This window comes from Martinezella tropici (assembly GCF_003287875.1).
In the GTDB taxonomy this organism is placed as follows: Bacteria; Pseudomonadota; Alphaproteobacteria; order Rhizobiales; family Rhizobiaceae; genus Rhizobium; species Rhizobium tropici_C.
Map to the genome: position 1 here is coordinate 7,501 of NZ_QMKK01000025.1, position 56,533 is coordinate 64,033.

A 56,533-nucleotide genomic window follows, 5' to 3' on the forward strand; every position below is an offset into this window, starting at 1 on the left:
CGTGGAATCCGAGGTCAGCCTGAAGACGGTGCCCTTTCCCGCCAAGGATATCCCCTTCCAGCTCGCCGGCTCCATGTCGCTTGAAGAGGTCGAGGAGAATGTCCGCTCCAACGGCTCGGTTCTGGCCGATGGCAATACCCAGCTTTCAGCGCTCTATTATGTCGACCCGCGCCGTTTCGCCAATGACGATTCCGATGTCGACCTGACGGCGGGCCTTGCCGCGCGCATCGTCGAAGAGAACATGTCCGTCTCGGCGCCGGAAGCCGTGACCGCGCAGACGGAAGAATTTGCCGACGATATCATACCGGTTCGCGAAAATATGCCAATCGCCACGGCGCTGACCAATGCCGGCTACCTCAAGGCCGACGCGGACAATATCACGGCAAAGATCCAGCCGCTCTTCGGCTCAGCCAATGTTTCGGCCGGCGACGTATTGCGCATCGGCATCCTTCAGAAGGGCGAGCAGGCCAAGATCATCCGCGCCAGCCTCTATCGCGGCACGAAGCATCTTCTCACCATCGCGCAGAACGACCACGGCGATTTCGTCGCCGGCAGCGCGCCACCGATGCTGGATGCGATCATCACCGCCTTCGACAATGACGCGCCCACCCTCACGGCCGGACGCGATCTGCCGAGCGTCTATGACGGCATCTATCGCGCGGCGCTTTCCTACGGCATGACCAAGGAGATGGTCGCGCAGGTCGTCAAGCTGCTCGCCAGCAATGTCGATTTCCAGGCGCAGCTGAAGCCGACGGATTCCCTGGAAGCCTTCTTCTCGGTCGCCGACGACAAGGGGCAGGCGACGGCCGATTCCGAGCTGCTCTATGTCAATGCCAAGTTCGGCGATACGGTCACGCGCTTCTATCGCTTCGAGGATCCGACCGATCATTCGATCGACTATTTCGACGAAAGCGGCAAGAGCATCCGGCAATTCCTGCTGCGCAATCCAGTTCCCACCGGCGTCTTCAAATCCGGCTTCGGCATGCGCCGCCATCCGATCCTCGGCTTCGCGCGCATGCATACCGGCGTGGATTGGGCCGCGCCCCGCGGCACACCGATCATCGCGGCCGGCAATGGCGTCGTCGAAAAGGCGAGCTGGGATTCCAGCGGCTTCGGCAACCAGACCCTCATTCGCCATGCCAATGGCTATGTCTCCTCCTACAATCACCAGAGCGCCATCGCCAAAGGGATCGTGCCCGGCGCGAAAGTGGTGCAGGGCCAAGTGATCGGCTTTATCGGCTCGACCGGTCTCGCGACCGGCCCCCACCTGCACTACGAGCTGATCGTCAACGGCACGAAGGTCGATCCGCTGCGCATCCGCCTTCCCGGCGGCAAATCGCTGCAAGGCGATGCGCTCGCCAAATTCCAGGAAGAGCGCAAGCGCATCGATACTTTGCTGACAGACGACAAGTCGAAACAGATCGCCAGCAAATAGCCTCAGCCGCGCAGCCAATTTCATACCGATCCGTTGCCGCCATAGCCAACAGCAAAATGGCGGCCCGAAGACCGCCATTCCTATTCGTTCACCAGTTGTCGCTTAAGCCGCCTCGTGCACGGCTTGGCGCGGACGGAACAACAGCCGGTCCGAACCGCTGGTGACCTTGACGAGCGAACCATCCGGGATTTGACCCGAAAGGATCTGTTCGGCCAGCGGATCCTGGACATATTTCTGGATCACCCGCTTCAGCGGCCGCGCGCCGTAGACCGGATCGTAGCCCTTGTTGGCCAGCCAATGCCGAGCGTCGTCGTCGAGTTCGAGCGTGATCTTGCGTTCCGACAGCAGCTTCAGCAGACGTTCGAGCTGAATGTCGACGATCGCGCCCATCTCATCGCGCTTCAGGCGATGGAACAGGATGATCTCGTCGACGCGGTTCAGGAATTCGGGCCGGAAATGCGACCGGACCACATCCATGACCTGTTCACGCACCAGATCGCTGTCATCGCCCTCTTTCAGCTGGGTCAGATATTCGGCACCCAGGTTGGAGGTCATGATGATCATCGTGTTGCGGAAGTCGACCGTGCGGCCCTGCCCGTCCGTCAAACGTCCGTCATCCAGAACCTGGAGCAGAATGTTGAAGACATCGGGATGTGCCTTCTCGATCTCGTCGAACAGTACGACCTGGTATGGCCTACGGCGGACGGCTTCGGTCAGCGCGCCGCCTTCCTCATAGCCGACATAGCCGGGAGGAGCGCCGATCAGCCGCGCCACGGAGTGCTTCTCCATGTACTCCGACATGTCGATACGCACCATCGCCGTCTCGTCGTCGAAGAGGAAGCGGGCAAGCGCCTTCGTCAATTCCGTCTTGCCGACGCCGGTCGGGCCGAGGAAGATGAACGAGCCGATCGGCCGGTTCGGATCCTGCAGGCCGGCACGCGAGCGGCGAACGGCGCGAGAGACAGCCTGAACGGCATCGCCCTGGCCGACGACCCACTTTGCCAGCTCGTCTTCCATCCGCAGCAGCTTGTCGCGCTCGCCTTCCAGCATCTTGTCCACCGGGATCCCGGTCCAGCGGGAAACGACCTGGGCGATGTTGTCGGCGGTGACGACCTCCTGCACCATGGAATCACGGGCACTATCCTGCTCTTCTGCGGCGTGGAGTTCCTTTTCCAGATTGGGGATCACGCCATAAGCGAGCTCGCCTGCACGCTGGAACTCACCCTTGCGCTGGGCGATCGCCAGTTCGTTGCGGGCATCATCGAGCTGCTTCTTCAGGTCGGCGGCAAGACCCAGCTTCTGCTTTTCGGCCTGCCAGCGCGCGGTCAGCGCATCGGCTTCCTCCTCCAGCGAAGCAAGATCGCCCTCCAGCCTCTTCAGCCGGTCGGCCGAGGCCTGGTCGGTTTCCTTCTTCAGCGCCTCGCGCTCGATCTTGAGCTGGATGATGCGGCGATCGAGTTCGTCGAGCTCTTCCGGCTTGGAATCCACCTGCATGCGCAGACGCGCCGCAGCCTCGTCCATCAGGTCGATTGCCTTATCAGGCAGGAAGCGGTCGGTGATGTAGCGGTTCGACAAGGTCGCAGCGGCCACCAGCGCGGCATCGGCGATGCGCACCTTATGATGCTGCTCATACTTTTCCTTCAAGCCGCGCAGGATCGAGATCGTGTCTTCGACCGTCGGCTCCTCGACCATGACGGGCTGGAAGCGGCGGGCAAGGGCCGGATCCTTCTCGACATGCTTGCGGTATTCATCGAGCGTGGTCGCACCGACGCAATGCAGCTCGCCGCGCGCAAGCGCGGGCTTCAATAGGTTGGATGCATCCATCGCGCCGTCGGCCTTGCCGGCACCGACCAGCGTGTGCATCTCGTCGATGAACAGGATGATCTCGCCGTTCTCCGACTGCACCTCGTTAAGCACGGCCTTCAGCCGCTCTTCGAACTCGCCGCGGAACTTCGCACCGGCAATCAGCGCGCCCATATCGAGCGCCATCAGCTTCTTGTCCTTCAGCGATTCCGGCACGTCGCCATTGACGATACGCAGCGCCAGGCCTTCGACGATCGCCGTCTTGCCAACGCCGGGCTCGCCGATCAGCACGGGATTGTTCTTCGTGCGGCGAGACAGAACCTGAATCGTGCGACGAATTTCGTCGTCACGGCCGATCACGGGGTCGAGCTTGCCCTCGCGCGCTTCAGCGGTGAGATCGCGGGCATATTTCTTCAGGGAATCGAAGCCCTGCTCCGCATTGGCGGAGTCCGCCGTGCGGCCCTTGCGGATATCATTGATGACCTGATTAAGCGCAACGGGCGTAACGCCCGCATTTTTCAGCGTCATCGAGGTCGAAGCCGTAGGCTCGATCGCCAGCGCCTGCAAAAGACGCTCGACGGTGACGAAACTATCGCCGGCCTTCTTAGCGGCATCTTCAGCAGTAGCGAAAACCTTGGCGAGCGGCTGTGAGAGATAGACCTGGCCGTCGCCGCCGGAAACCTTCGGCAGCTTGGCAAGGACGGCATCATTGGCAATGCGGGCAGCCTTGGCGTCGCCGCCGGCACGCTCGATCAACGAGGCGGCCATGCCCTGGTCGTCGTCCAGAAGCACCTTGAAAACGTGCTCGGGGGCGAACTGCTGATTACCCTGCGCCAGCGCATAGGTTTGGGCGGATTGCAGGAAACCACGCACCCGCTCGGAGTATTTTTCAATATTCATATGAGACCTCCATGAATCGCTCTGCCCTGACCGGCGCAGACCGATGATTGAGATTGAGCCCCCTCAAGAGGCAGGCCCCGCCTTTCCGCCATCGAGATTTGCGGCAAGGCAACAGAAAAGAATATGGGAGGATATTTGAAGAGTTTAAAGGGTCGCGGAGTGGAAAAACCGGCCGGAATGGCTTCCCTGCTTCTGCAATTGAAGAAGCGCCGATTGGCCTCGAAAGAGAGCACCTGCCCACACAAAAAGAAATGGCGGCTTTCGCCGCCATTTCCGCATTCTCGTTTAATCAGTGCAGTGCGCTCCAGCGAAGCGACTTATTCCGAGGTCGCATCCGCCATAGCCGGAGCTTCGTTCGACCCGGTTTCACCCTGATCGCCGCCCTCGGCTGCAGCACTGCGGCGCGGCTGGCGGCGCGGACGATTGCCGCCTGCATTGCGACGACGCGGCTGGCGCTCGGTGGCGGCCACTGCCGGAGTTTCTTCCTCGATCGCCACTTCGGCAGGGATGCCTTCGATGACCGGCTGCGGGCCAGTGCCGTTGATGGCTTCCGGCTCATCGGCCGGAGCGGCGGCGGCCGCTGGAGCTGCCTGCTGCGGACGAGCCGGAGGCGGAGCCATCTGCGGCTGATCATCGATCTCGTTTGCATCGATATCGTCGATGTCACGGTCGCCCGTATCGCGATCGTTGTAATTGTGGTGATCGTCTCGCTGATAGCGCTCCTGCATCTGCGCCTGGGCGCTGGCAATGATCCGATTATAGTGTTCGGCATGCTGCAGGTAGTTTTCAGCCATAACGCGGTCGCCGGAGCTCTGGGCATCGCGAGCCAAGGCCGAGTATTTTTCGGCGATATGCTGTGCGGTTCCGCGGATCTTCACATCGGGACCAGAGCTGTCGTAAGTCCTGGTCAGCGGGTTCGAGCCCTTGCGGTTGAAATTGTTGTTGTTATTTCCGCCGCCACCGTTGTTGTTGTTACCACGCCCCCGACCGCGCTTGTTTTGCTGTCCTGGCCTCATAGATCCTTCACCTGAATTCTCTTCGTTGGGATAAAAATCATACACGACACCTGCCGCCGCGGTTCGGACACTGCCAAACCAGGGCCTGCGTGCCGCAAGCAAACTGCGCTTTGGCGCCGGTCTGCCGCTCGACTACGTCAGATTAAACTGATCACGCATTGGGTTATCTTCAACCTTTGACACTCTACCAAAGAGCGGATCCCCGAGGCTGTCCAAGATAAGCGAATCGTCTCGCCTATTCCCAGCCGCCCAACGCGTGAGCGCAACCTATATTGCTTCCTCAGGAAATCCAAGCTTTTTCTTTGCGATAACAACAGGGGTTCCACTAATCTGCTGCAAAACGTCACGTTAATGTTGAAATTCAAACACAAGAACCCGGTCGTTCCGCCCGTAGTCACGAGCCGCTTCGACAAGGGAAAATCCTGCTCCTTCAAAAATCGAAGTCACCGTTTCACGCTGATCGTAACCGATCTCCACCCCAATCATGCCATCCGGGAGCAGAAACCGCGCCGCATCCTTTGCGATAGCCCTGTATGCATCCAGCCCATCAAGGCCCCCGTCAAGGGCCGCGGGAGGATCGAAATCCTTTACTTCTGGAGCGAGAGTGGAAATGACACTGGACGCAATATAGGGCGGATTTGAGACAATCACATGAAAACATTCGTGGATGGCATCAAACCAGCTTCCATGCACGGTCTTGAACCGCGCCGCCAGGCCATTCTGCTCAGCGTTCCCGCGAGCGGTTTCCAGCGCCTCGCCAGAAATATCGGAACCAACACCGGTAGCTTTGGGGCATTCGTGAAGCAGGGCCAGGCAAATGGCTCCCGTTCCCGTTCCGATATCCAGTATATGGACATTGCCGACCTTGGATTCAAGACGCCGCAGGTATGGTAGCATCGTATCGACAAGAATTTCGGTATCGGGCCGCGGTTCGAGCGTCGCCGCCGAGAGCCGCAGGGAGAGGCCATAAAACTCCCGCTCGCCAAGAATCCGATGGACCGGCTCATGATTGAGCCGGCGGGCAATTGCCGCCCGCACCACCGCCACATCCTTCGCAGACACCGGCTCGGAACCTCGCGTCACGAGCGCGGTGGCGGCAAGATGAAGAAGGCCGCCGACAAGAATGCGCGCCTCCGTGGCGGGATCGTCGAGGTCGGCCTCGGCAAAGCGGGCACGCACCTCCTGCAGGAGTCCGGAAACGGTCGACCCCTGCCCGCCGCTCATGCCTGTTCGCCGAGTTGGGCGAGCTGGCTCGCCTGATAGTCCGCCAGCAGAGCATCGACCACCTCGTCGATCTCGCCTTCCATCATCCGGTCGAGCTTGTAGAGCGTCAGGTTGATGCGGTGATCGGTGACGCGCCCCTGCGGGAAATTATAGGTACGGATGCGTTCGGATCGGTCGCCGGAACCGACCTGGCTTTTGCGGTCGGCGGAACGCTCGCTGTCGGCGCGCTGGCGCTCCATGTCGAACAGCCGCGACCGCAGCACCTGCATCGCCTTGGCGCGGTTCTGGTGCTGCGACTTTTCCGAGCTCGTGACAACGATCCCCGAGGGAAGATGAGTGATGCGCACGGCCGAGTCGGTCGTGTTGACGTGCTGGCCGCCGGCACCGGAAGAGCGCATGGTGTCGATGCGGATATCCTCAGGCCGGATTTCGATATCGATTTCCTCGGCTTCCGGCAGTACGGCGACGGTCGCCGCAGACGTATGAATACGCCCGCTCGCCTCGGTTTCCGGCACGCGCTGCACGCGATGGACGCCGGATTCGAACTTCAGCCGGGAGAACACGCCCTTGCCGCTGATCGTCGCGATGATTTCCTTGTAGCCGCCCGCTTCGCCCTCGCTGGCGGAGAGAACCTCCACCTTCCAGCCATTGGCAGCCGCGAAACGTTCATACATGCGGAAGAGATCGCCCGCGAAAAGGGCTGCCTCGGAACCGCCGGTACCGGCGCGGATTTCGAGGATCGCGCTCTTCTCGTCGGCCGCGTCCTTCGGCAGAAGCTCGATCTGGATATCCTTTTCCAGCGTCTCGATGCGCTCCTTGACCTCGGGCAGCTCCATCTCCGCAAGGTCCCGCATATCGCGGTCGACCGATTTGTCGGAGAGCATGGCCTCGAGATCGGCAGCCTCGGCGAGAGCGCGTTCATAGTCACGGATCTTGGCGACGACCGGCTGCAGTTCGGAATATTCGGAAGCAAGCTTCACATAGACATCCGCGGCCGGGCCGGCGGACATGCGCGCCTCGATCTCGCCGAAACGGCGTTCCAATTCGCGCATTTTTTCAACGGGGAGCTTCGCCACCCTCTACTCCAATTCTTCTTATTATGTCTGCTTTGATATGGTGCGCATGACCCTGTCCGGAAACCGCTTCGTGTTTTTCAGGATCGCGCGCTAAAGCGGGATATTGTGGCTCTCGGCAAAGCGCACAAGGATATCCCGCATGGAACTGGTCGGCTGCGTGTCATCGAGCGCGGTCTCCATGACCTCGGACAGCGCCTTGAGGTCGAGCCCGAGCAGCATCGCCTTGACCGGGCCGATCGAGGCAGGCGACATCGAAACCGAGCGCAAGCCGAGGCCGAGCAGGGCCATAGCCGAAATCGTCTTGCCGGCCAGCTCGCCGCACAGTGTCACCGGTGTATTGTTGCGCTCTCCGGCGCGCACGATATCGCGCAGGATGCGCAGGAACGGCCGCTCAAGCGGATCGAAACGGTCCGACACACGGGCATTGCCGCGATCCACCGCCATCGAGAACTGGAACAGGTCGTTGGAGCCGATGGAGACGAAATCGACTTCCGCCATCAGCTCATCCAGCTGCCACAGCAGCGCCGGCACTTCCAGCATGGCGCCGAACTGCAGCTTGCGCGGCAGGCCGTGTCCGAAGCGCGAAAGGTGCTGTACTTCCTTCTGCAGGAGCTCGCGCACCGCCCTGATTTCGGAAACTTCCGTAACCATCGGCACCATCATCTTCAGCTCGCTGTCGGCCGCCGCCTTCAGCATGGCCCTGAGCTGCGTGCGCAGCAGGCCTGGGCGGTCGAGCGAGAGGCGGATGGCGCGCCAGCCGAGCGCCGGGTTTTCTTCCTCATGCGCGCGAAAATAGGGAACAACCTTGTCGCCGCCGATGTCGAGCGTGCGGAAGGTAACAACGTGCCCGCCCGCCTGCTTCATCACATTGCGATAAAAGGCTTCCTGCTCCTCCGCCTTCGGCATGGTCGAGGCGATCATGAATTGCAGCTCGGTGCGGAACAGGCCAATGCCCTCTGCGCCGGATTCGGCAAGCTGCGGCAGATCCACCAGCAGGCCGGCATTCATCAAGAGCGAAATGCGCTGCCCGTCCTTGGTGACCGGCTCGACGGAGCGCAGGGCACGGAACTGCTCCTGCCGGCGGGCACGGAACCGCACCTTCTCTTCATAGGAACGCTGATGATCGGCCATCGGCCGCAGATGGACATGGCCGCCGTCGCCATCGATGATGACCGGGTCGCCGTTTTCGGCCAGCGCGACCACACCTGCGGCCTGTCCGACGACAGGAATGCCCATGGCGCGTGCGACGATGACGACATGGCTCGTCACTGCGCCCTCTTCCAGCACCAGGCCACGAATATTGGCGCGGGGATAATCGAGCAGTTCCGCCGCACCCATGGCGCGCGCGAAGATGATCGCATCGTTCGGGAAGCCCTCGGCGCTGGTGCGGCCCGAATGGCCGATGAGTTGCCGGAGCAACCGGTTCGCCAGATCCTCGAAATCGTGCATGCGCTCGCGAAGATAGGGATCGGTCAGGCGCATCATGCGCGCCTTGGTGTCGCTCTGCACCTTTTCGACGGCAGCCTCAGCGGTCAGCCCGTTGCGGACGGCTTCCTCGAGCTTGCGCACCCAGCCCTGGTCGTGCGCGAACATGCGGTAGGTTTCGAGCACCTCGCGATGCTCACCCTCCATCGAGACGTCGCGCCGCGACAGCATGTCGTCGATCGAGATACGCAGCGAGCCAAGCGCTTCGGCCAAGCGGCCGATTTCCTTGTCGGCATCGTCGTTCAGCAGATTGGTGACGACGATGCGCGGCTCGTGCAGGACGACATAGCCGAGGCCGATGCCTTCATTGTAGCTGTCGCCGTCGATGGTGACCGAGCGGGTAAGATCGAGTTCCAGGCCGGGCTTGGTGATCTTCTTCAGCTCGCCGGTCGCGATCATTTCGGCCAGCACCATGGCCGTCGTTTCGAGCGCCTCCAGCTCTTCCTCGCGATAGGTGCGGCTCGCCTTGTTCTGAACGACGAGAACGCCAAGCGACCGCCCTGTGCGCAGGATCGGCACGCCGAGGAAGGAGTGGTAGATCTCTTCGCCGGTTTCCGGCAGGTAGCGGTAGGCGGGGTGCGATTGCGCGTCCGAAAGGTTCAGCGGCTGGGCGGAGGCGGCGATCGTACCGACAAGACCCTGCCCCATCTTCAGTTGCGAAAGGTGGACCGCCTCTTTATTCAGACCCTCGGTGGCATAAAGCTCGAGGACGCCGTCCGCGCGCAGCACATAGACCGAGCAGACCTCGGCGACCATGTTGCTGGCAATCTGGCGGACGATCCGGTCAAGGCGCTCCTGCGGCTCCAGCGGCTCCGCCATCAGTTCGCGTAGCCGCTTGAGCAGAACGCGTGGACCGCCGGAAAGGTCTCTCATTGCGCCACTAGCTCCTGAATCAAGATGTCATGCCTGTCTTGCCCATGTCAGGGCCGGCCGAAACTCGCCTCCGTCACGGTCCGTTGTCAGCAGTCCTGAATCAACTCTTATCCAGACCGTAGCAGGAATGCAAAGTCCTGACTGCGAGTTCTGCGTAAGGACCGTCAATCAGGATGGAAATCTTGATTTCTGACGTCGTAATGGCCTTGATGTTGATGCCTTTTTCGGCAAGTGCCCTGAAAGCGGTCGCGGCCACGCCGGCATGCGAGCGCATGCCGATGCCGATAACCGATACCTTGACCAGACCTGATTCGCTCTGGACGACATCGTAACCGATCTTTTCCTTGTTTTCGCCAAGAACGCGCAACGCCTTCTCGACATCGCCGGACGGAACCGTGAAGGTCATGTCGGTCTTCGAACCGTCCTCCGAAATGTTCTGGACGATCATGTCGACATTGATGTGGTTTTCGGCCAGCGGCCCGAAGATCGCGGCGGAAACACCCGGCCGGTCGGCAAGACGGCGCAGCGAGATCTGAGCCTCATCCTTGGCATAGGCAATGCCGGTGACTACTTCCTGTTCCACGATTTCTTCCTCGTCACAAATCAGCGTTCCGGGCGGGTTAAGCAGATCGCCCATGCCCGGAGCATCGGGATCCTCGAAAGAAGAGCGCACGAAGGTGCGGACTTTGAACACCATGGCGAGCTCGACCGAGCGCACCTGCAGCACCTTCGCGCCGAGAGAGGCCATTTCGAGCATTTCCTCGAAGGCGATCTTCTTCAGGCGGCGTGCCTTGGGCTCGATGCGCGGATCGGTCGTATAGACCCCATCGACGTCGGTATAGATGTCGCAGCGGTCGGCCTTGACGGCGGCGGCGATCGCAACGGCCGAGGTGTCGGAACCGCCGCGACCGAGCGTCGAGAGGCGATTGTCGGGGCCGAGCCCCTGGAAGCCGGCGATGACGGCGACCTGGCCCTCACCCATGCGGCGGATGATGTCCTCGCCCTCGATCTCGAGAATACGGGCGGCGCCATGGGCGTTGTCGGTGCGGATCGGGATCTGCCAGCCCTGCCAGGAGCGGGCGTTGATGCCCATGGCCTGCAGCGCAATCGCCAGAAGGCCTGATGTGACCTGCTCGCCCGAAGCCACGACGGCATCATATTCGCGCGCATCGTAGATCGAGTGGTTGGCACCGGCGACCTTGGGCATGTTCTGGACCCAGCCGACCAGCTCGTTGGTCTTGCCGGACATGGCGGAAACGACGACGGCCACTTCATGGCCGGCATCGACCTCGCGTTTCACATGGCGTGCGACGTTCTTGATACGGTCCAGATCCGCGACGGAGGTTCCGCCGAATTTCATCACGATGCGTGCCATGTGCCTCTACCAGTACCCTGCGCCGGGCGGCCGAAATGCGGAAAGCCCGACATGCAAAATCGCCCTCCCGGTTCGGTAGCCGGAAAAGCGTGATCTCAATGGGGCCGTCTCTTAGCGAGTTTGTCGGGCGGGTGCAATAGCGGGACGCGCCCGGCGCGACAAAACTATACTTCAATAATCAACTTTTAAAGTCGACCAGAGCTTGTCGAGAATTCCGCCTTCCTTGTCGAGGTTTTCCTTATTGAGGAAGGTGGCGACGAGTATGCCGCCCTCCGGCCGGCCGGTGGCGACGATCTCATATTCCATCACATCGTCATCCGTGATGGTTTCCGCCTTCACGCCCTTCAGCACATTGCCGCTCGGGAGCGTACGCTGCGTGCTCTGCTTGGTTATCTTGGCACCACCATTGAGGCTCTCCTGCACCATCTGCTGCAGCACGACGTCGGTATTGCCAGACGGATCGAGGCCTTTATAGACCTGCACGATGATTCCGGTGCCGATCGGCGTCATCAGCGCATATTGCTGCACGCCATCGCCGAGATCCGTCTTTGCGACGGTCAATTTGCCATCGTGATCGAAGGAGAACTTGCCACCCGTGAACGTCACCGTATCACTGCGCTGCAGCTCCACCGGGACCTTGCGACCGTCCCTCATGGTGACCTCGAACGTGTCACCAGGATTGATGCCCACCACGACACCATCGATCGTCAGGCGAAACCCCTTACTGTCCCCGGCATGTGCGTGGCCGATAGCAAGGCAGCTCATGGCGATAGCCGTCGCAAGACGGAATGGTCTCATGAGAACTCCTGTATACGCCGGTCGATCGAAATCGATCCGGTTCTGAAAGTCCATTTCACAGCCCGGCGATTGATCGGCCATAAGATACCTCCATGTCAACCTCGGGATCGCAATTCGCTGCTGCCGACCGGCACTCCCCACAGGCTATCGATGGCCGCGGCCCTTGACATCGGGCATCGATCGTCCGACTTCACACGGAGAAATATTGTTGCCTGCGTTCGCCCCGACACGGGCACGGCGCAGATCACGGAGTGAACCATGAGCGAAACGGCAAAGAGCACAATCGACCAGAGCGAAGTTGACCGTTTTTCCGCCATGGCGGCCGAGTGGTGGAGCCCGACCGGCAAGTTCAAGCCGCTGCACAAGTTCAATCCGGTGCGTCTCGCCTATATCCGCGACCACGCCTGCGAGAATTTCGGCCGCGACCCGAAGGGCAGCCGGCCGCTGGAAGGCCTGCGCGTGCTCGACATCGGCTGCGGCGGCGGTCTCTTGTCGGAGCCGGTGGCGCGTATGGGTGCCACCGTCATCGGCGCCGACCCCTCGGAAAAGAACATCGGCATTGCCTCGACTCATGCGAAGGCCTCGGGCGTTCCCGTCGACTACCGCGCCGTTACCGCCGAACAGCTGGCCGAAGCCGGCGAGACCTTCGATATCGTGCTGAACATGGAAGTGGTCGAGCATGTCGCCGACGTCGACTTCTTCCTGTCGACTTGCGCAAAAATGGTGCGTCCCGGCGGCCTGATGTTCGTTGCGACCATCAACCGCACCATGAAGGCGGCGGCCCTTGCCATCTTCGCGGCGGAGAACGTGCTGCGCTGGCTGCCGCGCGGCACCCATCAATATGAAAAGCTCGTGCGTCCGGAAGAAATCGAAAAGCCGCTTGCGGCAGACGGCCTCGAGATCATCGCCCGCACCGGCGTTTTCTATTCACCGCTGCAGGACCGCTGGAATCTCTCGAAGGATATGGACGTCAACTACATGCTGCTGGCGAAGCGGGCCGCGTGAAATCGTCACGCCAGCAACACCGCGACTGCTGAAACTCTGATACCCCCCTCTGTCACTTCGTGACATCTCCCCCACAAGGGGGGAGATCGGTGACTCGGAGCGCCCTCTTCACTACAAACGAACATCGAGCCTTCTGAAATCACGGCCTATTGCTTTTGATAGACGCGCGGCAAACTCCCAACAATCTCCCCCCTCGTGGGGGAGATGTCCCGATAGGGACAGAGGGGGTGCAGGCTCTCCACCCCCGGCATCAGTTGACGTCGTCGGGCAATATGGGGATGGCGGCGATCTCGATGCCCTCCTCGACGAGTGCCTGTGCCTCGTCCGGCGTCGCCTTGCCGATGATCCCGCGCGCATCCGCTTCGCCATAATGAATCTTGCGGGCTTCCTCCGGAAATTTCGTACCGACGTCTTCGGCATTGGCCTTGATGGTGTCTATCGCTTCCTTGAGCTTTGCCATCGCCTGCTTGCGGGCAGTATCCATGGCAAGCGTCTGCATCTCATCCTTCTTGCGCGCCGTCGAAACCGAAGGCGCCATCAGGAGTTTGGAGATCGCGCCGGAATTGCAGACCGGACAGGTGAGAAAGCCGCTTGCAACCTGGCGGTCGAAATCGGCGCTTTCGGAAAACCAGCCCTCGAACTCATGGGCATTGTCACAGCTAAGCGAATAACGGATCAAGCAGCGACGCCTCCAGACGCCGGCGTCGCGATCTTCTCCAGCGAGAACTCACGCGCATTCTTCAGGTTCGGTATCTTGTCATGGGCTGATTTGACGGCAGCGATGTCGATCTCGGCGATGATGACGGCCTCGCCGGTACCGCCGGCCGACGCCAGTACGTTGCCCCAGGGATCGATGATCATCGAATGGCCGAAGGTCTCGCGGCCGTCCTCGTGCTTGCCGGCCTGAGCGGCGGCGATGACGAACATGCCGTTTTCGATGGCGCGGGCGCGCAGCAGAATTTCCCAGTGCGCCTCGCCGGTCTGCTTGGTGAAGGCGGCAGGCACCGTCATCACCTCGGCGCCGGCAACGGCCTGGGCGCGGAAAAGCTGCGGAAAGCGCACGTCGTAGCAGATGGAAAAGCCGAGTTCGGCAAAGGGCAGCGATGCGATGCGGGCTTCCGAGCCCGGCCGATAGACGGCGCTTTCGCGCCAGCTCTCGCCATTATCGAGGTCCACGTCGAACATATGGATCTTGTCGTAGCGATTGATGAGCCTGCCGTCAGGACCGAAGAGGAAGCCGCGATTGGCGATCTTGCCGTCATCGAGCGCAATGGCGGTCGAACCGATATGCAGGTATATGCCGAGCTCTTTTGCCAGCTCAGACGCCGTCTTGACGATGATATCGTTCGGCTCGTCACGCAGCACGGCGCGCAGGCCGGGCCGATCCTTCTGCACGGCACCGGTCATCTCCGGCGTCTGCACATAGATGGCGCCCTGCGAGGCGGCGTCACGCACCAGGCGCGCCATGTCGGCTGCGTTCTTCACCGGATCGACACCGGAACACATCTGGATGGCGGCAGCCTTGAAGCTCATCGGTTTCTCCCTCGTCAATATGGATCAGGCAGCCAGCATCGGATCGAGCTTGCCGGCCCGGTCGAGCGCATGGATATCGTCGCAACCGCCGACATGCTGGCCATTGATGAAGATCTGCGGGAACGTCGCGCGGCCGTTCGCCTTGGCAATCATTTCCTGCCGCAGCTCTGGCGAATAGGTGGCATTGTGCTCGACATAGTCGACGCCTTTGGATTCGAGCAGGGATTTCGCACGGGCGCAATAGCCGCAGAATTCACGCGTATAGATAACGACGGATGCCATGATCCACTCCGGAAAAGCCTAAATCAGAGCATGATGCCGAAAAGTGTCAGCGGTTTTCGGATGACATCATGCTCTACTTATTTGATTCTAGAGCGGATGATTTTAGGTCGTTTCGACCTAAAATCATCCGCCTCTAGTGTCATATAAGATGGCCGACGACCCTTGCAAAGGTCAAAACACTGACATCGGCCGCACCCGCTTTCTTCAGCGCGCGCGTGGCCGCGGCAACCGTGGCGCCGGTGGTATAGACATCGTCGACGAGAACGATGCGACGCCCGAATATCTCGGCAGCCCGATGCTCGGAGACGGCGAAGGCGCCGCGCACATTATCCTGTCGCGCCTTGGCCCCGAGACCGACCTGCTGGCTCGTGCGTTTGACGCGCATGAGCGTTGCTGCGAGCAGCGGCTTGCCCGAAAGGCGTGCGATATGCCGGGCAAGTTCGGCGGCCTGATTATACTTGCGCGCAAACAGCCGCGCCCGGTGCAGCGGCACAGGAATGATCGCATCGCAGGCGGCGACCGATCCGTCGCTGGCACGCAGCATCCAGCCGGCCATCATCGGCGCGAGATCGGTACGATCACGATATTTCAGGCTGAGAACGAGATCGCGCACGATACCGTCGTGAACGGCAGCGGAACGCAGACGGTCGAAGACAGGCGGATCGGCAATCGCCTCGGCACTCAGAATGCCGGCACCAAGATCATGGGAAAACGGACTGCCGAGGACTTCGCAATAAGGCCGCTCGATGAAGCGAATACCGGACCAGCATGCCGGACAAAGACCGCGATGCGCCCCGACCGAGACTCCGCAACCCGGACAGGCGGGCGGATAGACGAGATCGGCGAGCGCCACAAAGGGCGTTTTCAGCCCGGCACCCAGCATCGAAAAGGTGATTTCGCGTCCCATCATCCCCATATGATTGAGAGTAGCAATTCCAGGAAAAGTGTATAGCCGTTTTCCGTCTGGGATTGCGCAAGAATAAAGGCTGGAGAGGAATTCAGCGATTCCACGAAGCGCTTAACTCCGCTCTAGCTTTTTCCCGCAGGCTTTGCGAAGGAAAACGCGCGTGCCCGGCACGCCCCGCCGAATTGATGATATCGCAGGAAACCGCCATGGAAATCGTGTTCGACCAATCACTGCTTTCGGCCCGCAAGCGCCGGGCACTGAGACAGGGGGACGAGAAGGCAGCCTTCCTGCTTGATATCGCCGCCGGCGAATTGGCTGAGCGACTTGCCGTGACCGAACGCCACTTCGACGAGGCAATCGAATTGCACGGCGCGACCGGCATTGCCGCGCGCCTGGCTCTGGCGACCGGCAAGATTGGTCATCTGAAAAGGATCGAAAACGAGCCTGGGTTTGCCGCCCCCGGCGAGACACTGATCGAGGCCCCGCTGGAAGAACTGCCGTCGGAGGCTGAGTCTGTAAACCTCGTGCTTTCGCCGCTCAGCCTGCATGTCACCAACGACACGCCCGGCGTCTTCATCCAGATCCGCCGCGCGCTGAAGGCCGACGGCCTCTTCCTGGCGGCGATCCCCGGTTCCGGCACCCTGCAGGAGCTGCGCGAGGTCTTGCTTGCGACCGAGATCGAGCTGACGGGCGGCGCAAGCCCGCGCGTCATCCCCTTTGCCGACGTCCGCGATGTCGGCGGCTTGTTGCAGCGTGCCGGCTTCAGCCTGCCCGTCATCGACGCCGAAAACTACACAGTGCGCTACGATAATCTCTTTGCCCTGATGCGCGACTTGCGCGCCATGGGCATGACCAATCCGCTGGTCGACCGCAGCCGCAAACCGCTGACGCGCGCCTTCTTCCTGCGTGCGGCCGAGCTCTATGCCGAACGCTATTCCGATCCGGACGGCCGGATCAGGGCAACATTCTCCATCATCTACGTCTCAGGCTGGACGCCGCACGAAAGCCAGCAGAAGCCACTGCGGCCGGGTTCCGCCAAGGCGCGCCTGGCGGATGCGCTCAAGGTGGAAGAGCACAAGTTGAAGCAATAGCCGGCAATACTGGCCGGCCCCGTCGATGGCTAACTCAGTTTCCCGATGCGGCCGAGTTCTGCATCGTATTGGAGAGCGTGTTGAACACGCTCGAGAGGCTGCCGCCGAAAGCGCCGACGCCACTGATGATCGCCGCCGACATCAGTGCGGCAATCAAACCATATTCGATGACCGTCGCACCGGTCTTGTCATTGAAAATACGCCATACGGAACGCATAAGCTCAGGGCTCCCAGCATTGGACAACAGATGAATCCGATGCTCGTCATGGCATCCGGCAGGCTATGCTCATGCATGAGAGCATTTCCGCTTGTCTTCGAATCGCGAAAACGCCCTATCCTTTTCCCTCACGCATTCCGGACGGAAAAGCGCTGCGCGCATTTCCTGGAGATGCTCTACTGACAGCCGCTGTCGGCGCCATAACCCTGGACGATGCAGACCGAGCCCGGTTCCTGCTGCAATACGCTGCGGCGGATCGTATAACGCTTGCCGTTTTCCGTCTGCGGGATCGATCCAGTGGTAACATTGTCGATATCAGGCGCGCTTGCAAGCACGCGTGACTTCGATTTGTCGGAGAGCATCGGCGTGAGGATGAGCGAAAGCGCAACCGCCGCTGTCCCGAACAGCAGAGCGATATTCAACGCGCCCGTCTTGCGCGACGCGGAATAGGACTGCTCTTTTTCCTGAACAGCTTTCCAGAAATCGTCGTCCATTATGTCAAGCCTTCTTTAACGCACCCAACAATCGCTTGATTGAGAGAATTCAATGCCAGAAGGTCATAAACGATCCCTTAATATCCACATGCAAACTAAAGAGACGTAAAATTCTGAAACACTGCCTGATTCGGCCTAGAAGGCTGATATTACATGGCTAATTTTCGTTAACCATGTTTGCGATGTATCGTCTCCCAACGCAGCAAATGTGCACTGCAAAAATTCCAGAAGGATGGATTCTGCGGCGCCGTGATTTTTACTTTTGGGTTGATGCTCGAGCATCTGGAGGCGATCCGCCGGAACTCAACCGAACAGTCGGAAATGCTGACGGAGCTGCTACGAAGAACACCGCAAACGGATTCGTCCCGTCGTGAGTCCATGGCGCAAAGCCTCGATCAACTCACGAAATCGAACTTCCGCTTCAAGGACATCTGACCCGATAGCAATTCCAGCCAGCCAAGTACCGAACCTGGGCCTGGGTCCTCTTAAAGCAGATCCTGCAGGAAAGGGATCAGCGGTTCGTCGGCGGGAGGCATCGGGTAATCGCGCAGGGCCTGCGGCCGCACCCATTTGATCGCCTGTCCTTCCCGGCCATGCGGGATTCCCTCGTAGCGCCGGCAGATATAAAGCGGCATCAGCAGATGGAAGGTTTCGTAGGTATGGCTGGCGAAGGTCAGCGGCGCGAGGCAGGCGATCTTCGTCTGGATACCGAGCTCTTCCTGAAGCTCCCGCACCAGCGTCTCCTCCGGCGTCTCGCCGGCTTCGACCTTGCCGCCGGGAAACTCCCAGAGACCGGCGAGCGACTTGCCTTCGGGGCGCTGCGCCAGAAGAATCCGACCATCAGCATCGATCAGCGCGCAGGCGGCAACGAGAACGATCTTGCGGCCTGCCTCGCTCATGCGTCCCCCGGCGGTTGCCAATAGCAATAACGATAGGCCTCGCGGAAGCCGAAGCGGACATAGAGCGCCAGGGCCGGCGCGTTGTCGGCACCGACCTGAAGCCAGGCGGTCTTGGCACTGCGCATGCGCGCCCAGCGCAACGCCGATGTCAGGATCTCGACGCCCAGGCCCTTGCGCCGATGCTGCGGCGACACCGCAACCGACATGACGCCGGCAAGATCATTGTCCTGCACGCAAAGCGTCGTTGCCAATGGCCCGACCTCGGCATCCTCGATGACGAAGAGACCCGAGGGCGGCTTGATGTTGCTTACTACCTCGGCCAACGCCGGCTTCAAAGCCGGATCGGCTTCATCGACAACGAGGCTTGCATCGACAAAACGGCCGACATCGTGGCTGGGAAGATGATCCAGCATATCCGGCAGCTCGAGATCGACCAGATCGGCGGTCATGACGATGGTCTCGTCGAAGCGCGTCCAGCCACGCTCCCGCAGAAGGTCTATAAGCTTCGGCGAGGCGAGCGGCGTCTCGCGCACGACCATCGGCCGGCCATAGGCCTCGAACTTGCGCTGCGCCTTCGCCAGACGGATTTCGAGATCGCGATGATCCGAAGGATCGAGCGGCACGACCGAATTCAGCCGCTTCGACGGGTGGCCGGCCGTCAAGCGCACCTGCCAGCTGCCGTCATACTGCACCGACGATGCCGGCCAGGCCCGGAAGCCGACGGCTTCGAGCCTGCGCACCAAAGGCAGCTTGTTTATCGTGGACTGCGCATGCATCGGCTAAATATCAGCTCCGGTAGTCGCCATTGATGGCAACATATTCCTTCGTCAGGTCGCAGGTCCAGACCGTTGCGCGACCATTGCCGAGGCCGAGATCGACCTTCACGGGAATATCCTGCTGCTTCATGACATTCGAGGCGGCGTCCTCGGAATAGGAGGGATCACGCTCACCATTGACGGCGACGCGGACATCGCCGAACCAGATGGCAAGCTTGTCGCGATCCGCCATTTCGCCCGCCTTGCCGACAGCCATGACGACACGGCCCCAATTAGCATCCTCGCCGGCGGCCGCGGTCTTGACCAGCGGCGAATTGGCGATCGAAAGCGCAATACGCTTGGCAGCGGCGTCATTTTCGGCGCCAGTCACCGTAATTTCGAGCATCTTGGTCGCGCCTTCGCCGTCGCGAACGACCTGGATAGCAAGATCCTTGAGCAGCTCGTTAAGGGCTGCGCGGAAGGCTGCAAGCTTCGGATCGTCGGCACGATCGATATGCGCCTGCCCGTCAGCCGCGGCAGCGCCAGTGGCAAACAGCATCAGCGTGTCCGAGGTCGAGGTATCGCTATCGACGGTCATGGAGTTGAAACTCGGGCCGACGCCGTCGGACAGCAGCGTCTGCAGCGCGGCAGAGGAAATATCGGCATCGGTGACGACGAAGGAGAGCATCGTTGCCATGTCGGGCGCGATCATACCCGCACCCTTGGCGATGCCGTTGATCGTGACCTTGACCCCGCCGATCTCGGCGGTGCGGGTCGCGACCTTCGGATAGGTATCCGTGGTCATGATTGCCTTGGCGGCCTCGAACCAGAAATCGCTTGTCGCATCCTTCGCCATCGTGTCGAGCACGCCGGCGAACTTGCTGGCGTCGAGAGGCTCGCCGATAACGCCAGTCGAGGCGAGATAGACTTCGTTTTCACCGCAGCCGACGGCCGCCGCCGCGGACTTGGCGGTCAGTTCCGTCGCCTGGCGGCCCTTGAGGCCGGTGAAGGCATTGGCATTGCCGGAATTGACGACGACGGCACGCGCGCTGCCATGCGCGAGGTTCTGGCGGCAGAAATCGACCGGAGCCGAAGGGCACTTCGAACGGGTGAAGACACCGGCGACGGCGGCCGGCTTGTCGAAAACCATCAGCAGGACGTCGGTCCGGTTCTTGTACTTGATGCCGGCGGACGCCGTGGTCATGCGCACGCCGCGAAGCGCGGGCATGGACGTAAAGGATTTGGGAGCGAGCGGAGAGACGGAACCGGACATGAGACCCACCTGAAAGAGCATGATGCCGAAAAGTGTAGGCGGTTTTCGGACGACATCATGCTCTATTTTTTGATTCTGGAGCGGATTCAGATTTTAGGTCGATGCGACCTAAAATCATCCGGCTCCAGTAAAGGGCCCGGAAAAACCGGGCCCTGATGGTTTGACTGCTGTGACTTACTGCTGCGGCTGAGCGTCGGGCGCTGCCGCACCATCTGCAGGAGCGACGGCGTCATCGGCCGGGGCTGCGTCCTGCTGCTTCTGCGCATCGTCATAGGCCTTGCTGAGGGCCGGGTCGTTGATGACGACCTTCGTGTCCGTCTTGGCCTTGTTCAGGAGCTCAAGATACTTGTCGCGCATGACGAGCTGACGAACCTGGTCCTTGACCTGGTCGAACGGCGGCGGCGGAGCATTGCGCTTGTCTTCGACCTTGATGATATGCCAGCCGAAATCGGTCTTGACCGGCGTCTTGGTGTAGGTGCCGACCGGAAGAGCGAAAGCCGCATCCTCGAATTCCTTGACCATACGGCCATGGCCGAAATAGCCGAGATCGCCGCCGTCGGCCTTGTTCGGGTCGGTCGACTTTTCCTTGGCCAGTTCGGCGAAATCCTTGCCGGCGTCGAGTTCCTTGATGATTGCCTTGGCCTCGTCCTCGGTCTTTACGAGGATGTGGCGGGCATGAACTTCTTCCTGCTTCGGCAGGGCTGCGACTTCCTTGTCGTAGCGGGCCTTGACTTCGTCATCCGTGATCTTGTCGGCGACATGCGCCTTGAAGAAGGCATTGTGCAGCTCGCGGTCGCGCAGATAGGCCATGTGGGCCTGGAAGTCCGGCGTCTGGTCGAGCTTTTCGGTGGCGGCCTGCTGCGACAGCAGCTTCACGTCGATCGAAGCCGAAAGCGCTGCCACCTTCTTCTGGTCGTCCGGAAGCTGGCCGAGTTGCGGATCGAGGTTGGCGATCGCCAGGTTGAGTTCGGACTGATGGATTTCGACATCGCCGACCTTGGCGACAACGGGGTCCTTGGCATCGGCTGCGAAGACCGGAGCCTGGAAGGTAACGATTGTTGCGAAAGCAACCGCAGCAAGCTTGTTATACTTCAACATAAAATAACCCTTCGGTGATCTCGACCGGCTCGACAGATGTGATTCCGGCGTGAAAAAGCCTTCAGCAGGAGAATGTGGCCTTTCTGTATCGGCCAAATCCCGTTGACATCAATCGACCCCCCTCTTATCTGTCACGCAACCTCGCGTCCAGAACAGTTTCCGGCCGTTTTGTGCTATACTCCCGTTTTTTTCGGGATCGGATAAAGCAGGAAACGGCCGGATGAAATCTCAGAAAGGACCAGTCACATGGTCAGCCTAGGTGGAATTGCCCGCAAGTTGTTCGGCTCGTCCAACGACCGCAGGGTCAAATCGTTCCAGCCGCAAGTAGCCGCAATCAATGCGCTCGAGCAGGAGATGCGAGCGCTGTCCGATGAAGCTCTGGCCGCAAAGACGGTTGAGTTCCGCCAGCAGCTCGCAGACGGCAAGACGCTCGACGATCTTCTCGTACCCGCCTTCGCCGTTGCCCGCGAAGCGTCGCGCCGTGTTCTTGGCATGCGACCTTTCGACGTGCAGCTTATCGGCGGCATGATCCTTCATTCCAACGCCATCGCCGAAATGAAGACCGGTGAAGGCAAGACCCTCGTCGCGACATTGCCGGTCTATCTGAACGCGCTGGCCGGCAAGGGCGTGCACGTCGTCACGGTCAACGACTACCTGGCACAGCGCGACAGCGGCACCATGGGCCGTCTCTACGGATTCCTCGGCCTGACCACGGGCGTCATCATTCACGGCCTGTCGGACGAAGAGCGCCACGCAGCCTATGCCTGCGACATCACCTACGGCACCAACAACGAGCTCGGCTTCGACTATCTGCGCGACAATATGAAGTATGAACGCGCGCAGATGGTACAGCGCGGCCATAGTTTTGCGATCGTGGACGAAGTGGACTCGATCCTCATCGACGAAGCGCGCACGCCGCTGATCATTTCCGGCCCGCTCGACGACCGTTCCGATCTCTACAACGCGATCGACGCCTTCATTCCGCGCCTGTCGAAGGATGATTACGAGATCGACGAAAAGCAGCGCTCCGCCAACTTCTCCGAAGACGGCACCGAGAAGCTGGAAAACATGCTGCGCGAAGCCGGCCTGTTGAAGGGTGAATCGCTCTACGACATCGAAAACGTCGCGATCGTCCACCACATCAACAACGCGCTCAAGGCGCACAAGCTTTTCCAGCGCGACAAGGACTATATCGTCCGTAACGGCGAAGTCGTCATCATCGACGAATTCACCGGCCGCATGATGCCGGGCCGCCGCTATTCCGACGGCCAGCATCAGGCCCTGGAAGCCAAGGAGCATGTGCAGATCCAGCCGGAAAACCAGACGCTGGCGCAGATCACCTTCCAGAACTATTTCCGCATGTACGACAAGCTTGCCGGCATGACCGGCACGGCATCGACGGAAGCGGAAGAATTCGGCAACATCTACGGCCTCGACGTCATCGAAGTGCCGACCAATCTGCCGATCCAGCGTATCGACGAGGACGACGAGGTCTATCGTACGCATACCGAGAAGTATAACGCCATCATCAACGAGATCCTCGATGCGCATAAGCGCGGCCAGCCGGTCCTGGTCGGCACGACATCGATCGAGAAGTCCGAACTTCTCGCCGATCTCATGCGCAAGCGCGGCTTCTCCAATTTCCAGGTGCTGAACGCTCGCTATCACGAGCAGGAAGCCTATATCGTCGCCCAGGCCGGCGTTCCCGGCACGGTGACGATCGCCACCAACATGGCTGGCCGCGGTACCGACATCCAGCTCGGCGGCAACCTCGAAATGCGTGTCGAACGCGACCTGCACGAGATGGAGCCAGGTCCCGAGCGCGATGCGGCCATTGCCAGGATCGCCGAGGAAATCAAGGAGTTGAAGCAGCAGGCGCTTGCCGCCGGCGGTCTCTACGTCATCGCCAGCGAGCGCCATGAAAGCCGGCGCATCGATAACCAGCTTCGCGGCCGTTCCGGCCGTCAGGGCGACCCGGGCCGCTCGAAGTTCTACCTGTCGCTCCAGGACGATCTGATGCGCATCTTCGGCTCCGACCGTATGGACGGCATGCTGCAGAAGCTGGGCCTCAAGGAAGGCGAAGCCATCGTCCATCCCTGGATCAACAAGGCACTCGAACGCGCCCAGAAGAAGGTTGAAGCCCGCAACTTCGATATCCGCAAGAACGTTCTGAAATACGACGATGTGCTGAACGACCAGCGCAAGGTCATCTTCGAGCAGCGCGTCGAGCTGATGGAAGCCAAGGACCTGTCCGAAACCGTGGGCGACATGCGCCATGAGGTCATCGAGGATCTGGTCTCAAGACATATTCCCGAGCGCGCCTATGCCGAACAGTGGGATGCCGACGGGCTGAAGACGGCGGTCGCCAACTTCTTCGATCTCGACCTGCCCATTCATGACTGGGTCAAGGAAGAGGGCATCGCCGAAGACGATATCCGCGCGCGCCTGACGGAAGCAGCCGACAAGGCGGCGGCCGAAAAGGCCGAGCGCTTCGGGCCTGAGATCATGACCTATGTCGAGCGCTCCATCGTGCTGCAGACGCTGGACAATCTCTGGCGCGAGCATATCGTCAATCTCGACCATCTGCGTTCGGTCATCGGCTTCCGAGGCTACGCCCAGCGCGACCCGCTGCAGGAATACAAGGCCGAAGCTTTCGAGCTGTTCCAGGCACTCTTGAACAATCTGCGCCAGGCCGTGACAGCCCAGCTCTCGCGCGTCGAACTCGTGCAGCAGCCGGCCGAGCCAGAGACGCCGCCGATGCAGGCCCGCCACATCGACGCGACGACGGGCGAGGACGAATTCTCACCCTTCGCTCTCGCAAATGAAAGCGCGGTAGCACCGGAAAACCGTGACCCGCGCAACCCGGCAACCTGGGGCCGCGTCGGCCGCAACGAGGCATGCCCCTGCGGCTCCGGCAAGAAGTATAAGCACTGCCACGGCGCCTTCGAAAGCAGCGAAGTCGTCTGAACCTTATCGGTTGATGGCAATGAACAAGATGCCGCCTTTGGGCGGCATTTTTGTTTGCGGGGCCCTCGGAACAGCGCCAGCTGACAGGTGGAGTCCCTAGATGAAGAGCCAATGCACTCAGATGGCGGAATGGGGATCTTCGCTATAGAGATGGACCGGATAGCCGGGGCCAATGACGTCAAGTACACGATCGAGCCACGCGGTGAACGCGGGATAATCGGCAAGATCGAAGCCGCAATCCGCAGCCCGATGAGCATAGGCATAAGCCGCTATATCCGCGATCGAAAACTCCTCGCCAGCGAGAAAGGGCGTGGTCTTCAGTCCACGCTCGAGCGCCGCAAGCGCACGAAGGCCGCCGGCACGCTTGGCCTCCGCCATGACGGCATTGAGCTCGAGCCGCCCCGTCAAGGTCCAGAAGCGCAGCGTGCCGATGACCGGCTCTACGTGATATTGCTCGAAGAACAGCCACTGCATGACCTTGGCGCGCTGGTAGCGATCTGCCGGAAGAAATCGCGTTCCCTCGGCGACATAGGTCAGGATCGCATTCGATTCGGCGATCGTGCGCCCATTCTCGAGTTCGAGAACGGGAATGCCGCCTGCCGGATTGAGAGCGAGAAAGGCATCCGTGCGCCCCTCGCCTTCGAAGATCGACACCAGGCGGGTTTGGTATGGAATATCAAGCAGCCCGAACAGTACCCTGGCCTTCCAGCCATTCTGCGATGGCAGATAATCGTAGAGCGTGAGCATGAGATCCTCCGTTGGCACGCGATCGATTCTATATTGCGGCTAAGTGCCCGCCACCCGTTTCCTGCGGCGGGAGCGCGGTATCGCAACCCCAAGAAGAGCCGCATCCCAAGGTTGCCTCGAATTCCCTCGGTGAACGATTCTTCGCAGCTTGCGGATGATTTTTGCATGCAGAAAGAACCGATTCTTAACCCTCCTCTGCCAAGACTGCCGCGAGGTTGGGATCATACTTAAAGTATTGCGTATCGATCATGGCGGTCTTTCAAACAGCGGAGAGAATGTTGCCGTCCGCATTGCGGACTGCGCTATCGCCGCATCTGCGCAAACTCGCTGCCCTTTTTGCCGGTCAGGACGAAAAAGCCGTCTCGCAGCGCATGGCGCTGATCGCTTTCACGATCCGCATCGCAGGCGCCGCCCTCGCCTTCCTGTCACAGATCATCCTTGCCCGCCTGATGGGCCGGTTTGAATACGGCGTCTTCGTTTTCGTCTGGGTGTTGATGATCCTGTTCGGCAATCTTGCCTGTATCGGCTTCCCGACCGCCATCATCCGGTTCCTGCCGCAGTATGATGCCAGCGGCAACTACGATGCCATTCGCGGCCTGAACGCCACGGCGCGCCTGTTCGTGGTGGCCATCTCAGGCACGCTGGCCCTGATCGGAGCACTCCTGATCCATGTCTTCCGCGGCATGATCGAAGCCTATTACATCCTGCCGACCTTCCTCGGGCTGATCGCCGTGCCGATGATCGCGCTGGGCGACGTCCTTGATGGGACGGCGCGTGCCAAGCACTGGCCGATCATGGCTCTGAGCCCGACCTTCCTGATCCGCCCGACGCTGATATTGCTCTTCATGGTCGGCGCGGTCCTCGCCGGAGCGCCGCGCGATGCGGTCACGGCCATGACGGCAGCCCTGGCCGGCGCCTTCACCAGCGTCCTGCTGCAATATCTGGTCGTCACCCTCCGTCTGCGCCGCCATTATCCGGGCGGCCCGAAAGCCACGGAATTCAACGCGTGGTTTGCCGTCGCCTTTCCTATCTTTCTTGTCGAAGGCGTGGGCTACCTTCTCACCAATTCCGATGTCGTGGTCGTCGGGATATTCCTCGATCCGGATCAGGTTGCCGTCTATTTTGCCGCCGCCAAGACCATGGCGCTGGTCCACTTCGTCTATTTCGCCGTAAAGGCCGCGATCGGCCCGCGCTTTGCCGCGATCCTGGCGGAAGGTGACCGCAGCAAGCTTGCCGCCTTCGCAGCCGATGCAACGCGTTGGACCTTCTTTCCGGCGCTTGCCGTCGGTCTTGCCGTCCTGGCCGCCGGCCAGTTGCTGCTGTCGCTTTTCGGCGCCTCTTTCACCGATGGTCAGATCGTCATGGCAATACTGCTTGCCGGCATCCTCGCAAGGGCATTGGTCGGCCCTGCCGAAGTGCTCCTGACCATGGCCGACAAGCAGATGCTCTGCGTCTACCTCTATGCAGCGGCACTTGTCGCCAATATCGGCCTGAACGTCATCCTTATCCCGCGTCTCGGCATCGAAGGGGCAGCCATTGCCGGCACCGCCGCCATGGCGATCGAGGCCCTGCTTCTGCACATCGCGGTCCGTCACGCGCTCGGCATCACCCTGTTCGCCCTCATTCGGCGCCCCGCAACCCCACCGGCAACGAGGGCTCCCTGATTATGGCACGCCCTCCCTACACCCAAAGTACCGACAGCCAAGTGAATGCCCTGACGCATACGCTCGCAGCGCTGCACTTCGAAACGCCGAAGGCCGAGGCCCGGGTCGAGATCGGCCGCGTGGGCCGCGAACTCTGCCTCTATCCCGGCAAGCTCGGCTACGAGCTGCAGGACGAACTGGACTTCCTGTCCAACCGCGCCATAGAACCGAACGTCTTCTTCTCCGGCCGTTTCCTGGCGCCCGCCATGCCGCGGCTGGAGGACCGGCAGGTGCGTCTTGCGTTGATGCGCGACAACAGCAGCACGCGTAGCCGCATCCGTCTGCTGATGCCCTTCACTGTCGACAAGCCAGGCTTTGCGATCGGGCCCTCGATCATTCGCGTCTGGTCGAACTCCTTCGGTCCGCTCGGCACGCCGCTCGTCGATGCGGAGGATGCGGGCGAGACGCTCGACAATCTTTTCGAAGCGCTCTCCCGGCCGGAACTGCACCTGCCGACGACGCTCGTGCTGCCGGATGTGCGCCTGAACGGCCGCTTCGTTCAAATGGCGAAAGTCATCGCCATCGGCAGGAACCTGCCGATCGCGGTCGCCAATCCTTTCCAGCGGCCGATGCTTGAGAGCAACGACGACGCGCTCGCCTACCTGAAGCGGACGATTTCCAACGCGCACTTGCGCGAAATGCGCCGGCAATGGCGGCTATTGGAAAATCAGGGCGAAGTCACCTACAGCGTCGCGCGCCAGCCCCGTGACATTCATCTCCGCATGGAAGAATTCCTGGCGCTGGAAGCAAGCGGCTGGAAGGGCAAGAAGCGGTCGGCCCTCGTCACGGATCGCCACCATGCCGCCTTCGCCCGCGAAGCAATCTCCAATCTTGCGGCCATCGACGCGGTGCGCATCCACACCATCGACCTCGACGGCAAGGCGATCGCCTCCATGATCGTGCTGATGATGGGCGGCGAAGCCTATACGTGGAAGACCGCCTATGACGAGGCCTATGCCCGCTTTTCGCCGGGCAAGCTCTTGATGGGCGAACTGACGGAATGGCATCTCGATGACGCCAACGTCGTCCGCTCCGATTCCTGCGCGGTACCGGACCATCCGATCATGAGCCGCTTCTGGCACGAACGCGAGGAGATGGGCACGCTCATTATCGGCCTGACGCCGAACGGCGACCGCGACGTCCGCCAGGTGACCACGCAGCTCCACATGTATCGCAGCACCCGCAACATGGCGAAGCTGCTGCGCGAAAAGATCCTGTCGCTTACGAAACGCTGACCTCGGCCACCGCCCGCTCGCGCAGCAGGCGGCGGATCACCTTGCCCGACGTCGTCAGCGGCAGAGCGTCGACGAATTCGATCTCGCGCGGATATTCATGCATGGAAAGCCGGGTCTTCACCCACTCGCGGATTTCGGCCGCCAGCGCCTCGCTTGGCTCGTGGCCGGGCACGAGAACGACATAGGCCTTGACGATTTCCGTCCTGACCGCATCCGGCTTTCCCACAGCCGCGGCAAGCTGCACGGCCGGATGGCCGCCTAGGCAATCCTCGATCTCGCTCGGACCGATGCGATAGCCCGACGAGGTGATGACATCGTCGTCGCGCCCGACGAAGGAAATATAGCCATTCGCATCCTGCCGGCCGATATCGCCCGTCAGCAGCCAGTCATTGGCAAATTTCGCCTCCGTCGCCGCCTCGTTCTGCCAGTAGCCGAGGAACATCACCGGATCGGGCCGCCTGATCGCGATCTGCCCCGCCTCCCCTACTGCAACCTCGACGCCATCGGCATCGACGATCGCGACACGATGGCCGGGCGCCGGTTTGCCCGTCGCGCCAGCACGGCTGACGCCGAAGGCCTCGCTGGAAGAGAGCACGAAATTGCACTCCGTCTGGCCGAAGAATTCGTTGACGCTGACACCGAGCGCCGAGCGTGCCCACTCGAAGGTTTCGCGGCCGAGCGCCTCGCCGGCCGAACCGATGGTGCGCAGCTTGAGATCGTAATGCGCCCGCGGATTATCGACGGCCTTCAGCAGGCGCAGCGCCGTCGGCGGGATGAAGGCATTGCGCACCTCCATCTCGGCCATGATGCGGAACGCCATGTGCGGATCGAACTTCTGCGCAGGCGAGGAAACGACGGGGACGCCAAGCATCAGGCTCGGCAACAGAGCATTCAGGAGGCCGCCGGCCCAAGCCCAGTCCGACGGCGTCCAAAGGCGGTCGCCGGCCTTGGGAAAGCCCTCATGGGCGAACTGCATGCCCGGGATATGACCCGGCAGCACGCGATGGCCATGCAGCGCCCCCTTAGGTGGTCCGGTCGTGCCCGAGGTGAAGATCATCAATGCCGGATCGTCCGGACCGGTGTCAGTGACCGTAAACAGCGGCGGATGCACCGCGACCAGATCGGCAAAGCCGGCTACACCCTCTTCCGCGCCATCGATGCTGATCACCTGAGCGAGTTCAGGCAGCCGGTCCCGGATCGGACGCAGCCGTTCGAGGCCGAAGCGGTTGGTGACGATGGCCGATGCTCCGGATGCCTTCAGCCGGTATTCCAGCGCCTCGGCACCGAACAGCAAGGCCAGCGGCAGGGCGATCGCCCCCATCTTGTAGATCGCCACATGCGCTACCCCCGTCTCGAAACTCTGCGGCAGCAGCAGCGCCACCCGATCTCCTCGCTGCACGCCATGCACGGCAAGTGCATGGGCGAAAGAGGCGGAGCGATCACGCAACTCACCATAGGTCATGGAAAAGTGATTGCCGTCAGGATTGAAATGCTGGAGGCAGACCCGATCGGGCTCGCGTTCGGCCCAGGCATCGCAAACAGCATGTCCTATGTTGAATTTCGCCGGAATCTCCCAACGAAAGTCGCGATAGAGGGCATCGTAAGTGTCACGCGGAGGCAATCTCATGCGGAATTCCAGAAAATGGTGCGGTGCAGCTAACACCTGTCGCCTCTGGGGTTCAAGGAAACATTTGAAATTACCGTCTTCCCTGCCCGGTCGCCGTCATCTAGTGCACGAAGGACCACCCTTCTTCGGAACGAAATACAAGCCAAAACTTGCCGAAGATATTCGCCTCCGGCACAAAGCCGATGTCAAAGCGGCTATCGTTGGAATTGTCACGATTGTCACCCAGGACGAAATAATAGCCTTCAGGCACTGAATACTCGCCCGTATTGTCCCCCCGCGAGTTTGGCGATTCATCCAAAGTCCGATAGCGAACCCCGTTGTCCAGCACCTCACCGAAAACGGGGAATTCGCCAGGATCCAGACTATAATTCGACACGATGGTCCCCTCGGCATCGCGCGGCACCACCTGTCCATTGATGAAAACAATTCCGCCCTTCATCTGGACGCGGTCACCGGGCAACCCGATGATACGCTTAGCATAGTCCACATTCGGCGTAGCCGGAGGCGCGAGGATGACGACATCCCCTCGCTGTGGCTTAGGTCCGAACAATTTCGGCGGCAGCCAGTCGGTTCTAAACGGGAAGGAGTAGCGACCATAGCCATAATTGAACTTCGTCACGAAAGCATAGCTACCGGGCATAAGCGTCGGCATCATCGAACCGGAGGGGATCGAAAACGGTTGGACAATGAATGCCCGAATGAAGAATGCGACGGCAATGGGCAAAAGCCAGAAAACCAGCACTATATTGTACCAGCGCGCGAACCATCGATGTTGCCAGACAGCGCCCCCTCCCCGAGCCAGCCAATAGCCGTGAACACAACCGATCAAATTGAAAGGAACGGCTACCAAACCAGCAGCCGCAGCCAACGCGAGTTGAGGCATCGCAAGAATAACCAGAAAGCCGACAAGGTTGGTAACCAACAGATAGGCTATCGCCATACGTCCACGGCCAAGATAGGCCGTGACGACAGCAGGCCCCAAAAGCAGGCCGATGACGGCAGCGGCGAGCGGACGGCGGTCTCGGAAGAAGCGGAAAAAACGCATTGAAAGCCTCAAATTGATGAAGCGCCATAGTTACACAACCAATAACTGCATTTGAATTGTCCAGATGTAACAATCCCCAAGCTAGGTCCGCTTCGATCCTCGGCAGCTTTCGAGCAATCTCGAATTATTGGGCTATCGGCAAAGCCTCCTGATAGTCTCCGCATGATACAATATCATTCACCTTCCCAAGCGAGGCGAATGACCTTGCCACCGAGATATCCATAACAGGACGGAGAATAGCGATGGAATACGTAAAGCTTGGCCGCACCGGTCTGGAAGTTTCACGCATCTGCCTGGGCTGCATGACCTATGGCGATCCCAACAAGGGCACGCATGCCTGGTCATTGAAGGAGGAGGACAGCCGGCCGCTGCTGCGCCAGGCGATCGAGGCCGGCATCAACTTCCTCGATACGGCCAACACCTACTCCAACGGCTCGTCGGAAGAGATCGTCGGCCGCGCCATCAAGGATTTCGCCCGCCGCGACGATATCGTGCTCGCCACCAAGGTCTTCAACCGCATGCGTCCCGGCCCGAACGGTGCAGGACTCTCGCGCAAGGCGATCTTCGATGAAATCGACAACAGCCTGCGCCGTCTCGGCACCGACTATGTCGATCTCTATCAAATTCACCGCTGGGACTATACGACACCGATCGAGGAAACGCTGGAAGCGCTTCATGATGTCGTCAAGGCCGGCAAGGCTCGCTATATCGGCGCCTCCTCCATGTATGCCTGGCAGTTCGCCAAGGCGATCTACATCTCCCGCCTCAACGGCTGGACCGAGTTCGTCAGCATGCAGGACCACCTGAACCTGCTCTACCGCGAGGAGGAGCGCGAGATGCTGCCCTTCTGCGAGGACCAAAAGATCGCCGTCATCCCGTGGAGCCCACTTGCTCGCGGTCGCCTCACCCGCGATTGGGATGAAGCGACCGCCCGCACGGAGTCCGACGAATTCGGGAAGACGCTCTATACCCAGGCGCTCGAGGCCGACCGCAAGATCGTCGATGCCGTCGGCACCGTTGCCAAGGCGCGCGGCATCCCGCGCGCGCAGGTCGCAACCGCCTGGATCCTGCAGAAAAGCGCCGTCACCGCCCCGATCATCGGCGCCTCCAAGCCCGGCCACATCACGGACGCCGTCGCCTCGCTGGAGGTCAAATTGACGCCGGAGGAAATCGGCGCGCTGGAAGCGCCCTATGTCCCGCACGGGGTTGCGGGGTTCAAGTGAACGGGGATTTTGGAGCTGGTCAGGCGCGTTCATCGCTGTTGCGATAGATGTGCCTGGCCCCTTACCCAGGGAAGAGGGTTAGGGTGAGAGATAATCCCAAGCTCCGAAGCCGAAGCCATGCAGCCCGCGGCAAATCGCGCAAAAGTGACTTCACGAACAGGTCATAGTTGGGGCTTAACAGGTGGTGGTTCCTTTCCCCCGAGGATGATATCCAATGATCACAGTTCCCTTCGAGGCGCGGCGATTTCAATCGACCGCGGCCTATTATCTGCGCTATCGCATCCCCTATCCGGACAGGCTGATCGAGCGCGTCGCCGAGCGCAGCGGGCTTAAGCCTGGCGACCATGTGCTCGACCTCGGCTGCGGCCCCGGCCAGCTCGGCATCGCCTTCGCGCGGCTGCAGGGTGCCGCCGTCACCGCCATGGATCCGGAACCGGAAATGCTCGCCGAAGCCGCGCTTGGCGCGAAGGCAGCCGGCGTCGATATCAGCATCCGCCAAGGCTCTTCCTACGATCTCGGCCCCGATATCGGCAGGCTGCACCTCTGCGTCATGGGCCGCTCCTTCCACTGGATGGACAGGCCGGCAACGCTTGAGGCCCTCGATAAGCTGATCGAGCCGGGCGGCGCTGTCGTGCTTTTTCACGATAAAGGCATTCTGGCGGAGCCGAACTGGCGCGGCATCCTTGAACCGCTGATGGAAACCTATTCGCCCGAGCGCAGCGCGGAGCGGCAGATGCGCCGGAGCAAGGAATGGGCGCCGCATGAAGCCATGCTGCTCGCCTCCCCCTTCCGCAATCTGGAACGGATCGGCATCGTCTCGGAATACACCAGGGATATCGAAGAGATCGTCGGCCGCATCTTCTCGATGTCGTCGACTTCGCCACAGGCGCTGGGGGACAAGGCAGCCGATTTCGAAGCCGCACTTCGCGCCGAACTGCTCGCAGTCGCACCCGACGGCAAGTTCAGAGAGGTCGTCGAGGCGAACGGGCTGCTCGCCTTCCGCGAATAGAGCAATTCCAGGAAAAGTGCGCAGCGGTTTTCCGTCCGGAATTGCGAGACAACAAAGAGATAGAGCGTCTCAGAGATTCCGTGAAAAGCTGAACCGCTATAGATCAGCTCTTTTCGTCACCCGCCAGCGGCGACAGCTCCCGCCGGGTCGCCGACAGGAATTCCTGCGACAATTCGGGATTGTCCATGGCGCGTGCCAGGATGACCGCGCCGACCATGGCCGAGAGGCTGGCAAAGGCCTTGCGCCGTCGCTCCTCCGGCGTTTGGCCGGGAACGATCTCTTCCAGCACCTCGACCAGCCCCATCAGGCCGCCGGTGAAGGTGGACTGCATCTCGGGGCCGTGGCGGCTGACCTCCTGCGTCAGCGCCGCGAAGACACAGCCTGTCGCGTGCTCGACCACGTTGCGATGCGAGAGATAATGGGCGAGCAGCGCTTCCAGCGGTTGGTCGGGCGAGCTTGACGCCACCTGCTTCCAGCGCTCCAGCGAACGAGCCACAAGCGCCTTGCTCGCCTCGCAGGCAAGCTCGTCCTTCGAATCGAAATGGCCGTAGAAACCACCATGCGTCAGCCCGGCCGCCTTCATGATCTCGGCGACGCCGATGCCGTCAAAACCCTTCTCGCGAAAGAGCTCGCCTGCCACGGCAAGGATCTTCTCGCGATTCTCGGCGAATTTCTCCCGGCTCACTCTCATCAAAAAACTCCATCAGAGCATCAATAAATCTGCATTGACAATTTATATGATGACCATCATCAATACGCAACAAATATGATAGCAATCATGTAAATGCCTTTACACAAACGTTCAAGCCGGGAGAACGGCATGGCGCTAGAAGTGGACACGGTACCCCCGGCCATCCGCGATCGAGCGCTTTCGCAAATCTCCCGATCCTGACGCCAAGACACGCAACCCTATCGGAACGCACCTCATGGTTTCCACTGCCCTTGCTTCGACGCTTGCCCGGCGCAACATCCACTATGGATGGGTCGTCGTCGCCGCCACCTTCCTCACCATGCTGGTCACGGCCGGCGCCATGGGCGCCCCCGGCGTGCTCATAAAGCCGCTGGAGGACGAGTTCGGCTGGAGCACCTCGTCCATTTCCTCGGCACTTGCCGTGCGGCTGCTGCTGTTCGGCCTGATGGGACCCTTCGCCGCCGCCTTCATGAACCATTTCGGCGTGCGCAAGGTCATCGTCTTCGCGCTGGCGACCATCGCCGTCGGCTTCATCGGCTCGCTGTTCATGACGCAAGTCTGGCAGCTGCTGCTATGCTGGGGCATCATCATCGGCTTCGGCACAGGCCTCACCGCCATGGTGCTCGCCGCGACCGTCTCGACGCGCTGGTTCACCAAGCATCGCGGCCTCGTCATCGGCATGCTCTCGGCAAGCTCGGCCACCGGACAGCTCGTCTTCCTGCCGCTGATGGCGGAGCTGACGACGCGCTACGGCTGGCGCACCACGGTGCTCTTCGTCTGCGGCATGATCGTGGTCGCTGCATTCGTCGTGCTGCTGCTGATGCGCGATCGCCCTTCTGACATGAACCTGCCGCTGGTCGGCGAGATCCACATCACGCCTCCGCCCCCGGCGACCAAAAACCTGAAGGCCGCGCTCGCCTCGCCCCTGTCGATCCTGCGGGAGGCCTCCACGACCTCGACCTTCTGGATCCTCTTTGCCACCTTCTTCATTTGCGGCCTGTCGACAAACGGCCTGATCCAGACGCATTTCGTCACGCTCTGCGGCGATTTCGGCATCTTGCCTGTCGCCGCCGCCAGCGTGCTTGCCGTCATGGGCATCTTCGATTTCTTCGGCACGATCGGCTCCGGCTGGCTCTCCGACCGCTTCGACAATCGCTGGCTGCTTTTCTGGTATTACGGCCTGCGCGGCCTGTCGCTGGTCTACCTGCCCTTCAGCAACTTCACCTTCTACGGCCTGTCGATCTTCGCCGTCTTCTACGGCCTCGACTGGATCGCCACCGTGCCGCCGACCGTCAAGATCGCCGCCGACCGCTTCGGCCGCGAAAAGGCCGGCCTCATCTTCGGCTGGGTCTTCGCCGGCCATCAGCTGGGTGCCGCCACCGCCGCCTATGGCGCCGGCCTCACCCGCACGGAGCTCAACACCTACCTGCCCGCCTTCTTCGTCGCCGGCGCCTTCTGCCTGCTCGCCGCGATCCTGGCGATCACGCTGCAAAAGTCCGGCTCCACCAGCAAAGGCCCGGCCATGGCTCACTGAGCCTCAACGGCAAAAAGCCCATGGCGTCCACCCACGCCATGGGCCAAACCGCAACCCTGCGGAAACACTCGCAATATCTGCCATCCCCGGCTTGCGCGCCCCGCCGCTCACATGCTAGACAGCCGCCTCGTCAGTACCCCGTTGCCCCATTGGCGGAATTGGTAGACGCGCTCGACTCAAAATCGAGTTTCGAAAGAAGTGCTGGTTCGACTCCGGCATGGGGCACCATCAAACCCGATCATTTAATCCCAATCGGCTCTGTAAATTTCGATATCCACCGTAATCACGGGGCCTAGCAAATTCGAGCTACGATTTGCAAAATACAACCGGGCCGATAACTTCACGCAACAAAACTTCAGCGACTCGACTTTAGCGCGATTGACGGCAATAGTGCGCCTCAAAGCGGGGAGCGCCATGAATATAACTCACACAATCTGCATTGCAGCGATCGCGTGCCTGATGTTTGACGAAGCTATTTCGGCGCCTGAACATCAAGTTTCGGCTGCACGAACATGCTTCGTAAAAATCGGCGATACTCCAAAACGACCATGCGGATGGACCTACTTCATACGGGAACCGAACAATCGTGAGATGATTGTAGGCGCAAAAACTGCCGACGGCGATTTTAGCTTCTCAGGTCTGATGATTAACCAGGGCACTTTCAAAGTCGCGGAGATTTATGCCGGAAGTCCTTTGAAGGCATCCGGCCTCTGCAAGCTGACCAAAACCGCAAAGGGCCGCGTCTCGACGATAGACTGCAAGGCCAAAAGCAAATTGGGGATGGCAAGCATGAAATCGACGGCAGATCGTCCGGATGATTGGGATCTGATCATTCGCAGAATTGTGCCCGGAAATTCGTCGGTTAAAAAGCAATAATATTGCCACTACTTACTTAACTATTTGAAGGGCCTTACATTGTCTGAAGTTGCAACCTCACCCACCCGCATCGGTCGCCTCAAATGCTCGTTCAGCGTAGCTGAATCGATTGGCAGCGTGATTCTCTGGATCATATTGACGATCGTCACGCTCGGCCTCGCATTGATCGTCTTTCCCTATTACCTCAACCGTGCCGTGTTGAACAAAACCGAGCTGCTGGATGGCTCAGGCCGCCCCGTCGGCCGCCTCAATTGCACCTTCAATATCGGTCACTCGATAGGACATGTGGTTCTCTGGGTCCTTCTGATTATCGTGACACTTGGCCTTGCCAGCTTCCTCTATGCTTATCGTGTGATCCGCGTCGTCCTAAACGAAACGCGAGTTGAATATTACTGAGAAGGTCTGGTGACGGCTTCGACGTCGCCGCCTTAGCCCCCACCCCCATCACGAAAAATTTTGCCTTTCCGCCACTTCCGTCAGTCCTCGACCATTTACAGCCATAATCCTGCCCCCTAAAGGTTTGCAACGCAGCAAAAAGGGGGCCTTATGCTTCGTAGACTGTACGACTGGACCATGTCGCTCGCCGGCCGCAAATCGGCGGAAATCTGGTTGGCCGTGATTGCCTTCGTCGAGAGCTCCGTCTTTCTCGTTCCGGCGGACGTACTGTTCTTGCCGATGTCGCTGGCGAAGCCCGAGCGTGCCTGGCGTTATGCGCTGACGGCGACGGTTGCCTCCGTGCTTGGCGGCATTGCCGGCTGGGCGCTCGGCTATTACGCCTTCGAGACCATCGCAAAGCCGATCCTCGAATTCTATGGCAAGCTCGATGCCTTCAACCAGATGAGCGCCGGCATCACCTATGAATGGGTACTCCTGCTGCTGGTCACATCGGGGCTGGCGCATCTGCCGCCGATCAAGGTGGTGACGATCCTCTCCGGCGTCGCCCATATCGATCTCGGCCTGTTCATCATCTCCGCCATCGTCGCGCGCGGCGGGCGCTTCTTTCTCCTGGCCTTCCTGCTTCGCCGCTATGGCGAATCCATCCGCCATTTCATCGAGAAGCGCCTGGGCCAGATCACCATGGCAGCCGCCGCCGTTCTCATCGCCCTCTACGGCATCTTCCATTTTGCCCTGGCGAGCTGATCCAAGGAGCCCCAACGCATGTCCATGACTTCGCCTTCCTCCCGCGCCGGCCTCGGCTATGGCGTCCTACTGACGATCGGCATGATCGTCGTCATCGGCTCGGCGCTCGGCTTCCAGTATATCGGCGGCTATATCCCTTGCGCGCTCTGCCTGGAGCAGCGCCAGCCCTATTATTACGGCATTCCCGTCGCCATCATCGCCGTGCTGACGGCAGTCGCCGGCCTGCCCTCCTGGATCACCCGCGGGCTGCTCATCATCGCTGGCCTGATGATGGTTGTCGGCGGCGGCATCGGCGTCTATCACGCCGGCGTCGAATGGCACTTCTGGGAAGGCCCGACCACCTGCTCGACAACGGCCAGCAGCGTCTCGCAGAATGCCGGCGACCTGCTCGGCCAGCTGAACGCCATCAAAGGCCCGTCCTGCACGGAAGCAGCGCTGCGCATCCTCGGCCTGTCCATGGCCGGTTGGAACGTGATCGCCAGCGTCATCCTGGCTGCTATTGCTTTTGTGGGTGCGAAGAAGGCGGGTTGACCCCTTCTCTTCCGCGGAGAGAAGGTGGGCGCGAGCAGGTGAGCAAAGCGAAACTGCAAGCGGCCGGATGAGGGGGACGAGAAGCGAAGCGACGAGGGCCTTGAGCGGCAAGCGAAAGGCAAATTTGCGTGCCGCCGCTCCCCCTCATCCGACCCTTCGGGCCACCTTCTCCCCAAGGGGAGAAGGAAATCCTACGGCTGCAGTTCCGAATCCCAGTAGAGATAGTCGAGCCAGCTGTCGTGCAGATAGTTCGGCGGAAAGAGGCGGCCGTTGTTGTGCAGATCCTGCACGGTCGGCTGGTATGGCTTCTGCGCCGGGAACATGCCGGCCTGCTTCGGCAGCTTGCTGCCCTTGCGCAGGTTGCACGGCGAGCAGGCGGCCACGACGTTCTCCCAGGTGGTCTCGCCGCCATGGGCGCGCGGGATGACGTGGTCGAAGGTCAGGTCGTCATGGGAGCCGCAATACTGGCATTCGAACTTGTCGCGCAGGAAGACGTTGAAACGGGTGAAGGCGGGATTGCGGGACGGCTGCACATATGTCTTCAGGCATACGACGCTCGGCAGCCGCATCGAGAAGCTCGGTGAGGACACGCACTGATCGTATTCCGCGATGATGTTCACACGGTCAAGAAAAACCGCCTTGATCGCGTCCTGCCAGGACCAGAGCGACAAGGGATAGTAACTCAGCGGTCTGTAGTCGGCGTTCAGCACGAGCGCCGGCAAGGACTGCGGGGAGACTGCAATCGTCAAGGAACCCTCCTGATCGATTCGGCATCTACATCTTGTATATTAGGCCGGTTGTTACAGGATTGTGAAGTCCAATAAATTCAGTGCATAAAGGCAATTTCGGGGAGGCCGCCGATTAAACTATAGGCAGCGCGTCCCGGCGCGTTTTCACGGCGTAATAGGCCCAGAAAAGCCGGGCCGCGACCGAGCGCCAGGGCGCCCAAGCCGCGGCTTCCCGGGCAACGGCCTTGGCCAAGGGCCTGACTTCATGGCCGAAAGCCATGCCGACGGCCGCCTGCAGCGCGACGTCGCCGGCTGGAAACACATCTGCGTGACCGCCGCAGAACATCAGATAGACTTCGGCCGTCCACGGGCCGATTCCCTTGATCGATGTCAGCTCGGCAAGCGCTTTTTCAGGTGATTCGGCGCTGAGCGCATGGAGATCGAGGCTGCCGCCGGCAACCGCTTCGGCTACGCGGTAAAGCGTCTCGTGCTTGATTCGCGACAGGCCGAAGCTTCGCCATGCCTCCGGCTCCAGCCCGGCATAGCCCTTGGCGGTCACCTGTCCCATGCCGGCGATCATCTTCCCCCAGATCGCATCCGCGCTGGCGCGCGAGACCACCTGCGAAACGATGATATGGGCAAGCCCTTCGAAGCCCGGTTCGCGCAGGCGCAACGGCAAGGTGCCGGCCTCTGCGGCAACGGGCCGCAGGCGCGGGTCGATCTCCAGCAGCGCAGCCAGTCCCTGTTCGATATCGCGCTCGTCGCGAATGATCTGCATGGCGTCTCGTGGTCCCCGGTTCAAATTCGTGGCAGAAGAAAGCATGATCGAGATTCCCCGTCAAAAGCCGAAATTCCGTTTTGCCCCGAGCCCGAACGGCCCGCTGCATCTCGGCCATGCGCTGTCGGCCATTCTCAATCACGACATGGCGGCAAAGGCCGGCGGCGATTTCCTGTTGCGTATCGAAGACATAGATCAGGCGCGCTGCACACCCGATTTCGAAGAGGGCATCTACACCGACCTTTCCTGGCTCGGCCTTCGCTGGCAGCAGCCGGTGCGCCGGCAATCCGAGCATTTTGCGGCCTATCAGACGGCGTTGCAGACACTTATCGAGCACGGTCTCGTCTACCCCGCCTTCCTGACACGCGGCGAGGTCAAATCACGTGTCGCCGATTTCGAAGCCGAGGGCAGTTCCTGGCGGCGCGATCCCGACGGCACGCCACTCTATCCGCCCGATGACCGCGAGCGCGGCGATGCCGAGCGGCAGCGCCTGCTTGCTTCGGGCATGAAACACGCCTGGCGTCTCGACATGGAAAGGGCACTAGCGACAGTGGACGAACCATTGCACTGGCAGGAAAGCGGCGACGGCGAGACGGGCATTATTCCGGCCGATCCCGCCGCCTGGGGCGATGTCGTGCTGTCGCGTTCCGATGCGCCCTCGAGCTACCATCTCTCGGTGGTGATCGACGATGCCGTGCAGGGTATCACCCATGTCGTGCGCGGGCTCGACCTCTTCCACGCCACCTCGATCCATCGCCTGCTGCAGACACTCCTCGGCCTGCCGGAACCGCTCTATCATCACCATCGTCTGGTCCTCGGAGGGGATGGCAAAAAGCTCTCCAAGAGCATGGGCGATACCGGCATTGCCGAATGGCGCCGGCAAGGCCTGTCACCGGCGGAGCTTCGCCGCCGCATCGGCCTCTGATTCGGCCCTCGGTTCGGCCCTTGGTTCCGAGGGTATCTTTTCCGAGGCTACCTCGGCGGCTGCGCGGCTCGCCGCCTTGCCGAACAGAAGCCGCCGCACGCGGAACTTCATCAGCGCCGCGTTGATCTCCGCGCCCATGATGAAAATCACGGCCAACATATAGAGGAAGATCAGCACGATCATCACCGACGCCAGGCCGGCATAGGTGGCGGTATAATTGGCGAAGGTCGAGAGATAATAGGCGAAGAGCACAGCGCCGATCGACCAGAAGATCAAGGTCAGCAGCACGCCGGGAATGACGTCGAAGATCCGCCTGTGGCCGGCCGCCAGCCAGAGATGCAGGATCATGAGGCCCGCCAGCAGCAGAAAGATCGTGCCGTAGATCCGCCAGCTGAAGACGATCTCGAGAATGTCGGCGAGCCGCGGCAGCCACTGCCGGGTGTAATTCAGCGCCAGCGGCACGGCGACGAGCAGGATGCTGAGGATCGCGAAGATCAACACGGCGATCAGCACGTAGCCGAGGCTGGCGAGACGGTTGAAGTACCACGGCCGGGTTTCGAGGACGCGATAGGCGCGGTTCAGCGATATGCGCAGCGCCTCGACGCCATTCGACGCGAAATAGGCGGCCGCAAGCACGGAGACCGTCAAAAGCCCGCCGCGCGGGATCGTCAGCACCTGTACGACCTGATCGGCGAGCGGCTTGGCGATCGCCTCCGGCCAGGTGTCGAAAATCAGGTGTACAGCCGTCGACGAGAACTGGCTGGCGCCGAGAAAACTCGCCAGCGCCGTACCGAAGATCAGGAAAGGGAAAACCGCCAGCAGCGTCGACAGCGCGACGTGGCTTGCCATGGCGAACCCGTCGTCCTCGACGAAATGGAACACTGCGTCGTAGATCACCTTGTAAATCGTGCGCAGGACTGTCGGCATTCCATCTCCGCCTAACGTCGGCATCATCCGGCTGACACCGCCGGTTGTCGATTGTATCGGGTTCCTGAATATGGGAAACGAGTTCCGGTTTGTACAGGAATCATCTCCTCATGACGGAACAACGCATCATCCTGCTGACTGGTTGCTCCTCCGGAATCGGCGCTTACTGCGCCCGGGCACTGAAAGCCGACGGATGGCGCGTTTTCGCGACGGTGCGCAACGAAGCCGATCTCGCCCCGCTTGCATCCGACGGCATCGAAGCACTTCTGCTGGACTACACCCGTCCCGAGACGATTTCAGCTGCGGTTGCAACGGTTAGGGAGCGCACGGGCGACCGCATCGACGCCCTCTTCAACAATGGCGCCTACGGGCAGCCGGGCGCCGTCGAGGATCTGACGACCGATGTGCTGCGCGCGCAGTTCGAGACGAATGTCTTCGGCTGGCATGAGTTGACGCGCCAGGTCCTGCCGCTGATGCGCAAACAGGGCCATGGCCGCATCGTCAATTGCTCGTCCATTCTCGGGCTGGTTCCCTACCGTTTCCGCGGCGCCTACACGGCCTCGAAATTCGCGCTGGAAGGGCTGACAATCACGCTCAGAATGGAGCTGCAGGGTAGCGGCATCCATGTCAGCCTCATCGAGCCCGGCCCGATCGCGACGAAGTTTACCGCCAATGCACTCGCCAAGATCCGCGAGCATATCGACCTTGAGGGCTCCGCCCATGCGGTGGAATACCGCAGGCAACTGAAACGGCTTGATGGATCAGGCCCGATCAACAAGCATAAATTAGGTCCAGAAGCGGTCTATGATGTGCTAAAATTGGCTTTGAATGTGAAGAGCCCACGCCCACACTATCTGGTAACGACGCCCGCCAAGCAGGGCGTCCTCTTGAAAAGGCTATTGCCGGCTAACCTTTTCTATCGTCTGATGCGTCGGCTGGACTAGAGCAATCCCGGAAAAGTGCGCAGCGGTTTTCCGCGAGGAATTGCGAAAAGCAACGAGATAAAGCGGTTCGGATATCCGTGAAAGGCTGAACCGCTTTTAAGGACAAGGATGGAGGAGCCATGTCGACCTTTACCTATATCGCCGCCATCATTGTCATGGGACTTGTCGCGATCGTTCTCGTTCGCGGCCTTTGGAACATGATGAAAGGCGACAATCCGAACCTTTCGAACCGGCTGATGCAATTGCGTGTCCTGCTGCAGGCAGTCGCGGTCATTCTGATCATGCTGACGCTCTGGCTGACGGGCGGCGGCCGCCCGGCCTAGAGCCGGATGATTTTAGGTCTGTTCGACCTAAAATCTGAATCCGCTCTAGAATCAAAGAAGTAGAGCATGATGTCGTCCGAAAACCGCTCACACTTTTCGGCATCATGCTCGAAAGCAATTCCAGGAAAAGTGCGAAGCGGTTTTCCATCCGGAATTGCTTAAAACAAAGGGTTAGGGCATTTCGCGATCCGAAGAAAAGCGAAAGGCTCTACCACAGGAACACGATGGTCAAGCTCAACAAGATCTACACCAAGACCGGCGATGACGGCACCACGGGCCTCGTCGCCGGCCCGAGGCGGCTGAAGCACGACCTGCGCGTCGAAAGCTACGGCACCGTCGACGAAACCAATTCCGCCATTGGCGTCGCAAGGCTGCACACGATTGAGCTGCCCGATCTCGACGCCATGCTGATGCGGATCCAGAATGATCTCTTCGATCTCGGCGCCGATCTTTCCACCCCTGAAACCGACGAGCCGCCGGCCTATGAGCCGCTGCGCATCATCGACCATCAGGTCGAACGCATCGAGCACGACATCGATCTCCTGAATGCCGATCTCGAGCCATTGAGATCCTTCGTTCTGCCGGCCGGCAGCCCGGCCTCTGCCCATCTGCATCTTGCCCGCACCATTGCCCGGCGCGCGGAACGCCTCATGGTGGCGCTGTCGCGTGAGCAAGGCGAACGCGTCAGCCCGCCGGCCCTGAAATATATCAACCGCCTTTCCGATTTTCTCTTCGTCGCCGCGCGGCATGCCAATCATCGCGGCCGCGCCGACGTGCTCTGGGTTCCCGGGAAGAATCGGTAGCGGCACAAATCAGTCATGAGAGGCACCACATATTGACGTTGACGTAAACGTTATTTATGCCTTTCAAGCATTTCGTCTCTCAGGCGGCCTGGAAGCGTTGTAATTGGGGGAAAAACGCGTATCCATGTCGCCATTCGACAAATGGAATGGCGCTAAACAGCGCATGTTCTCGGGCGGTCATGTTGAAGGAAGGATTCCATGAAAATTCTCGTTCCCGTTAAGCGGGTTGTTGACTACAACGTCAAGATTCGCGTGAAGCCGGATGGTTCTGGCGTCGAGCTCTCGAACGTGAAGATGTCGATGAACCCGTTCGACGAGATCTCGGTCGAAGAGGCGCTGCGTCTGAAGGAAGCCGGCAAGGCCGAGGAAGTCGTGGTCGTATCGATCGGCCCGGCCAAGGCCGAGGAAACGCTGCGCACGGCGCTCGCCATGGGTGCGGATCGCGCCATTCTGGTCGAGACCGACGATGCCGTCGAGCCGCTGGCCGTTGCCAAGATCCTGAAAGGCGTTGCCGACGCCGAAAAGCCCGGCCTCATCATCGTCGGCAAGCAGGCGATCGATGACGACTCCAACCAGACCGGCCAGATGCTGGCAGCCCTGCTCGGCACCGCACAGGCGACCTTCGCCTCGAAGATCGAGATCGGCGATGGCAAGGCTCAGGTCACCCGCGAAGTCGATGGCGGCCTGCAGACCATCGAGGTCAAGCTTCCGGCGGTCGTCACATCAGACCTGCGCCTGAACGAGCCGCGCTATGCATCGCTGCCGAACATCATGAAAGCCAAGAAGAAGCCGCTCGACAAGAAGAGCCCGGCTGATTTCGGCGTGTCGACCGAGCCGCGGCTGAAGGTGCTGAAGACCGAGGAACCGTCCGGTCGCAAGGCCGGCGTCAAGGTCGGCTCGGTTGCCGAGCTTGTCGAAAAGCTCAAGACCGAAGCCGGCGTGCTCTGAGGATAGGAAAGGATAAGACCCATGGCCATTCTTCTTCTGGCTGATCACGACAATGCCCACCTCTCCGACCAGACCGCCAAGGCACTGACGGCAGCAACCAAGATCGGCGGCGACATTCATGTGCTGGTCGCCGGCGCGGGCGCCCAGGCTGCGGCCGAGCAGGCGGCAAAGCTTGCCGGCGTCTCCAAGGTGCTGGTTGCCGAGGATGCGAGCCTCGCCAACAATCTCGCCGAACCGCTGGCAGCCCTGATCGTATCGCTGGCCGGTTCCTATGATACCATCATCGGCGCTGCGACCTCGGTCGGCAAGAACGTGCTGCCGCGCGTTGCCGCCCTGCTCGACGTCGCCCAGGTCTCGGAAATCATCGAAGTCGTTTCCGCCGACACCTTCAAGCGGCCGATCTATGCCGGCAACGCCATCCAGACGGTGCAGTCGACCGACGCCAAGAAGGTGATCACAGTGCGCACGGCTTCGTTCGCTTCCGCCTCTGAAGGCGGTTCGGCTGCGATCGAGACGGTGTCGGCCGCTGCCGATCCGGCGCTGTCCACCTTCGTCGGCGACGCGCTGTCTTCCTCGGATCGTCCGGAGCTGACCTCTGCCAAGATCATCATCTCGGGCGGCCGCGCGCTCGGCTCGGCGGAGAAGTTCAGGGAAGTCATTCTTCCTGTCGCCGACAAGCTGGGTGCCGCCGTCGGCGCCTCGCGCGCTGCCGTCGATGCCGGCTATGCGCCGAACGATTGGCAGGTCGGACAGACCGGCAAGGTGGTCGCACCGCAGCTCTATATCGCCTGCGGCATTTCCGGCGCCATCCAGCATCTGGCCGGCATGAAGGATTCGAAGGTCATCGTCGCCATCAACAAGGACGAGGAAGCGCCGATCTTCCAGATCGCCGACTACGGCCTCGTCGCTGACCTCTTCGAAGCGCTGCCGGAATTGCAAAAGGCGCTGTGAGCACGCCGATTGACTTTCTCGCAGTTGCGAGAGACTGGAAAATCGTCTCTTATAGGTCTATCAATCTTTGCCGGGCTAGAAATGGCCCGGCAAATTTGGATTAAGAGCATAGCGCACCGCCAAGAGCGCGCCGCCGGGGAGTTGGCAATGAGTTCGCTGAAGACGATCGGTATTATCGGCGCGGGCCAGATGGGCTGCGGCATCGCCCACGTATCCGCCATGGCCGGCTACAAGGTCCATATCTACGATCTGGCGCAGGATCGCATCGAAAGCGGGCTTGCTACCATCAACGGCAATCTCGCCCGCCAGGTCGCCTCCGGCAAGGCGACCGACGAAGAGCGCAAGGCAGCCCTCTCCCGCATCACTGGCTCCGCCGATCTCAACGATCTTGCCCAGGTCGATCTCGCTATCGAGGCGGCAACCGAAGACGAAAGCGTCAAGCGCAAGATCTATGCGCAGGTGTGTCCGGTGCTGAAGCCGGAGGCGCTGTTGGCCACCAATACCTCGTCGCTATCGATCACCCGCCTTGCTTCCGCCACCGACCGTCCCGAGCGCTTCATGGGCATTCACTTCATGAACCCGGTTCCGGTGATGAAGCTGGTTGAGCTGGTGCGCGGCATCGCCACCGACGAATCGACCTTCTCCACCGCCAAGGATTACGTCACCTCTCTGGAAAAGACGATCACCGTCGCCGAGGACTTTCCCGCCTTCATCGTCAACCGCATCCTGCTGCCGATGATCAACGAGGCGATCTATACGCTCTATGAAGGCGTGGGCACCGTCGATGCCATCGACACCGCCATGCGGCTCGGCGCCAATCACCCGATGGGCCCGCTGCAGCTTGCCGATTTCATTGGCCTCGATACCTGCCTGTCGATCATGCAGGTGCTGCATGACGGGCTCGCCGATTCCAAATATCGCCCCTGTCCGCTGCTGGTGAAATATGTCGAAGCCGGCTGGCTCGGCCGCAAATCCGGCCGCGGTTTCTACGACTATCGCGGTGAAACGCCGGTTCCGACGCGGTAAGATACCCTCGCCCCATCGGGGAGAGGGTCGCGCGACAGCACGGGGTGAGGGGGCGTTACCGGCAAACGGTACTGTTTACCCAGCAACGCGCTTGCTATGACACACTCCCCCTCATCCGCCCTGACGGGCACCTTCTCCCCGAGGGGAGAAGGAGAAAATCAAATACCCGCCGCAGCCTTCACCAGCGCTTTTGCATCCTCGCTGTCCCAGGCCGCCGGCCCGTTCATCGCCGATAGCAGGCAGCCCTTGTCGTCGATGAGCAGCGTCACCGGCAAACCAAAGGCAAGGCCCTGCTTCTTCAATACGTTGAACACACCCATGGTATTGTCGCGATAGTAGCCGAGCTTGTCGATGGCATATTCCGTGCGGAAGGCCTTGGTCTTTTCGTCGTCGCCCGTATCGATATTGACGGCAACCACTTCGAACTTGTCGCTGCCGACGCTCTTTTCGAGCGCGTTCAGTGCCGGCATTTCCTCACGGCACGGCACGCACCATGTCGCCCAGACGTTCAAGAGCACAGTCTTGCCGGTGAAACTGCTGATCGACAGCGGCTGCCCGTCAGCCCCCTTGAATGAAACACCCTGAAGCGAGATCGGCGCCGGCGGCACGCTCATGGCGGCGACCTGGCCCTTGGTGAAGGGCGTCAGGGCAGCGGCACGATCCCTTGCCGATCCGCATTGATCGGCCGAGGCCGTTTCACCAATACCATTGCCATACCCCGCCTCCTTCACGTATACCGCTGCCGCACCGGCAATGACCCCAGCGACGGCGGCGAGCAGAACGAGTTTCATGGACGGCAGACCGAACGGCTTCTTTGCTGTCATTACATTCTCCAGGTGGGCATCTCATGACTGACGGCACGGACACCAAATCCTCCAACCAGATGTGGGGCGGGCGTTTCGCTTCCGGCCCCGCGGCGATCATGGAGGAGATAAATGCCTCGATCGATTTCGACAAGAAGCTGTTTGCCCAGGATATCCGCGGCTCAATCGCGCATGCGAGCATGCTCGCCAATCAAGGCATCATTTCAACCGAGGATAAAGACAAGATCGTTCACGGGTTGAACACGATCCTGTCAGAGATCGAAAGCGGTAATTTCGAGTTCTCCCGCCGCCTCGAAGACATCCACATGAACGTCGAGGCGCGGCTTGCGACCCTGATCGGCCCGGCCGCCGGCCGCCTGCACACCGCCCGCTCGCGCAACGATCAGGTGGCGCTCGATTTCCGTCTGTGGGTGAAGGAAGAGCTGCAGAAGTGCGAGCAGGCGCTGACCGATCTGATCGCCGCCTTCCTCGATCGCGCCGAGGAACATGCCGACAGCGTCATGCCTGGCTTTACCCATCTGCAGACGGCACAGCCCGTCACCTTCGGTCATCACTGCATGGCCTATGTCGAGATGTTCGGCCGCGACCGCTCGCGCGTGCGCCACGCCATCGAGCATATGGACGAATCGCCGATCGGCGCCGCTGCCCTTGCCGGCACGGGATTCCCAATCGACCGCCACATGACGGCCAAGGCGCTCGGCTTCCGCGAGCCGACCCGCAACTCGATCGATACCGTCTCCGACCGCGATTTCGCCCTCGAATTCCTGTCAATCGCCGCCATCGCCGGCATGCACCTGTCGCGGCTTGCCGAAGAGATCGTCATCTGGTCGACGCCGCAATTCGGCTTCGTGCGCCTCTCCGACGCCTTCTCGACCGGCTCCTCCATCATGCCGCAGAAGAAGAACCCGGATGCCGCCGAACTCGTGCGCGCCAAGACCGGCCGCATCAACGGCTCGCTGGTGGCGCTGCTGACGATCATGAAGGGCCTGCCGCTTGCCTATTCCAAGGACATGCAGGAAGACAAGGAACAGGTCTTCGACGCTGCCGAAAGCCTGGAGCTGGCGATTGCCGCCATGACCGGCATGATGCGCGACATGACGATCAACACCGCCCGCATGAAAGCTGCCGCTGGGTCCGGCTATTCCACCGCAACCGATCTCGCCGATTGGCTGGTGCGCGAAGCAGGCCTGCCCTTCCGCGATGCCCACCATGTTACGGGGCGCGCAGTGGCGCTTGCCGAAAGCAAGTCCTGCGAGCTGGCGGAGCTGTCGCTCGAAGAGCTGCAGGCAATCCACCCCGATATCACGGACAAGATTTTCGACGTTCTGACGGTCGAGGCCTCGGTTGCCAGCCGCAAGAGTTTCGGCGGCACGGCACCCTCGGAAGTGCGAAAGCAGATCGCCTTCTGGCGCGCCCGCAACTGAGAAAATCGCCGAAAGTCACAATCAACAATCAGGGTGCACAAGGCTCGGAAACTTCGCTATGAAGGACTGCTTCCGCGTTTGCCGCCCAAGAGGATTTCGATGCAGATCAACATGCCGCACATCATCCGCCTGACCGTGGTGCTTTCGGTCGTCGGCCTTGCCGTCGTCGGATGTGGCCGCAAAGGCCCTCTTGATCCGCCGAGTGCTCATGCGACCAAAGGCGGCGACGTCTCGAAGCCGACGAAGGAGCCGGGTACGGAGGACAAGAAGTTCTTCCTCGACCCGCTTCTCTGAATAGGCGACGACCGTGAACCATTTTGAGTATCGCGACGGCATCCTCCACGCCGAGGATGTTCCGGTTCCAGAGATCGCCAAGGCGGTCGGCACCCCCTTCTATGTCTATTCGACGGCAACGCTGGAGCGCCACTACCGCGTCTTCGCGGAAGCCTTCGACGATGTCGATGCCATGGTCTGCTACGCCATGAAGGCCAATTCCAACCAGGCGGTACTGAAGACGCTTGGCCGCCTCGGCGCCGGCGTCGATGTCGTCTCCGGCGGTGAGCTGCGCCGCGCGCTGGCCGCAGCCATTCCGGCAAGCCGGATCATGTTCTCCGGCGTCGGCAAGACGGCTGAGGAAATGGACGTGGCGCTGGCAGCCGGCATCTACTGCTTCAACGTCGAATCCGAGCCGGAACTGGAAGTGCTGAACCAGCGCGCCGTCCGCGCCGGCAAGGTCGCTCCCGTTTCCTTCCGCATCAACCCGGACGTTGACGCCCGCACACATGCAAAGATCTCGACCGGCAAGAAGGAAAATAAGTTCGGCATTTCCTGGCAGCGTGCCCGCGCCGTTTATGAACGTGCCGCCAGCTTGCCTGGTATCAAGGTCACTGGCATCGACATGCACATCGGCAGCCAGATTACCGAGCTGCAGCCGTTCGACGACGCCTTCAAGCTGCTGCGCGATCTCGTGGAGACCCTGCGCGGCGACGGTCACGATATCCATCATGTCGATATCGGCGGCGGCCTCGGCATTCCCTATCGCGACGACAGCAATCCGCCGCCTTTGCCCGACGCCTATGCCGAGATCGTCAAGAACCAGCTGCGTGGCCTCAACTGCCGGATCGTCACCGAGCCAGGCCGCCTGATCGTCGGCAATGCCGGCATTCTGGTGACCGAAGTCATCTATGTGAAGGACGGCGGCGACAAGAGCTTCGTCATCGTCGATGGCGCCATGAACGACCTCATTCGCCCGACGCTCTATGAAGCCTATCACGAGATCCGCCCGGTTGTGACGAGTGCTGCCGATATCAAGCGCATCAAGGCCGATGTCGTCGGCCCAGTCTGCGAGACGGGCGACTATCTGGCACTCGACCGCGAGATGGCGCTGCCGAAGCCCGGCGATCTGCTGGCCGTCGGTTCAGCCGGTGCCTATGGCGCCGTGCAGGCCGGCACCTACAACAGCCGGCTTCTGGTTCCCGAAGTGCTGGTCAAGGGCAATGAGTTCCACGTCATCCGTCCGCGCGCAACCTACGAGGATCTGATCGGCCTGGATTCCATCCCGGCCTGGCTTGAGGGATAATCGGCTTCAATCCATGATTTCGGGGGACGGTGGAATAGCCGCCCTACCCGATCACGTTTCGGCGAAGTCCGATGAAAAAACAGCCTTTCACGCCCGTTGCCCTCGTCTTCGCCACAAAGAATGTTATCTTTGATTGAATGGTGTCTCGCCGGGCACCGCGTGCGCGAGCGTGTGGGACGCCGCGCCACCCAAACGGGCTACTAGAGCCGGATGATTGTAGATCGGATCGATCTACAATCTGAATCCGCTTTAGAATCAAAGAAGAAGAGCATGATGTCGTCCGAAAACCGCCTACACTTTTCGGCATCATGCTCTGGCCATCAATGTCAGATCGGGAGAAGACCGGACCGATGACCAGCCCCAGCAACCCTAAGAAGGGCGCTTTCGCCACCCGTCCGGCGCTGGCGCGCATGGTTGCGGTCAAGCGTCTCTTTGCTCGGATCGTGCTGGTCTCGGAGCAGCTGCTGCCACGGCTGCTGCTGCCGGCATCCATTCTGGCCCTGTTCCTGTCTGCCGCCTGGTTCGGCATTTTCCGCATTGCGCCGGATAGTCTTCGCTTCCTGATGCTTGCCGTCTACGCTGTCGGTTTCGTCATCTCGCTCAATCCGCTGCGGCGTTTGCGCTGGCCGAATACCCCCGAAGCCGACCGCCTGCTGGAAGAGAGAAACGGCCTCGCCCACCAGCCGGTCACGGTGCAGGAGGATGAGCCCGCGCTCGATACGCCCTTTGCCCGCGCGCTCTGGCGCGAGCACCAGACCCGCATGGCCGAGCACATCGCCGCCCTGGATGCCGGCCTGCCGCGGCCGGATATCGCCCGCTACGACCGCTTCGCACTGCGCGCCATCCCGGCATTGCTGCTGGTGACGGCTTTCAGCTTTTCCATGTCCAATAGCGGCGGCTCGCTCAGCGATGCCTTCACGGCGTCTCCTTCCTCGTCGAGCAATCCGGATCTTCGCGTCGATGCATGGGTCACTCCGCCCTATTATACCGGCGAAGCGCCTGTTTACCTGACCGGCAACGTCGCCAATGCCGGCAATAGCCTCAACGTGCCGCAATTCTCCGAACTCACGGTGCGTGTCACGGGCGCGTCGGCGGATGAAAAGGTGCTGTTCCAGGCAGCCGGCAGCGATAAGGGTGCCGAAATTCCCGAACAATCCGCCGATGCCGGCAAGCAAGCCCCGGCGGGCGCCAAACCGGCAGCGCAGCCTGCAGCAAGCGGCAATGGCAATGCGCCCGCCACGGATGCAATGATTGCCCGCACCCACGTTCTCAAGCTTGAAAAGGACGGCGAACTGACCGTGAACGGCAAGTCCTGGTCCTTCAACGTCGTGGTCGACAAGCCACCGGAAATCACCTTTGACGGCATTCCGCATGCAATGACCAACGGCGCATTGGAGCTCGGCTTCAGGGTGAAGGACGATTACGGCGTCGAGGAAACCCATGCGGAGATCGTGCCGGTCGAATCCGATCCCGCGGCAACCCCTCTTTACGGCCTGCCGGAATTCAGGCTCGAAATGCCGCGTCGCGACCGCCGCAACGGCAAGGGCCTGGCGAGCCACGATCTGACGCAGGATCCGCTCGCCGGCAAGCGCGTCCGCATCACGCTCGTCGCCAAGGACGGCGCTGGCCAGACGGGCCGCAGTGCCCCCTATGAGATGGTGCTGCCATCCCGCAATTTCAGCCAGCCGCTTGCCGCGGCCGTGGCGGAAGAGCGCCAGGTCTTCGCGCTCGATACCCGCAAGATGCCGGAGGCGATCGAGCTCAACAAATCGCTGACCATCCGGCCTGAAGAGACGATTCCGGATCTCGGCAATTATCTCGCGATCAAATCCGCTTTGACGCGCATGAAACTCGCAAGCGGCGAAACGTCATTGAAGGATACGGCCGACTATCTCTGGCAGATCGCGCTCGGCATGGAAGACGCGCAGCTGACCGACGCGGAAAAGGCCTTGCGGGATGCCCAGCAGAAGCTTTCCGATGCCCTGCAGCGCAACGCCCCTGACGCCGAGATCAAGAAGCTCACCGACGAGCTTCGCAAGGCAATGGACGCCTATATGAAGGAGCTGGCCGAGCGCATGCGCAACATGCCGGCCCAGCCCAACCAGCGGGCCGCCAATATCCTGCGCCAGCAGGACCTTCAGCGCATGATGGATCAGATCGAGAATTTAGCTCGCTCCGGCAATCGCCAAGCCGCCCAGCAGATGCTCTCGGAGCTGCAGCAGCTGATGAACAGTCTCCAGGCCGGACGGCCGCAGCGCGGGCAACAGCAAGGCGAAGCCAATGACAAGATGCGAGAGCAGATGGACAAGCTCGGCCGCATCATGCGCGATCAGCAGAAGCTGATGGATCAGACTTTCAAGTTCGATCAGGCCATGCGCGACCGCATGCAGCGCGGCGATCCGAACGAGGATGGTGACGGCTTTATGGACCAGCCGCTGCCCGGCCTCAACGATCGGATGCGCCCGGACATGGGCCAGCGTAACCAGGACCAGCAGCAAGGCCAGAATCAGCAGGGTCAAAATCAGCAGGGACAGAAGGGCAATGACCCGACCGACAACATGACGGCCGACCAGCTGCGCGATGCTTTGAAAGAATTGCACAAGCAACAGGACGATCTCGGCAAGCAGCTCGGCGAGCTGCAGAAAGACCTGGGCTCGCTCGGCATGAAGCCGAACCAGAATTACGGCAAGGCGCAACAAGAGATGAATGGCGCGTCAGGCCAGCTCTCAGAGGGCAATGGCGAAGGCGCCGTGCAGGGCCAGGGGCGCGCGCTGGATGCTCTGCGCAAGGGCACGCGCGAAATGATGAACCAGCTCATGGCGCAGATGCAGCAACAGGGACCGGGCCAAGGTCAGGGCCAAATGCCGGGACAGATGGGCCAGGGAGGCCAAAACAGCCGCGACCCGCTCGGCCGGTCACGCAACGACGGTGGTTTCTCTGACAACCCTAACGACAACATGGTGCCGAAGATCATCGATGCCCAACGCGCCCGCGAAATTCTCGATGCCATTCGCGAGAGGCTGAGCAATAATCCGTCCTTGAGCGAGGAACGCCGCTATCTGGAGCGCTTGCTGAATCTGGGTCAGTAGGCCGCTTCAGACTACCACCCATGACGGGAATGGAGCCAGCACGGGGACACCTGTGCTGACCAAGGATCAATTTCAGGCAGCCAGCGCGCGTGCAACCGCCTTGCGGATATCGGGCAGCGCGAAGGGCTTGGCGACGACGTCGACGATCTTTTCCATGAGGTCGTCGGCACGCTCGCGCTGCTCCGCATAGCCGGTCATCAGCAGGATCTTCATGCCTGGGCAGGTCGAATGTGCCTGATGGGCGAGCTCGATGCCGTCCATCACGGGCATGCGGATATCCGACAGCAAGAGGTCGTAGCCGCCCTGCTTCAGTTTCTCCAAACCTTCCGCGCCATCCGCCGCCTCTTCGGTCTCGTGACCGTCCAAGCGCAATGCGCGAGCGACGAAGGTGCGAAGCGAGTCTTCGTCTTCCGTGATCAGAATTTTTGCCATGGTCTATGCTCCGTGGTCCGTCATGTTCCGCGACCGAAATCACCAGAATTCCGTTTGCGATAGGTAAACGACCAACAGGCGATTGGGCTCCGTGGTTAATGAGTCGTCATCGCTGGAGCAGAATGGGACAGGCGGACACGCCGCCTGTATTAACTTAAGATCAGGCCTCGGCGTCGCCCGTGACGACACCGACGAAGGGCAATTCGCGGAAAGCGTAGGCCACATCCATGCCATAGCCCACGACGAAATAATCGGGGCACTCGAAGCCGACATAATCGGCCTCCAGCTCTTCCTGCCGCTTGACGCTCTTGTCGAGCAGAACAGCCAGCGTGACATTGCGGGCGCCGCGCTCGTAGAGCAGCTCCTTGGCAAAACGCAGAGTACGGCCGGATTCCAGAATATCGTCGATCAGCAGGACATCACGATCCTTAACGTCGCTGTCGATGTCCTTGACGATGCGCACGCCCTGGGAAACCGTGCCGGCGCCGTAACTCGAAAGGGTGATGAATTCCACTTCTGGTGCCAGTCCCGTGTCGTGCAGTGCGCGCAACAGGTCCGCCGCGAAAATGAACGAGCCCTTGAGGATGGCGATGACGAGGAGGTCCTTCGTCGGCCCGCTGGCGATTTCCTTCGCCATGGCGTGATTGCGCTCGGCAATCTGCTCGGCAGTGAAAAGCGGCTCGATATTCTTCCCGCGTACGACAGGCATTGCTTGGCATGCTCCATGGCTGCGCGGCCCTTGGCCGCCGATCAAGCTCTACAGCGCCGCGCGTCATATATCATGCGCAAAGGTCGCTGCAGCACTTTAAAACTATGGATAGGCCGTAGCACAATTAGGAGGTCCCACACACCCCCTAAGGCATGAAGGAAAGCCGAACATCGGGCGTTTTTCCACCGGGATGCTGCAATCGCGTCGAAAATCCGCGGCTTTCATGCGGGCCGAGACGATCGATCGGCGTATCCACGACGATGCTCCTGACCAGCTGATCGCCGGCGAAGAGATTCGCACGCACCTGGGGAACCGGAAGCGTCGCGCCGCTGGCATTTTCGATGATGCCGTTCAATTTCAGCACCTGCAGTCCGTTCTCGTCGCGCGGCGTCAATGTCACATGCGAGAATTGAAGCGGTTCGCCCGCGCCCTTGGCCGGCGCGCCGGACAGACCGGAAAAACCGCCTGAAAGGCCGAAGATCAATATGGCAAGGGAGACGATGAGCGCCACGAAACTGCGCCGTGATGCCTGCTGCAGAATCTCCTCCGCACCGCGCAGGCCGGACAGGATGCGCGAGAGAGCATTCTTGCGCGTCGCTGGCTGCGGCCGTGATTGCGGATGACCGCCATAGCGCATGTTGACGCCCGATGCGGTTCTGCCTCGCGCGCCGGAGACGGTCACGAATTCGGCATCGACGATATCGGGTTTCGGCATGAAGCGATGGGTCTGGCCGGATCCCGATCCACGTTCGGGCGGAATGAGGTCGTAAATTATTCCCGCCTGCTGCTGACGGTGGCGAAAAGCGCCCATGATGACCTCCCTTTGCGGTGATCCACATGGTTTCGACACCCATTGCCAAACTGGGCATTGAAACGAATCCTGCCCAGTCGTAAATTTTATTGGTTAATGCTTCGCAAAGATCGCCATGAATAGGGCGCCTTTCCAGAAAAGTTTACCGGCTGTTAACGCCGTTGGTTAACAAGTCGCCTGATTGAACCCTGCGGAAGACTGGACTGCCCGTTGATTCACTTTGAGAACGTCGGTTTGCGCTACGGCATGGGTCCGGAAATCCTCCGTGACCTGAGCTTCGACATACCGAGGAGATCGTTCCAATTCCTGACCGGCCCTTCCGGCGCCGGCAAGACGACCCTGCTGCGGCTGCTCTTCATGTCGCTGCAGCCGACGCGTGGCCTGATCCGCATGTTCGACAGGGAGATTTCCTCGATTCCGCGCAATGAATTGCCGCTGCTGCGCCGCCGCGTTGGCATCGTCTTTCAGGATTTCCGGCTGCTGGAACATCTTACCACCTATGAAAATGTCGCCTTGCCGCTGCGCGTGCGAGGCAAGGATGAAAGCTCCTATCGCACCGATGTATTGGAGCTGCTGAAATGGGTGGGCCTGGGCGAACGCATCAATGTGCTGCCGCCGGTGCTGTCGGGCGGCGAAAAGCAGCGCGCGGCGATCGCGCGCGCCCTCATCGATCGTCCGGAAATCCTGCTCGCCGACGAACCCACGGGCAATGTCGACCCGCCGATGGCGCGCCGCCTGCTCAACCTGTTTCTGGAACTCAACCGCCTCGGCACCGCCGTCGTCATTGCCACGCACGATCTCGCTTTGATGGACCAAATCGAGGCCAGGCGCATGATTCTATCGGGGGGGCATCTCGATATCTATGACTGAGCCCGCCCCCCGCAGAAAAGCGCAGAGCACCGGCGCTCCGCAGGCACGGCAGGCGCCAGGTACACCGCCTGCGGAACGCAAGCGCCCGGAGATGCGCGTGCGCCCGACCGGGCCGATCGTGCCGTCCTCCAATATTCAGGGCAATGCGCTGATCGTCGTCATCGCCATCATGGCCTTTCTCGCCTGCCTGACGCTCGGCGCCGTCAGCATGGTGCGCTCGACGGCGGCAAGCTGGGAGAGCCAGATTTCCCGCGAGATTACCATCCAGATCAAGCCGGACGACAATCTCGACATGGAAAAGACGCTGGCAAGCGCGCGTGACATCGCGCTGAGCTTTGTCGGCACCAAGTCCGGCCAGATCGTCGACGAGGCGGCGACGGCGCGCCTGCTCGAGCCGTGGCTCGGCGCCGGTCTCGACATCAAGGAACTGCCGGTCCCGCGCCTCGTCATCATCACCATCGACGAGACCCACCCGCCTGACTTCGAGGCGATGCGCAGCCTGCTCAAGGCGCAGATCCCGCAGGCGTCACTGGACGACCATCGCACCTGGGTCGACCGGCTCGTCTCCATGGCAC

Annotated in this window: 54 protein-coding genes and 1 tRNA gene (2 of these 55 running past the window's edge); 27 read left to right on the forward strand and 28 right to left on the reverse strand. The window is 60.9% G+C overall.

What is annotated here, in order from left to right:
* Positions 1-1,435 carry the 3' portion of a M23 family metallopeptidase gene (locus tag DQ393_RS08080; protein ID WP_112341253.1) on the forward strand. Its footprint begins 506 nt before the window's first position, so 1,435 of the gene's 1,941 nt are visible here — the last part of the coding sequence; its start codon lies beyond the left edge, outside the window; its stop codon occupies positions 1,433-1,435.
* A gap of 102 nt (positions 1,436-1,537) precedes the next feature.
* On the opposite strand, the gene clpB is transcribed toward DQ393_RS08080, so the two are convergent.
* The 7 genes from clpB to DQ393_RS08115 form a co-directional block, all read right to left on the reverse strand.
* A complete protein-coding gene (clpB, locus tag DQ393_RS08085; protein ID WP_112341254.1) occupies positions 1,538-4,138 on the reverse strand; it encodes an ATP-dependent chaperone ClpB in 2,601 nt (866 codons plus the stop codon).
* A gap of 317 nt (positions 4,139-4,455) precedes the next feature.
* Positions 4,456-5,154 carry a DUF4167 domain-containing protein gene (locus DQ393_RS08090; RefSeq protein WP_112341255.1) on the reverse strand — a complete coding sequence of 233 codons (699 nt, stop codon included), beginning with the start codon at positions 5,152-5,154 and terminating at the stop codon, positions 4,456-4,458.
* Positions 5,155-5,502: 348 nt separating this feature from the next.
* A complete protein-coding gene (gene prmC / locus DQ393_RS08095; protein ID WP_112341256.1) occupies positions 5,503-6,378 on the reverse strand; it encodes a peptide chain release factor N(5)-glutamine methyltransferase in 876 nt (291 codons plus the stop codon).
* A complete protein-coding gene (gene prfA / locus DQ393_RS08100; protein WP_112341257.1) occupies positions 6,375-7,454 on the reverse strand; it encodes a peptide chain release factor 1 in 1,080 nt (359 codons plus the stop codon). Before prfA ends, prmC begins: the two co-directional genes overlap by 4 nt.
* A 90-nt stretch (positions 7,455-7,544) precedes the next feature.
* The gene (gene ptsP, locus DQ393_RS08105) at positions 7,545-9,812 is read right to left on the reverse strand and encodes a phosphoenolpyruvate--protein phosphotransferase (RefSeq protein ID WP_112341258.1); all 2,268 of its coding nucleotides are present in this window, start codon (positions 9,810-9,812) and stop codon (positions 7,545-7,547) included.
* Positions 9,813-9,912: 100 nt separating this feature from the next.
* A complete protein-coding gene (locus DQ393_RS08110) occupies positions 9,913-11,187 on the reverse strand; it encodes an aspartate kinase (protein WP_112341259.1) in 1,275 nt (424 codons plus the stop codon).
* A gap of 171 nt (positions 11,188-11,358) precedes the next feature.
* The gene (locus tag DQ393_RS08115; RefSeq protein WP_112341706.1) at positions 11,359-11,985 is read right to left on the reverse strand and encodes a hypothetical protein; all 627 of its coding nucleotides are present in this window, start codon (positions 11,983-11,985) and stop codon (positions 11,359-11,361) included.
* A gap of 258 nt (positions 11,986-12,243) precedes the next feature.
* Here DQ393_RS08115 and ubiG point away from each other — a divergent pair, with 258 nt between their 5' ends.
* Positions 12,244-12,990, forward strand: coding sequence for a bifunctional 2-polyprenyl-6-hydroxyphenol methylase/3-demethylubiquinol 3-O-methyltransferase UbiG (gene ubiG, locus DQ393_RS08120; RefSeq protein ID WP_112341260.1), 747 nt, complete (start codon positions 12,244-12,246; stop codon positions 12,988-12,990).
* A 250-nt stretch (positions 12,991-13,240) separates the two neighbouring features.
* Here ubiG and DQ393_RS08125 read toward each other — a convergent pair whose 3' ends face one another.
* From DQ393_RS08125 to DQ393_RS08140, 4 genes are all read right to left on the reverse strand, one after another.
* The gene (locus DQ393_RS08125; RefSeq protein WP_112341261.1) at positions 13,241-13,669 is read right to left on the reverse strand and encodes a DUF1178 family protein; all 429 of its coding nucleotides are present in this window, start codon (positions 13,667-13,669) and stop codon (positions 13,241-13,243) included.
* Positions 13,666-14,523 (reverse strand): carbon-nitrogen hydrolase family protein, encoded by an 858-nt coding sequence (locus DQ393_RS08130; RefSeq protein WP_112341262.1) that lies wholly within the window; start codon positions 14,521-14,523, stop codon positions 13,666-13,668. The genes DQ393_RS08125 and DQ393_RS08130 overlap by 4 nt, the downstream gene beginning before the upstream one ends.
* A gap of 24 nt (positions 14,524-14,547) precedes the next feature.
* Positions 14,548-14,805 (reverse strand): glutaredoxin 3, encoded by a 258-nt coding sequence (grxC, locus tag DQ393_RS08135; RefSeq protein WP_112341263.1) that lies wholly within the window; start codon positions 14,803-14,805, stop codon positions 14,548-14,550.
* A 139-nt stretch (positions 14,806-14,944) separates the two neighbouring features.
* Complete coding sequence (locus DQ393_RS08140; RefSeq protein WP_112341264.1) at positions 14,945-15,721, reverse strand: ComF family protein; 777 nt, start codon at positions 15,719-15,721, stop codon at positions 14,945-14,947.
* Between the two features lie 197 nt (positions 15,722-15,918).
* Here DQ393_RS08140 and DQ393_RS08145 point away from each other — a divergent pair, with 197 nt between their 5' ends.
* On the forward strand, positions 15,919-16,803 hold the full coding sequence (locus DQ393_RS08145) for a methyltransferase domain-containing protein (protein WP_112341707.1): 885 nt from the start codon (positions 15,919-15,921) through the stop codon (positions 16,801-16,803).
* Between the two features lie 34 nt (positions 16,804-16,837).
* Here DQ393_RS08145 and DQ393_RS08150 read toward each other — a convergent pair whose 3' ends face one another.
* The 6 genes from DQ393_RS08150 to DQ393_RS08175 form a co-directional block, all read right to left on the reverse strand.
* A complete protein-coding gene (locus DQ393_RS08150; protein WP_112341265.1) occupies positions 16,838-17,020 on the reverse strand; it encodes a Flp family type IVb pilin in 183 nt (60 codons plus the stop codon).
* A 176-nt stretch (positions 17,021-17,196) separates the two neighbouring features.
* Complete coding sequence (locus DQ393_RS08155) at positions 17,197-17,514, reverse strand: hypothetical protein (RefSeq protein ID WP_112341266.1); 318 nt, start codon at positions 17,512-17,514, stop codon at positions 17,197-17,199.
* A 485-nt stretch (positions 17,515-17,999) separates the two neighbouring features.
* Positions 18,000-18,413, reverse strand: a complete 414-nt coding sequence (gene mutT / locus DQ393_RS08160; protein WP_015341287.1) for an 8-oxo-dGTP diphosphatase MutT — start codon at positions 18,411-18,413, stop codon at positions 18,000-18,002.
* Positions 18,410-19,189, reverse strand: coding sequence for a GNAT family N-acetyltransferase (locus DQ393_RS08165; RefSeq protein ID WP_112341267.1), 780 nt, complete (start codon positions 19,187-19,189; stop codon positions 18,410-18,412). Before DQ393_RS08165 ends, mutT begins: the two co-directional genes overlap by 4 nt.
* 10 nt (positions 19,190-19,199) lie before the next feature.
* Entirely contained in the window at positions 19,200-20,441 is a 1,242-nt protein-coding gene (gene argJ / locus DQ393_RS08170; protein ID WP_112341708.1) for a bifunctional glutamate N-acetyltransferase/amino-acid acetyltransferase ArgJ, read from the reverse strand.
* Between the two features lie 174 nt (positions 20,442-20,615).
* Entirely contained in the window at positions 20,616-21,539 is a 924-nt protein-coding gene (locus tag DQ393_RS08175) for a peptidylprolyl isomerase (RefSeq protein ID WP_112341268.1), read from the reverse strand.
* A gap of 246 nt (positions 21,540-21,785) precedes the next feature.
* Between DQ393_RS08175 and secA the strand changes: the two genes are divergently transcribed.
* Positions 21,786-24,506, forward strand: a complete 2,721-nt coding sequence (gene secA / locus DQ393_RS08180; protein WP_112341269.1) for a preprotein translocase subunit SecA — start codon at positions 21,786-21,788, stop codon at positions 24,504-24,506.
* 117 nt (positions 24,507-24,623) lie between these two features.
* Here secA and DQ393_RS08185 read toward each other — a convergent pair whose 3' ends face one another.
* A complete protein-coding gene (locus DQ393_RS08185) occupies positions 24,624-25,253 on the reverse strand; it encodes a glutathione S-transferase family protein (RefSeq protein WP_112341270.1) in 630 nt (209 codons plus the stop codon).
* Positions 25,254-25,501: 248 nt separating this feature from the next.
* Here DQ393_RS08185 and DQ393_RS08190 point away from each other — a divergent pair, with 248 nt between their 5' ends.
* Both DQ393_RS08190 and DQ393_RS08195 read left to right on the forward strand, forming a co-directional pair.
* On the forward strand, positions 25,502-26,917 hold the full coding sequence (locus DQ393_RS08190) for a polysaccharide biosynthesis C-terminal domain-containing protein (protein ID WP_112341271.1): 1,416 nt from the start codon (positions 25,502-25,504) through the stop codon (positions 26,915-26,917).
* A gap of 2 nt (positions 26,918-26,919) precedes the next feature.
* The gene (locus DQ393_RS08195) at positions 26,920-28,191 is read left to right on the forward strand and encodes a GNAT family N-acetyltransferase (protein WP_112341272.1); all 1,272 of its coding nucleotides are present in this window, start codon (positions 26,920-26,922) and stop codon (positions 28,189-28,191) included.
* On the opposite strand, the gene DQ393_RS08200 is transcribed toward DQ393_RS08195, so the two are convergent.
* Together DQ393_RS08200 and lepB are read right to left on the reverse strand one after the other, a co-directional pair.
* A complete protein-coding gene (locus DQ393_RS08200; RefSeq protein ID WP_112341273.1) occupies positions 28,178-29,818 on the reverse strand; it encodes an AMP-binding protein in 1,641 nt (546 codons plus the stop codon). The two genes, DQ393_RS08195 and DQ393_RS08200, sit on opposite strands and share 14 nt — an antisense overlap.
* 100 nt (positions 29,819-29,918) lie before the next feature.
* Positions 29,919-30,863, reverse strand: coding sequence for a signal peptidase I (gene lepB / locus DQ393_RS08205; protein WP_112341274.1), 945 nt, complete (start codon positions 30,861-30,863; stop codon positions 29,919-29,921).
* Positions 30,864-31,105: 242 nt separating this feature from the next.
* On the opposite strand from lepB, the gene DQ393_RS08210 reads away from it, so the two are divergent.
* Together DQ393_RS08210 and DQ393_RS08215 are read left to right on the forward strand one after the other, a co-directional pair.
* A complete protein-coding gene (locus DQ393_RS08210) occupies positions 31,106-32,086 on the forward strand; it encodes an aldo/keto reductase (RefSeq protein ID WP_112341275.1) in 981 nt (326 codons plus the stop codon).
* Between the two features lie 214 nt (positions 32,087-32,300).
* On the forward strand, positions 32,301-33,095 hold the full coding sequence (locus DQ393_RS08215; RefSeq protein ID WP_112341276.1) for a class I SAM-dependent methyltransferase: 795 nt from the start codon (positions 32,301-32,303) through the stop codon (positions 33,093-33,095).
* Positions 33,096-33,198: 103 nt separating this feature from the next.
* Here DQ393_RS08215 and DQ393_RS08220 read toward each other — a convergent pair whose 3' ends face one another.
* Entirely contained in the window at positions 33,199-33,786 is a 588-nt protein-coding gene (locus DQ393_RS08220) for a TetR/AcrR family transcriptional regulator (RefSeq protein ID WP_112341277.1), read from the reverse strand.
* A gap of 235 nt (positions 33,787-34,021) precedes the next feature.
* On the opposite strand from DQ393_RS08220, the gene DQ393_RS08225 reads away from it, so the two are divergent.
* From DQ393_RS08225 to DQ393_RS08250, 6 genes are all read left to right on the forward strand, one after another.
* Positions 34,022-35,320 carry an MFS transporter gene (locus DQ393_RS08225; RefSeq protein WP_112341278.1) on the forward strand — a complete coding sequence of 433 codons (1,299 nt, stop codon included), beginning with the start codon at positions 34,022-34,024 and terminating at the stop codon, positions 35,318-35,320.
* 143 nt (positions 35,321-35,463) lie between these two features.
* Positions 35,464-35,548, forward strand: a tRNA-Leu gene (locus DQ393_RS08230).
* Between the two features lie 186 nt (positions 35,549-35,734).
* Positions 35,735-36,196: a hypothetical protein gene (locus DQ393_RS33170; RefSeq protein WP_146758966.1), complete on the forward strand. Its 462-nt coding sequence runs from the start codon at positions 35,735-35,737 to the stop codon at positions 36,194-36,196.
* Between the two features lie 39 nt (positions 36,197-36,235).
* Complete coding sequence (locus tag DQ393_RS08240) at positions 36,236-36,592, forward strand: DUF6693 family protein (protein ID WP_210209412.1); 357 nt, start codon at positions 36,236-36,238, stop codon at positions 36,590-36,592.
* Between the two features lie 150 nt (positions 36,593-36,742).
* Positions 36,743-37,336, forward strand: a complete 594-nt coding sequence (locus DQ393_RS08245; RefSeq protein WP_112341280.1) for a YqaA family protein — start codon at positions 36,743-36,745, stop codon at positions 37,334-37,336.
* A gap of 18 nt (positions 37,337-37,354) precedes the next feature.
* A complete protein-coding gene (locus DQ393_RS08250) occupies positions 37,355-37,867 on the forward strand; it encodes a disulfide bond formation protein B (RefSeq protein WP_112341281.1) in 513 nt (170 codons plus the stop codon).
* Between the two features lie 191 nt (positions 37,868-38,058).
* On the opposite strand, the gene DQ393_RS08255 is transcribed toward DQ393_RS08250, so the two are convergent.
* Positions 38,059-38,616, reverse strand: coding sequence for an HNH endonuclease (locus tag DQ393_RS08255; protein ID WP_015341304.1), 558 nt, complete (start codon positions 38,614-38,616; stop codon positions 38,059-38,061).
* Between the two features lie 112 nt (positions 38,617-38,728).
* Positions 38,729-39,373, reverse strand: a complete 645-nt coding sequence (locus DQ393_RS08260; protein ID WP_112341282.1) for a DNA-3-methyladenine glycosylase family protein — start codon at positions 39,371-39,373, stop codon at positions 38,729-38,731.
* A gap of 43 nt (positions 39,374-39,416) precedes the next feature.
* Here DQ393_RS08260 and gluQRS point away from each other — a divergent pair, with 43 nt between their 5' ends.
* On the forward strand, positions 39,417-40,298 hold the full coding sequence (gene gluQRS, locus DQ393_RS08265; RefSeq protein ID WP_112341710.1) for a tRNA glutamyl-Q(34) synthetase GluQRS: 882 nt from the start codon (positions 39,417-39,419) through the stop codon (positions 40,296-40,298).
* On the opposite strand, the gene DQ393_RS08270 is transcribed toward gluQRS, so the two are convergent.
* The gene (locus DQ393_RS08270) at positions 40,263-41,225 is read right to left on the reverse strand and encodes a YihY/virulence factor BrkB family protein (RefSeq protein ID WP_112341283.1); all 963 of its coding nucleotides are present in this window, start codon (positions 41,223-41,225) and stop codon (positions 40,263-40,265) included. The two genes, gluQRS and DQ393_RS08270, sit on opposite strands and share 36 nt — an antisense overlap.
* A 110-nt stretch (positions 41,226-41,335) precedes the next feature.
* Here DQ393_RS08270 and DQ393_RS08275 point away from each other — a divergent pair, with 110 nt between their 5' ends.
* The 6 genes from DQ393_RS08275 to DQ393_RS08300 all read left to right on the forward strand — a co-directional run bounded on the left by DQ393_RS08275 (position 41,336) and on the right by DQ393_RS08300 (position 46,220).
* On the forward strand, positions 41,336-42,169 hold the full coding sequence (locus tag DQ393_RS08275; RefSeq protein WP_112341284.1) for an SDR family oxidoreductase: 834 nt from the start codon (positions 41,336-41,338) through the stop codon (positions 42,167-42,169).
* A gap of 119 nt (positions 42,170-42,288) precedes the next feature.
* Complete coding sequence (locus tag DQ393_RS08280; protein ID WP_112341285.1) at positions 42,289-42,492, forward strand: twin transmembrane helix small protein; 204 nt, start codon at positions 42,289-42,291, stop codon at positions 42,490-42,492.
* A gap of 224 nt (positions 42,493-42,716) precedes the next feature.
* Positions 42,717-43,295: a cob(I)yrinic acid a,c-diamide adenosyltransferase gene (locus DQ393_RS08285; RefSeq protein WP_112341286.1), complete on the forward strand. Its 579-nt coding sequence runs from the start codon at positions 42,717-42,719 to the stop codon at positions 43,293-43,295.
* A 198-nt stretch (positions 43,296-43,493) separates the two neighbouring features.
* The gene (locus DQ393_RS08290) at positions 43,494-44,243 is read left to right on the forward strand and encodes an electron transfer flavoprotein subunit beta/FixA family protein (protein WP_112341287.1); all 750 of its coding nucleotides are present in this window, start codon (positions 43,494-43,496) and stop codon (positions 44,241-44,243) included.
* Between the two features lie 21 nt (positions 44,244-44,264).
* A complete protein-coding gene (locus tag DQ393_RS08295; RefSeq protein ID WP_112341288.1) occupies positions 44,265-45,194 on the forward strand; it encodes an electron transfer flavoprotein subunit alpha/FixB family protein in 930 nt (309 codons plus the stop codon).
* A 147-nt stretch (positions 45,195-45,341) separates the two neighbouring features.
* Entirely contained in the window at positions 45,342-46,220 is an 879-nt protein-coding gene (locus tag DQ393_RS08300) for a 3-hydroxybutyryl-CoA dehydrogenase (protein WP_112341289.1), read from the forward strand.
* A 158-nt stretch (positions 46,221-46,378) separates the two neighbouring features.
* On the opposite strand, the gene tlpA is transcribed toward DQ393_RS08300, so the two are convergent.
* Positions 46,379-47,044: a thiol:disulfide interchange protein TlpA gene (gene tlpA / locus DQ393_RS08305; protein WP_112341290.1), complete on the reverse strand. Its 666-nt coding sequence runs from the start codon at positions 47,042-47,044 to the stop codon at positions 46,379-46,381.
* A gap of 23 nt (positions 47,045-47,067) precedes the next feature.
* Between tlpA and argH the strand changes: the two genes are divergently transcribed.
* From argH to DQ393_RS08325, 4 genes are all read left to right on the forward strand, one after another.
* The gene (argH, locus tag DQ393_RS08310) at positions 47,068-48,468 is read left to right on the forward strand and encodes an argininosuccinate lyase (protein ID WP_112341291.1); all 1,401 of its coding nucleotides are present in this window, start codon (positions 47,068-47,070) and stop codon (positions 48,466-48,468) included.
* A gap of 99 nt (positions 48,469-48,567) precedes the next feature.
* The gene (lptM, locus tag DQ393_RS08315) at positions 48,568-48,762 is read left to right on the forward strand and encodes an LPS translocon maturation chaperone LptM (protein ID WP_015341316.1); all 195 of its coding nucleotides are present in this window, start codon (positions 48,568-48,570) and stop codon (positions 48,760-48,762) included.
* A 13-nt stretch (positions 48,763-48,775) separates the two neighbouring features.
* Positions 48,776-50,047 carry a diaminopimelate decarboxylase gene (lysA, locus tag DQ393_RS08320; RefSeq protein ID WP_112341292.1) on the forward strand — a complete coding sequence of 424 codons (1,272 nt, stop codon included), beginning with the start codon at positions 48,776-48,778 and terminating at the stop codon, positions 50,045-50,047.
* 350 nt (positions 50,048-50,397) lie between these two features.
* Entirely contained in the window at positions 50,398-53,136 is a 2,739-nt protein-coding gene (locus DQ393_RS08325) for a TIGR02302 family protein (RefSeq protein WP_112341293.1), read from the forward strand.
* A gap of 72 nt (positions 53,137-53,208) precedes the next feature.
* On the opposite strand, the gene DQ393_RS08330 is transcribed toward DQ393_RS08325, so the two are convergent.
* The 3 genes from DQ393_RS08330 to DQ393_RS08340 form a co-directional block, all read right to left on the reverse strand.
* Positions 53,209-53,568 (reverse strand): response regulator, encoded by a 360-nt coding sequence (locus tag DQ393_RS08330; RefSeq protein WP_069612925.1) that lies wholly within the window; start codon positions 53,566-53,568, stop codon positions 53,209-53,211.
* 160 nt (positions 53,569-53,728) lie between these two features.
* The gene (gene hpt, locus DQ393_RS08335) at positions 53,729-54,277 is read right to left on the reverse strand and encodes a hypoxanthine phosphoribosyltransferase (protein WP_112341294.1); all 549 of its coding nucleotides are present in this window, start codon (positions 54,275-54,277) and stop codon (positions 53,729-53,731) included.
* A 145-nt stretch (positions 54,278-54,422) separates the two neighbouring features.
* The gene (locus tag DQ393_RS08340; protein ID WP_112341295.1) at positions 54,423-55,088 is read right to left on the reverse strand and encodes a hypothetical protein; all 666 of its coding nucleotides are present in this window, start codon (positions 55,086-55,088) and stop codon (positions 54,423-54,425) included.
* A gap of 210 nt (positions 55,089-55,298) precedes the next feature.
* On the opposite strand from DQ393_RS08340, the gene ftsE reads away from it, so the two are divergent.
* Together ftsE and DQ393_RS08350 are read left to right on the forward strand one after the other, a co-directional pair.
* Entirely contained in the window at positions 55,299-55,958 is a 660-nt protein-coding gene (ftsE, locus tag DQ393_RS08345) for a cell division ATP-binding protein FtsE (protein ID WP_162736933.1), read from the forward strand.
* Positions 55,959-56,049: 91 nt separating this feature from the next.
* Positions 56,050-56,533 carry the 5' portion of a cell division protein FtsX gene (locus DQ393_RS08350; protein ID WP_112341297.1) on the forward strand. It continues 464 nt past the right edge of the window, so only the first 484 of its 948 coding nucleotides appear in the window; the start codon lies at positions 56,050-56,052; the stop codon falls past the right edge of the window.

Excerpts from the sequence above, each read along its gene's own strand:
- DQ393_RS08295 (WP_112341288.1), top strand. The coding sequence starts at position 44,265 with ATGGCCATTCTTCTTCTGGCTGATCACGACAATGCCCACCTCTCCGAC.
- DQ393_RS08285 (WP_112341286.1), top strand. The coding sequence starts at position 42,717 with ATGGTCAAGCTCAACAAGATCTACACCAAGACCGGCGATGACGGCACC.
- DQ393_RS08220 (WP_112341277.1), bottom strand. The coding sequence starts at position 33,786 with ATGAGAGTGAGCCGGGAGAAATTCGCCGAGAATCGCGAGAAGATCCTT.
- DQ393_RS08250 (WP_112341281.1), top strand. The coding sequence starts at position 37,355 with ATGTCCATGACTTCGCCTTCCTCCCGCGCCGGCCTCGGCTATGGCGTC.
- DQ393_RS33170 (WP_146758966.1), top strand. The coding sequence starts at position 35,735 with ATGAATATAACTCACACAATCTGCATTGCAGCGATCGCGTGCCTGATG.
- DQ393_RS08275 (WP_112341284.1), top strand. The coding sequence starts at position 41,336 with ATGACGGAACAACGCATCATCCTGCTGACTGGTTGCTCCTCCGGAATC.
- DQ393_RS08150 (WP_112341265.1), bottom strand. The coding sequence starts at position 17,020 with ATGCGTTCCGTATGGCGTATTTTCAATGACAAGACCGGTGCGACGGTC.
- DQ393_RS08145 (WP_112341707.1), top strand. The coding sequence starts at position 15,919 with ATGGAAATCGTGTTCGACCAATCACTGCTTTCGGCCCGCAAGCGCCGG.
- DQ393_RS08245 (WP_112341280.1), top strand. The coding sequence starts at position 36,743 with ATGCTTCGTAGACTGTACGACTGGACCATGTCGCTCGCCGGCCGCAAA.
- mutT (WP_015341287.1), bottom strand. The coding sequence starts at position 18,413 with ATGAGCGAGGCAGGCCGCAAGATCGTTCTCGTTGCCGCCTGCGCGCTG.
- tlpA (WP_112341290.1), bottom strand. The coding sequence starts at position 47,044 with ATGACAGCAAAGAAGCCGTTCGGTCTGCCGTCCATGAAACTCGTTCTG.
- DQ393_RS08330 (WP_069612925.1), bottom strand. The coding sequence starts at position 53,568 with ATGGCAAAAATTCTGATCACGGAAGACGAAGACTCGCTTCGCACCTTC.
- argH (WP_112341291.1), top strand. The coding sequence starts at position 47,068 with ATGACTGACGGCACGGACACCAAATCCTCCAACCAGATGTGGGGCGGG.
- DQ393_RS08325 (WP_112341293.1), top strand. The coding sequence starts at position 50,398 with ATGACCAGCCCCAGCAACCCTAAGAAGGGCGCTTTCGCCACCCGTCCG.
- DQ393_RS08280 (WP_112341285.1), top strand. The coding sequence starts at position 42,289 with ATGTCGACCTTTACCTATATCGCCGCCATCATTGTCATGGGACTTGTC.
- DQ393_RS08210 (WP_112341275.1), top strand. The coding sequence starts at position 31,106 with ATGGAATACGTAAAGCTTGGCCGCACCGGTCTGGAAGTTTCACGCATC.
- DQ393_RS08195 (WP_112341272.1), top strand. The coding sequence starts at position 26,920 with ATGGCACGCCCTCCCTACACCCAAAGTACCGACAGCCAAGTGAATGCC.
- DQ393_RS08090 (WP_112341255.1), bottom strand. The coding sequence starts at position 5,154 with ATGAGGCCAGGACAGCAAAACAAGCGCGGTCGGGGGCGTGGTAACAAC.
- lepB (WP_112341274.1), bottom strand. The coding sequence starts at position 30,863 with ATGCGTTTTTTCCGCTTCTTCCGAGACCGCCGTCCGCTCGCCGCTGCC.
- DQ393_RS08130 (WP_112341262.1), bottom strand. The coding sequence starts at position 14,523 with ATGAGCTTCAAGGCTGCCGCCATCCAGATGTGTTCCGGTGTCGATCCG.
- DQ393_RS08200 (WP_112341273.1), bottom strand. The coding sequence starts at position 29,818 with ATGAGATTGCCTCCGCGTGACACTTACGATGCCCTCTATCGCGACTTT.
- gluQRS (WP_112341710.1), top strand. The coding sequence starts at position 39,417 with ATGATCGAGATTCCCCGTCAAAAGCCGAAATTCCGTTTTGCCCCGAGC.
- hpt (WP_112341294.1), bottom strand. The coding sequence starts at position 54,277 with ATGCCTGTCGTACGCGGGAAGAATATCGAGCCGCTTTTCACTGCCGAG.
- DQ393_RS08185 (WP_112341270.1), bottom strand. The coding sequence starts at position 25,253 with ATGCTCACGCTCTACGATTATCTGCCATCGCAGAATGGCTGGAAGGCC.
- DQ393_RS08175 (WP_112341268.1), bottom strand. The coding sequence starts at position 21,539 with ATGTTGAAGTATAACAAGCTTGCTGCGGTTGCTTTCGCAACAATCGTT.
- DQ393_RS08225 (WP_112341278.1), top strand. The coding sequence starts at position 34,022 with ATGGTTTCCACTGCCCTTGCTTCGACGCTTGCCCGGCGCAACATCCAC.
- clpB (WP_112341254.1), bottom strand. The coding sequence starts at position 4,138 with ATGAATATTGAAAAATACTCCGAGCGGGTGCGTGGTTTCCTGCAATCC.
- DQ393_RS08340 (WP_112341295.1), bottom strand. The coding sequence starts at position 55,088 with ATGGGCGCTTTTCGCCACCGTCAGCAGCAGGCGGGAATAATTTACGAC.
- grxC (WP_112341263.1), bottom strand. The coding sequence starts at position 14,805 with ATGGCATCCGTCGTTATCTATACGCGTGAATTCTGCGGCTATTGCGCC.
- argJ (WP_112341708.1), bottom strand. The coding sequence starts at position 20,441 with ATGTCCGGTTCCGTCTCTCCGCTCGCTCCCAAATCCTTTACGTCCATG.
- DQ393_RS08215 (WP_112341276.1), top strand. The coding sequence starts at position 32,301 with ATGATCACAGTTCCCTTCGAGGCGCGGCGATTTCAATCGACCGCGGCC.
- DQ393_RS08115 (WP_112341706.1), bottom strand. The coding sequence starts at position 11,985 with ATGAGACCATTCCGTCTTGCGACGGCTATCGCCATGAGCTGCCTTGCT.
- lptM (WP_015341316.1), top strand. The coding sequence starts at position 48,568 with ATGCAGATCAACATGCCGCACATCATCCGCCTGACCGTGGTGCTTTCG.
- secA (WP_112341269.1), top strand. The coding sequence starts at position 21,786 with ATGGTCAGCCTAGGTGGAATTGCCCGCAAGTTGTTCGGCTCGTCCAAC.
- prmC (WP_112341256.1), bottom strand. The coding sequence starts at position 6,378 with ATGAGCGGCGGGCAGGGGTCGACCGTTTCCGGACTCCTGCAGGAGGTG.
- DQ393_RS08155 (WP_112341266.1), bottom strand. The coding sequence starts at position 17,514 with ATGGACGACGATTTCTGGAAAGCTGTTCAGGAAAAAGAGCAGTCCTAT.
- DQ393_RS08270 (WP_112341283.1), bottom strand. The coding sequence starts at position 41,225 with ATGCCGACAGTCCTGCGCACGATTTACAAGGTGATCTACGACGCAGTG.
- DQ393_RS08110 (WP_112341259.1), bottom strand. The coding sequence starts at position 11,187 with ATGGCACGCATCGTGATGAAATTCGGCGGAACCTCCGTCGCGGATCTG.
- ptsP (WP_112341258.1), bottom strand. The coding sequence starts at position 9,812 with ATGAGAGACCTTTCCGGCGGTCCACGCGTTCTGCTCAAGCGGCTACGC.
- DQ393_RS08140 (WP_112341264.1), bottom strand. The coding sequence starts at position 15,721 with ATGGGGATGATGGGACGCGAAATCACCTTTTCGATGCTGGGTGCCGGG.
- ubiG (WP_112341260.1), top strand. The coding sequence starts at position 12,244 with ATGAGCGAAACGGCAAAGAGCACAATCGACCAGAGCGAAGTTGACCGT.
- DQ393_RS08260 (WP_112341282.1), bottom strand. The coding sequence starts at position 39,373 with ATGCAGATCATTCGCGACGAGCGCGATATCGAACAGGGACTGGCTGCG.
- DQ393_RS08290 (WP_112341287.1), top strand. The coding sequence starts at position 43,494 with ATGAAAATTCTCGTTCCCGTTAAGCGGGTTGTTGACTACAACGTCAAG.
- DQ393_RS08165 (WP_112341267.1), bottom strand. The coding sequence starts at position 19,189 with ATGCATGCGCAGTCCACGATAAACAAGCTGCCTTTGGTGCGCAGGCTC.
- DQ393_RS08190 (WP_112341271.1), top strand. The coding sequence starts at position 25,502 with ATGGCGGTCTTTCAAACAGCGGAGAGAATGTTGCCGTCCGCATTGCGG.
- DQ393_RS08300 (WP_112341289.1), top strand. The coding sequence starts at position 45,342 with ATGAGTTCGCTGAAGACGATCGGTATTATCGGCGCGGGCCAGATGGGC.